The sequence below is a fragment of the Salinicola avicenniae genome (assembly GCF_023736115.1).
GTDB classification, from domain to species: domain Bacteria; phylum Pseudomonadota; class Gammaproteobacteria; order Pseudomonadales; family Halomonadaceae; genus Salinicola; species Salinicola avicenniae.
On record NZ_JAKQZC010000007.1, the window covers coordinates 55,962 to 111,733 of the forward strand.

A 55,772-nucleotide genomic window follows, 5' to 3' on the forward strand; every position below is an offset into this window, starting at 1 on the left:
CTTGGCAGGGTCGGCTGGTCGCGGTCACCGGCAACAGCGGCAAGACGACGGTCAAGGAGATGCTGGCGTCGATGCTTTCGCAGCGCGCATCGACGTTGGCCACGCGGGGCAATCTCAACAACGATATCGGCGCGCCGCTGACCCTGTTGGCATTGACCGCCTCGCACCGCTACGCCGCGGTCGAGCTGGGGGCCAATCATCTCGGTGAAATCGCCTGGACGACCGCGCTGGCGCGTCCCGATGTCGCGATCATCACCAATGTCACCGGTGCTCATGTCGGCGAGTTCGGTGGTCTGGGGCAGATCGCGCAGGCCAAGGGCGAAATACTGGCCGGTCTGGCCGAGTCGGGCTATGCGATTCTCGATCGCGACGAGCGCTATTACGCCGTCTGGCGAGCGCTGGCCGGCCGTGCTCGAGTGCTCGATTTTGCCCTCGAGGCACCGGCCAGCGTTCGGGCGGACGATCTGGTCTGCGATCGCGCCGGGCGTTATGCTTTCACGCTGTCGCTGCCGGGGTCGCCCACGGTGCGGGTCGCTCTGCCGCTGATGGGGCGTCATAACGTTCGCAATGCCTTGGCTGCCGCCGCGGCGGCGCACGCGATGGGGCTGGAGCCGGCCGAGATCGTTACCGGTCTCGAGGCTTGCGTACCGGTCCGCGGTCGCATGCAGCCGGTGGCGGGGCTTCGGGGTAGCTGTCTTATCGACGACACCTACAATGCCAACCCCGGTGCCATGCGGGCGGCGATCGAGAGCCTGACATCGTTGCCCGGGCCGCACTGGTGTCTGCTCGGCCCGATGGGCGAGCTCGGGCGCGACAGCGCGGCATTGCACGCCGAGGTCGGCCGTGTCGCGCGCGCCCTGGATGTCGACTGTCTGGCGACCTGCGGGGCTGAGGCCCGTCCCGCCGCCGAGGCCTTCGGTGAACAAGGCCATCATTTCGAGGACCGGGCGGCGCTTGAGCGCTTTGTCCGGGACCAGCTTCCCCCCCGGGCCAGCGTGCTGGTCAAGGGATCCCGCAGCGCACGCATGGAGCAACTGGTCGATGCGCTGCGAGACGATGCCCCAAGGTGAATGTGACTCATGCTGCTTTTTCTGACTGAACTGCTCTCCCATTTTCAGAGTGCCTTCAATGTTTTCGGCTATCAGACGCTGCGCGTGATTCTGGGCATGCTGACCGCGCTGTTCCTGAGCCTGTGGATGGGGCCGCAGGTAATCCGGCGGCTGGTCGAGCGCCAGATCGGCCAGGCGGTTCGCGACGACGGCCCGCAGTCTCACCTGTCCAAGGCGGGAACGCCGACCATGGGCGGCGCGATGATCCTGATTTCCATTGCTGTGAGCACCCTGCTGTGGGGAGACCTGACCAATCACTACATCTGGCTGGTGCTGGTGGTGACGCTCGGCTTCGGTGCGATCGGCTGGGTGGATGATTTCCGCAAGGTGGTGGAGAAGAATCCGCGAGGCCTGCCGGCGCGCTGGAAGTATTTCTGGCAGTCGGTACTGGGGTTGGGCGCCGCGCTGATTCTCTATTTCACCGCGGCCAGCCCGGTCGAAGTGAGCCTGATCGTGCCGCTGTTCAAGGACGTGGTGATCCCGCTGGGACTTTTCTACGTCGTCCTGACCTATCTCGTGATCGTGGGCAGCTCCAATGCGGTCAACCTGACCGATGGGCTGGATGGTCTCGCGATTATGCCGACGGTGCTGGTCTCGATGGGGCTGGCGGTCTTCGCCTACGCGAGCGGCAACGCGGTGTTCGCCGATTACCTGCATATTCCCGAAGTGCCCGGTGCCGGCGAGCTTGCGGTCTTCTGCGGTACCATTGCTGGGGCGGGGCTCGGTTTCCTCTGGTTCAATACCTATCCGGCGCAGGTCTTCATGGGCGATGTGGGCGCGCTGGCGCTAGGCGCGGCGCTGGGCATCGTGGCCGTGATCGTGCGTCAGGAGATCGTGCTGTTCATCATGGGCGGCGTGTTCGTGATGGAGACGGTCTCGGTGATTCTGCAGGTGGCTTCCTACAAGCTGACCGGGAGGCGCATCTTCCGCATGGCTCCTCTTCATCACCACTTCGAGCTCAAGGGTTGGCCCGAGCCACGTGTCATCGTCCGCTTCTGGATCGTGACGGTGATGCTGGTGCTGCTGGGGCTGGCAACGCTCAAGCTGCGTTGATGCCATGATTGCCTCCGCCCCTCTCGAAGCCTCCCTCGTACCGGCTGGCGAACGACTGGTCGTCGGGCTGGGAATCTCCGGCCGCGCCGTCGCGCGCTATCTGCGCGCTTGCGGCGAACCGTTCGTGGTTGTCGATACGCGCAGCCAGCCGCCGGGACTTGCCGACTTTCGCCGCGAATTTCCGCAGGTCGAACTGCATCTCGGTAGCCTGAGCGAGCTCGAGTTGACGCGCTTCGTTGAGATCGTCGCCAGCCCCGGCATTGATCTCGAGGCGGCCGGGCTCGGCGCCGTGCGTGAACGCGTCATCGGCGAGATGGCGCTGTTCGCGCGCGTCTGCCGAGCGCCCGTCGTCGCCATCACCGGATCGAACGCCAAGTCCACGGTGACCACGCTGGTCGGCGAGATGGCGCGCGAGGCGGGCGTCGACGTGGCGGTCGGGGGCAATCTCGGCGATGCGGCACTCGATCTGTTGCTCGACTATCCAGAAGCAGCGTTGTTCGTGCTCGAGCTCTCGAGCTTTCAGCTCGAGCTCACGCCGCGCCTGGGGGCCGCCTGCGCAGCATTCCTCAATCTTTCGGCCGACCATCTTGATCGCCATGGCGACATGCAGGGCTATCGACTGGCTAAGTCCCGCGTTTTCGAAGGAGCGGCGAAGGCGGTGGTCAACGCGGAGGACCGCGCGACCTGGCCTGAAGATCCTGCGCTGCCGTGCACTGCATTCACGACGGAGGCGCCTGGCGCCGATGAGTGGGGAATCGCGACGCGCGATGGCGACGCGTGGTTCTGTCACGGCTCGCAAGCACTGATGCCGCTTGCCGCGCTTCGTCTGAGCGGCCGGCACAATCAGGCCAACGCCCTTGCCGCGCTGGCGATCGGCGAGAGCGTGGGCCTGCCGCTGCGGGCGATGCAGGCCGTACTGAGCCGTTTCGGCGGATTGCCGCACCGGGGAGAGGTGGTGGCCGAGCGCCAGGGGGTTCGTTGGATCAACGATTCCAAAGGCACGAATGTGGGCGCGACGCTGGCGGCGATTGCCGGGCTGGGTGAGACTCTGGATGGCCGCTTGATCTGGCTCGGCGGCGGGGTCGGCAAAGGCGCGGATTTTACACCGCTGATCGCACCGCTGGTGCGCCACGCGCGGGAAGCCATCGTCTTTGGCGAGGATGCACCGCAGCTCGAGTCGTTATTGCAAGCGCATCTGCCGACGCAGCGGGTGGCGACGCTGGAGGAGGCCATGCGGCGTGCCGCGGCGGTCGCCGAACCGGGCGACTGCGTGCTGCTGTCGCCGGCCTGTGCCAGCCTCGATCAGTTTCCGAATTACATGGCTCGCGGCGATGCCTTCCGCGCGATCCTCGAGCAAGGGCAGGAAGCCACATGCTAAAGGCGATCGAAGCGCGTTTCTCCACGCGACATCAATCCTTCGACGGCTGGCTGCTGCTGGCCTCGCTCTCGCTGCTGCTGATCGGCTGGGTCATGGTGACCTCGGCCTCGACCGAGATCGCCGCCAGCCTGACCGGCAACTCCTACTATTTCAGTATTCGCCACGGCATCTTCGTGATGGCGGCCATCGTCGTTGGTCTGGTCGCCGTACGGCTGCCGCTGGACTGGTGGCGACAGAAGGGCCCCTATCTGCTGCTCGGCGCGCTGTTTCTGCTCTTCGTGGTGTTGATCGTCGGACGCGAGATCAACGGTAGCCGGCGCTGGATTCCGCTGGGCGTGATCAATATCCAGGCTTCCGAGGTCGCCAAGCTCTGCCTGATCGTTTATCTGGCAGGATACCTGGAGCGCTATCTGCCCGAGGTGCGGCGTACCTGGGGCGCTTTCCTGCGACCGCTGGCTGTGATGGCGCTGATCGGTTTCCTGCTGATTCTCGAGCCGGACTATGGGGCGGTCGTGGTCTTGACCGGCTGTGTCATGGGCATGCTGCTGCTTTCGGGGGCGCCTCTCTGGCGCTTTCTGCTGATTCTCGTCGTCGTCGGTTCCGGCGCCGTCATGCTCGCGGTGGCTGAGCCCTATCGGCTGCAGCGAATCACCAGCTTCGCCAACCCCTGGGCCGATCAGTACAACACCGGCTACCAGTTGACCCAGGCGCTGATTGCCTTCGGGCGCGGACACTGGTTTGGCCTCGGACTCGGCAACAGCGTGCAGAAACTGTTCTATCTTCCCGAGGCGCATACCGATTTCGTATTCGCGGTGCTGGCCGAGGAGCTGGGGCTGTTCGGTGCCGTGGGCGTGATCCTGCTGCTGGCGCTTCTGGTGTTTCGCGCGTTCCGTATCGGGCGCAAGGCAGAGCTTCTGGGGAACCCGTTTGCGGCGTATCTCTGCTACGGCATTGCGCTGGTCATTGGGGCGCAGGCGTTCATCAATATCTCGGTCAGTGCCGGCATGCTGCCGACCAAGGGGTTAACGCTGCCATTGCTGAGCTATGGCGGCTCCAGCCTGATTGTCAGTGGCGTCATGATGGCGATCCTGTTTCGCGTCGACGCGGAAGTGCGTCGACGCCAGCGGCAGCTGGCCCAGCGCAAGCAAGAGGCGGCGAAGTCCGACAAGCGTCAAACAGATACAGCGGAGTCCGGTACATGAGTCGCATCCAGCGCGTTCTGATCATGGCGGGGGGAACTGGCGGGCATGTGGTGCCGGCGCTCTCGCTGGCGAAGGGGCTGGGCGAACGCGGTGTTCAGGTCGAGTGGCTTGGCAGCCCTCGCGGTATCGAAAATCGGCTGGTTCCGGCGGCGGGTATTCCGCTGCACCGCATCGACGTGGCGGGGCTTCGAGGCAACGGTCTTGCCGGATGGCTGGCGGTTCCCTGGCGCCTGAGTCGTGCCGTGTGGCAGGCGCGCCAGGTCCTGCGTCACTTCGACCCTCAACTGGTGGTCGGTCTTGGTGGTTTCGCCAGTGGGCCAGGCGGGCTGGCGGCGAAGCTGACCGGTCGGCCGCTGGTGGTGCATGAACAGAACGCCATCGCCGGATTGACCAACCGCTCGCTGGCACGCCTGGCAACGAGGGTTTACGCGGCGTTCCCGGGTGCCTTTCCCGGTGAGCAGGCGGAGGTCGTCGGCAACCCGGTGCGGGCCGATATCGCGGTATTGGGGGAACGCCCTCGAGCGGTGGAGACGATGGCGCAGCGGCCCCTGCGGCTGCTGGTGCTGGGCGGCTCGCTCGGCGCCCAGTCGCTCAACGAGAAGCTGCCGGTGGCCATGGCATCGCTGGATCCGTCGCAGCGCCCCGAGGTGCGACATCAAGCAGGCCGAGACAAGGATGAGGCGACGCGCGCCGCCTACGAGGCGGCCGGCGTCAGCGCGCAGGTGAGCGCGTTCATCGATGACATGGCCGAAGCCTATGACTGGGCGGACCTGATCGTCTGTCGCGCCGGGGCGTTGACCATCGCCGAGCTGGCGGCGGCGGCCAAACCGTCACTGCTGGTGCCTTTCCCGCATGCAGTGGACGACCACCAGACTCATAACGCACGTCATCTGGTCGAGGCCGGTGGCGCGGAGCTGATACAGCAGGCCGAACTGTCGCCGGCACGACTGCTGGCGGCGCTGGAATCACTTCTTCAACCCGAGGTGCTGGCGCAGATGGCGCTGCACGCACGTCGGGTCGCCCATCTGGATGCCGTCGACCGGCTGGTCGACGGCTGCTTGGAGATTGGTCTTGAGCGATAGCATTCAGTCACGTCCCACGCGTTCGCATCTCGGAATGCGGCGCATCCGCGGCATCCATTTCGTCGGCATCGGCGGCTCCGGCATGTGCGGCATCGCCGAAGTGCTGGCCAATGAGGGGTACCTGGTCAGCGGTAGCGATCTGCGGGAATCGCCGGTAACGCACCATCTACGAGAGTGCGGTATTCGTGTCGCCGTCGGCCATGCCGCGGTCAACGCCGAGGGGGCCGATGTCATTGTCGTGTCGACGGCAGTGGACCCGACCAATCCCGAAATTCAGTGGGCGCGCGAACATCGCGTACCGGTCGTGCGGCGGGCAGAGATGCTGGCCGAGCTGATGCGTTTTCGTCACGGCATCGCGGTTGCCGGGACACATGGCAAGACCACGACCACCAGCCTGTTGTCGACGCTGTTTGCCGAGGCGGGGCTGGATCCGACCTTTGTCATCGGCGGCAAGTTGACCAGTGCGGGCACCAACGCACGGCTCGGGGCCGGAGACTTTCTGGTGGCCGAAGCCGATGAGTCCGATGCGTCCTTTCTGCATCTGCAGCCGATGACATCGATCGTGACCAATATCGATGCCGATCACATGGCGACCTACGACGGTGACTTTTCTCGTCTGAAGACGACGTTCATCGAGTTCTTGCACAACCTGCCGTTCTATGGCCGGGCTGTTCTCTGCCTCGACGACGATAACGTGCGCGAGTTGCTGCCGCAGGTTCAGCGGCAGTTCGTGACCTATGGATTCGATGCGGATGCGGATTATCGGGTCCGCGATTTCCACCAGCAGGGCGGCACGATACATTTCGTTGCCGAGCGGCCAGCCGGTTTCGAGGCGCTGGAGATCACGCTGGGCATGCCCGGTGAACACAATGCACTTAACGCGCTGGCGGCGATCGCGGTGGCGACAGATGCGGGCGTCGGTGACGCCGATATCGTGCGCGGCCTGGCGTCATTCGGTGGCGTGGGTCGTCGTTTTCAGGTGCACGGGGATTTCCCGCTGCGTGACGGCGGTGAAGTGATGCTGGTGGACGATTACGGCCACCATCCGCGCGAAGTGGAGATGATCATTCGCGCGGTGCGCGCGGGATGGCCGGAGCGGCGTCTGGTCATGCTGTATCAGCCGCATCGCTACACCCGGACTCGGGATCTTTACGACGAGTTCGTGCGCGTGCTGTCCGGGGTCGATACGCTGCTGCTGCTTGATGTCTATAGCGCGGGCGAAGCGCCGATTCCTGGTGCCGAGGGGCGGATGCTCGCCGGCTCGATCCGCCAGCGGGGGCAGGTCGATCCGTTGTTCGTCGAGGAGAAGGCCGCGCTGCCAGGGATTCTGGCGCGAGTGCTGCGTCCGGGCGATATCCTGATCACGCAGGGAGCCGGCGATATCGGTGGCATCGCGCAGCGGCTGGCCAGCAGTGCGCTGGATCTCGACGAGGTGTCGCTTTGAGGGGAGAGCGGGCATGACCACCAGCGCTCGAGGCACACTGCTTGGCGTGTTGATGATCGTCGTGCTCGTCGGTGCGGGGGGGCGTGCGCTCTGGCTCTGGCTCGACAAGCCGATCGCGCGGGTCTCGATCAGTGGCGATCTGCGTCATGTCAGCGCCGGCTACCTGCAGCAGGAGCTGGCACCGCTGGTCCGTGGCCACACCTGGCTATCCATTTCGCTTGCGGACCTGCGCGAGGAAGCGCGAAACATTGGCTGGCTGCGCGAGGTTAGCGTCTCTCGTCAGTGGCCGAACGCCCTGCGTTTCGAGCTTTACGAGCAGGACCCGGTAGCGCGCTGGAATGATAGTTCGCTGCTCAACAGTCGGGGACAGCCTTTCCCCCCGGGGCCGGTGACCGATCTGGGACGGCGTCTGCCGGATCTCGGCGGGCCGCAGGATACCGGCAGAGAGGTGCTTTCCTACTATGACTCGCTGCGCCGGACGCTCGCCGATCTGGGGCTGACGATCACGCAGCTACGTCTGGAACCTCGAGGCGCCTGGCGCTTTCAGGTCGACGACGGTGTCTGGGTGATTCTGGGGCGGGCCGATCTCGATGCCCGACTCGCGCGTTTTATTGCCGCCTGGAAGCGACAGTTGGGTGAGCAGGCGTCGCGAATACGCTACATCGATTTGCGTTATCCCAACGGCGTTTCCGTTGCCTGGCACGGTGAAACCGCAACGACATCCTCGCAATAGTCAGAGGATCAGGGCGACAGTAACATGCGTTCTAGCCTACGGGTGGCGCGGGTTGGATGGATTGCATTGACGCTGATGTCGGCGTTTGATTGCGCGGCTAAATCGACACATGCCGGCTTTCATCGGTCGCCTGGCTTGCCACTTTCGTCGCCCGAGTCGCCCGGCGGCGACATGCCTAACTCCTTTCCGGTTTCCCTTTTAAAGAAAAAGGCCTTAATGTGGCGTTTGTTTCCCGCTTGGGGTGGTGAAACCACGTCGCTTGTTCCTATAATAAGCGTCATTCTTTATTAGCCCATTTTCGACGGGTTTTATCGGTGCAGTTTCAGGAGCGATCCCGACCTATGGCAGGACAATCCAACGCTTCCAATATGGTGGTCGGGCTGGATATCGGAACATCCAAGGTGGTCGCCATCGTGGGGCAACCCACTGACGATGGCGGGCTGGAGATTGCCGGCATCGGCTCCCATCCCTCTCGTGGCATGAAGAAAGGGGTGGTCATCAATATCGAATCGACCGTGCAGTCCATTCAGCGCGCCGTCGAGGAAGCCGAGCTGATGGCGGGTTGCGATATCCATTCGGTCTATGTCGGTATCGCCGGCAGCCACATCAGCTCGATGAATTCCGACGGCGTGGTGGCGATCAAGGAGCGCGAAGTCGCGCAGACCGATATCGAACGGGTCATCGATTCGGCGCGAGCCCGAGCCATTTCCGAAGGGCAGCGTGTCTTGCACGTCATTCCTCAGGAGTTCGCGATCGATACCCAGGAGGGTATCCGCGAGCCGCTGGGCATGTCCGGGGTGCGTCTCGAGGCACGGGTCCATCTGGTGACCGCCGCGCTCAATGCGGTACAGAACATCGAGAAGTGTGTACGTCGTTGTGGACTGGAAGTCGACGACATCATTCTCGAACAGCTCGCTTCGAGTCATGCCGTTCTGACCGAGGACGAGCGCGAACTCGGCGTTTGCATGGTCGATATCGGTGGCGGTACCACCGATATCGCAGTCTTCACCGAAGGCGCGATTCGACATACGGCGGTCATCCCCATCGCCGGCGACCAGGTGACCAACGACATCGCCATGGCGCTGCGCACACCGACGCAGTACGCCGAAGATATCAAGGTCAAGTACGCCTGTGCGTTGACGCAGATGGCCAGCAGTGACGAGATGATCAAGGTGCCCAGCGTCGGCGATCGCCCGGCGAGGGATCTGTCTCGACAGGCGCTGGCGGAAGTGGTCGAGCCGCGCTACGAGGAACTGTTTACGCTGGTCCGGGAAGAGCTTCGCCGGAGCGGCTACGAGGATCTGGTCGCAGCGGGTGTGGTCTTGACGGGGGGGACCGCCCGCATGGAAGGCGTAGTCGAGCTGGCGGAAGAGATATTCCACATGCCGGTTCGCATTGCCTGTCCGTACAACGTCCGGGGCTTGGCCGACGTGGTACGTAACCCGATTTATTCGACGGGGGTAGGTTTGCTACTCTACGGAATGCAAGACGCCAAGCACTCTCGCGCAGTATCAGCCCAGCCTCAACGGGAAGATTCACTTCCCCGGCGCGGTACCAAGGATGAGGTCTCGTCGCTGGAGCGACTCAAAGGCTGGTTTAAAGGAAATTTCTGACAGGCCGCAAGCGGTCTTGGAGACGGGGCAATGTTCGAACTAGTAGATAATGCACCTTCCAGTAGTGCAGTCATCAAGGTCATCGGTGTCGGCGGCGGCGGCGGTAACGCCGTCAACCACATGGTCGAGAGCAATATCGAAGGCGTCGAGTTCATCTGCGCCAACACCGATGCCCAGGCCCTCAAGCGAGTGGCCGCCAAGACTGTCCTGCAGCTTGGTGGCGAGATTACCAAGGGGCTAGGCGCCGGCGCCAACCCCGAGGTGGGGCGCCAGGCTGCGATGGAAGATCGCGAGCGCATTGCCGAGATGCTTCAGGGCGCCGATATGGTTTTCATTACTGCCGGCATGGGCGGCGGTACTGGCACCGGTGGCGCCCCCGTCGTCGCCCAGGTCGCCAAAGAGCTGGGTATTCTGACCGTGGCGGTCGTCACGCGTCCGTTCCCGTTCGAGGGACCGAAGCGCATGCGTGCCGCCGAGGAAGGGATGAAGGCGCTGTCCGAATACGTCGACTCGCTGATCACCATCCCCAACGAGAAGTTGCTCTCCGTCCTGGGCAAGAATGCCAGTCTGCTGACCGCCTTCAGTGCAGCCAATGACGTGCTGCTGGGGGCCGTTCAGGGAATCGCCGAGCTGATCACCAGCCCGGGTATCATCAACGTCGACTTTGCTGACGTGCGCACCGTGATGTCCGAGATGGGCATGGCCATGATGGGCACCGGCGCGGCCACGGGTGAGAATCGTGCGCGTGAAGCGGCCGAAAAGGCGATCCGCAGCCCGCTGCTGGAAGATATCGACCTGCACGGTGCCCGCGGTATCCTGGTCAATATCACTGCTGGTCCCGATCTCTCCATCGGCGAATTCAACGACGTCGGCGCAACCGTTCAGGAGTTCGCTTCTCAGGACGCGACCATCGTGGTGGGGACGTCCATCGATATGGAAATGTCCGACGAGCTGCGCGTGACCGTTGTTGCCGCCGGGCTGGACGCGCAGCAGGAAAAAGCCATTCCGCGCGAGACGCCGGCTTCACGCCCCGAGCCGACCGATTATCGCAAGCTGCAGCAGCCGGCCGTCATGCGTCAGCAGGCTGCGCGCGCCGAGCAGGAGGCCGCGGCGAAGAAGCCCCAGCCGGAGAAGCGCAAGGCGTCCGAGATGGACGACTACCTCGATATCCCGGCATTCTTGCGACGTCAGGCGGATTGATGCGTCGGTGTTGATCGGCGTCATCATTCTGTCACGTTGAACTGTTTGTCGGAGAGAGGTGTTGATGTTATAGTGAACACCGTTTCCAAACTATTTGACTGCCAGGTCGATGCCATGATCAAACAACGAACGTTGCAGAACACGATCCGCGCCACGGGCGTGGGGCTCCATTCCGGAGAAAAAGTGTATCTGACGCTGCGACCGGCGGCACCCAATACGGGTATCGTGTTCGTGCGTACCGATCTGGACCCCGTCGTTTACATTCCGGCCGACGCCCAGTGCGTGACTGATACCACCCTGTGCACGGCGCTGTCACAGGATGGGGTGAAAGTGGCGACGGTGGAACACCTGATGTCCGCGTTTGCGGGTTTGGGTATCGACAATGCCTACGTTGAATTGAGTGCTGCGGAAGTACCGATCATGGACGGTAGCGCCGGCCCGTTCGTTTTCCTGATTCAGTCTGCCGGTATTGCCGAGCAGGCGGCGCCGAAGCAGTTCATTCGCATCAAGCGGGAAGTAACGGTGACGGATGATGGCAAGCGGGCGACCTTCTTGCCGCATAGTGGCTTCAAGGTCAGTTTTGCCATCGACTTCGACCACCCCGTTTTCGAGCAGCAGAAGCAGACGGCCAGCGTGGATTTTTCCACGACCTCTTTTGTCAAGGAGGTGTCGCGCGCGCGGACGTTCGGCTTCATGCGTGACCTTGAGTTCCTGCGTTCACAGAATCTGGCATTGGGCGGAAGCTTGGACAACGCTATCGTAGTCGACGACTACCGCATCGTGAACCAGGATGGCCTGCGTTACGAAGATGAGTTCGTCAAGCACAAGATGCTGGATGCCATCGGCGATCTTTACCAGCTGGGGCATAGCTTGATCGGCGAGTTCCGCGGCTACAAGTCTGGTCACGGCCTCAACAACCAGCTCTGCCGCGAACTGCTGGCACAGCCGGATGCCTACGAGATCGTGACGTTCGAAGAGGCCAGTCAGCCGGCCCCTATCTCCTACGCGGCACCTGCGATGGCGTAATGTTCCCCTGCGGGTGTGATGTTGCTGACGCCGCCGACGATTTTCGTCGGCGGCGTTTTGCGTTAAGGCGGTTCGATCAGGGCGTTAGGCGCGTTCTCGCGAATTCGGAAGGACGGTATCGAGCGTCGCGGAACGAGTGTGCGCTTATGTGTCGGTGTCGGTGTCGGTGTCGGTGTCGCCGTGGGCGGCGAGCCGCGTCAGTGAGCGCTTGAGCGGGGAGTCTTCCAGCCCTTCAGCACAGTGTCTCAGGGCGTCGGCACCGGCGGGTGACAGTTGGCGATGTTGGCGGGTGGCGATCTTGACCGGTCGAACCGGACGCACCTTGAGTGACAGCTTCATCACGGCCTCGAATCCCGGCAGCTGATGCAGCAACTGCAGCAGGCGCGGTTGCTCGTAGCGCAACCAGGTCAGCCAGGCTGCGCGATCGGTAATCAGTGTCAGTACGCCTTGATGATAGCCGCCGACATGGATATGTGCCGCCACGTCCGGTGGCACATTGGCGCGCAGGTGGTGTTGAGCGCGTTCGATCATCGCGGCCATGCGCATGACGTCTCCCAGCCCGCCGGGCTGGTCGAGGAGTCGGGAAACGGGCTGGGCTCGAAAACGCTTAGCCTTTATACTCATCGGCTTGCACGCGGTGGGGAGTGACCCGCCTAACCTATCACGACGCGGAGTTCGTCGACAGCATGACTTCGGTCCCAGCGCAGTCCGGTCAGCGCGGCGCCATCTGGCGCCCCCGGCAGCGAGCCCATTGGTGGCTGGCCAGTGTGCTGGTCGGCTGCCTGTTGCCCGCCGGCCTGGTGCATGCGGAGGCGATGCGGCTCGCCGAGCGCCTGACGCAGGTCTACCTGATGGCGCCGGAGGCGATTCGTGCCGAGTCCCGCCGGGCCGCCAAGTCGCCCATTCATCCGCGTCCCGTAATACGCTTCCGCTCGTCGTTGCAGTTCATCCTGCCCGGCCCACCGCCATGGCGCGTGCCGAGCGCGGCGCACGATGTGCTCTCCCGGCGTGGCCCGCCACGACCTGCCTGATTCAGGATTCGTCGTTTCATTGTTACCGGCAGGGGTGCCGCCTGGCATCGTTGCCTCTGAATCTCGCAGGAAAACATCATGTTGAACGTATTGGTACGCAAACTGGTCGGTTCCAAGAACGACCGTGAAGTCAAACGGATGCACAAGCAGGTCGCCGCGATCAACGCGCTCGAGGCGTCGATTTCCTCGCTGGACGACCAGGCGCTTGCCGCCAAGACCGCCGAATTCCGTCAGCGTCTCGACGCCGGCGAGAAACACGACGCGCTACTGGCCGAAGCCTTTGCCGTGGTGCGCGAGGCGAGCCAGCGCGTGCTCGGTATGCGCCATTTCGATGTGCAGATGGTCGGCGGCATGGCCCTGCACGAGGGGCGCATCGCCGAGATGAAGACCGGTGAGGGCAAGACGCTGGTCGGCACGCTGGCGGTCTACTTCAATGCCCTGCGCGGCAAAGGCGTGCACGTGGTCACGGTCAACGACTATCTCGCCAGTCGTGATGCGAACTGGATGCGTCCGCTCTACGAATTTCTGGGCCTGTCGGTCGGCGTGATCGCCTCCGGCCAGCCCAACGAGGAGAAGCGTCAGGCCTACGCCTGCGATATCACCTACGGTACCAACAACGAATACGGCTTCGACTATCTGCGCGACAACATGGCGTTCTCGATGCAGGACAAGGTCCAGCGTCCGCTTCATTTCGCGATTATCGATGAGGTCGACTCGATTCTGATCGACGAGGCGCGGACACCGTTGATCATCTCCGGTCCCGTCGAGGAGGATGTCGAGCTCTACCGCACCATTCACGGTCTTTCGGGCCAGCTCGTACAGTGCACCGACGAGGAGGATCCGAGCAGCGGCGACTTCCTCGTCGACGAGAAGCAAAAGCAGGTCGAGCTCACCGAGGAGGGGCACCAGAAGGTCGAGCAATTGATGCGCGACGCCGGTCTTCTGAAGACGGATGACTCGCTCTACGCGGCGCAGAATCTGGGGCTGCTGCAGCATATTCACTCTGCCCTGCGAGCCCGCTGTCTCTATCAGCGCGATGTCGACTATATCGTCTCGAACAACCAGGTCGTGATCGTCGATGAGCACACCGGCCGCACGATGCCGGGACGGCGCTGGTCGGAAGGTCTGCACCAGGCCGTCGAGGCGAAGGAGAACGTACCGATCCAGCGCGAAAGCCAGACGCTGGCCTCGACCACGTTCCAGAACTACTTCCGCCTTTACGACAAGCTGGCCGGCATGACCGGGACGGCCGACACCGAAGCGTTCGAGTTCAACCATATCTACGGTCTCGACGTCCTGATCATCCCGACCAACCGGCCGTTGGCGCGTCAGGACCTGAACGATCTGGTCTATATGAGCGCCGAAGAGAAGTTCGAGGCGATCATCGAGGACGTCAAGACGCAGCGCGAGGCCGAACGCCCGGTGCTGGTGGGGACGGCATCGATCGAAACGTCCGAATACCTTGCCAAGCTGATGCGGGACCAGAAGATCCCTCACAATGTTCTCAACGCCAAGCAGCACGACAGCGAGGCGGAGATCATCGCGCAGGCCGGTCGGCCGGGGGCGGTCACGATCGCCACCAACATGGCCGGACGTGGCACCGACATCGTGCTCGGCGGTAACTGGGAAGCCGAGGTGGCCAAGCTCGAATCGCCGAGCGACGCACAGATCGCCGAGCTCAAGGCCGAATGGCAGCAGCGCCACGACGCGGTGCTGGAAGCTGGCGGTCTGCACGTGATCGGCTCCGAGCGTCACGAGTCGCGGCGTATCGACAACCAGCTGCGTGGCCGTTCGGGACGCCAGGGCGATCCAGGGTCGACCCGTTTCTTCCTGTCACTGGAAGACAATCTGATGCGCCTGTTCGGGTCCGATCGCGTGCAGCGTCTCATGGGGGCGCTGGGCCTCGAGCGCGGCGAGGCGATCGAGCACAAGATGGTTTCCAATGCCGTCGAGCGGGCACAGAAGAAGGTCGAAGGTCGCAACTTCGACATCCGCAAGCAGCTGCTCGAGTACGATGATGTCGCCAACGATCAGCGCCGGGTCATCTACGATCAGCGCGACGAAATCCTCGCGGCCGATGATATCTCCGATAACGTGGCCAGCATCCGCGACGAGGTGCTAGTGCAGACTATCGCCGAGTACGTGCCGCCGCAGAGCCTGCCGGAGCAGTGGGAGCTGGCCGGTCTCCAGGATCAGCTCAAGCAGGCGTTCAACCTCGATTTGCCGCTGGAGCAGTGGGCCGAGGAAGATCCGCATTTCAACGAGGAACTGCTGCGCCAGCGCTTGCTCGATCAGCATCGCGGCCAATATGCAGCCAAGGTCGAGGCGATCGGCGAAGAGATGATGCGCCGCTTCGAGAAGCAGGTGATGCTGCAGGTGCTCGACACGCGCTGGAAGGAGCATCTGCAGTCGATGGATCACCTGCGTCGCGGTATTCACCTGCGCGGCTACGCCCAGAAGAATCCCAAGCAGGAGTACAAGCGCGAGGCCTTCGAGCTGTTCCAGTCGCTGCTCTACAACATCAAGCATGACGTCACGCGCATCCTCAGCCATGTTCAGGTCCGCCGTCAGGAAGAGGTCGAAGATCTCGAACGTCAGCGGCGTGAGGCGCTGGAGCGCGAGAAGGCGGCCAGCCAGTCGGTGCACGAAGAAGCCATCGCCGCCGCTCAGGAGACCGCCGAAGGCGCGGAGCCCGCGTCGGCCGAAGGTGACGAGAACGCGCAGCCGGTGCGTCGCGAGGGGCCCAAGGTGGGGCGTAACGATCCTTGCCCGTGCGGGTCCGGCAAGAAATACAAGCAGTGTCACGGCAAGCTGAACTGAGACAGTCACGGCACGCCGCTGGCGTGCCCGCGAGGAGAGGACGACATGGCAGTAGGCGAGGCGATATTCCCCGAGATGCCGGTGATCGAGGGTGTTCGGCTGGGCTCGGCGATGGCCGGTATCAAGAAACCGGATCGTCGCGATCTCGTGGTTATCGAGATTCCCGACGGGGCGGCGGTGGCGGCAACCTTCACGCGCAACGCCTTCTGTGCCGCACCGGTTCACGTGGCACGCGATCATCTGGGGCAGGCGGCGCCCCGCTATCTGCTCGTCAATACCGGCAATGCCAATGCCGGTACCGGCGCGCGCGGGCAACAGGATGCCGAGCGCTGCTGTCAGGCCCTGGCCGAACTGGCTGGCGTGAGTGGACAGCAGGTGCTGCCGTTTTCCACCGGGGTCATCGGTGAACCGCTGCCGGTCGAGCGTATCGCCGCGGGTCTGCCACAAGCTTTCGCGGCACTCGACGAACGGCACTGGGCCAGTGCGGCGGAAGGCATTCTGACCACCGATACTCGCCCCAAGGGGGCCACGACGCAGGTCGAACTCAGCGGTGGTACGGTCACGATCAACGGGATCAGCAAGGGCTCGGGCATGATCCAGCCCAACATGGCGACGATGCTCGGCTTCGTGGCCTGTGACGCGACGGTCGAGCCGGCCAAGCTGCAGGCGTGGCTGCGCGATGCCGTGAAGGTATCGTTCAATTCGATCACCGTGGATTCCGATACCTCGACCAACGACGCCTGCACGTTGATCGCCACCGGGCGTGGTGCCTCCGTGACAACGGCGGACGACGAGGCCCGCTTCCGCGAGGCGCTGACGCGGGTGCTGACCGAGCTGGCCCAGGCGATTATTCGGGATGCCGAAGGGGCGACCAAGTTCGTTACGCTCGCGGTCGAAGAGGCCGGTAGTGTGGAAGAGGCGCGTGCCGTGGCCTTTACGGTGGCGCACTCGCCACTGGTGAAGACGGCGATCTACGCTTCCGACGCCAACTGGGGGCGAATCCTGGCAGCGGTCGGGCGCGCGCCCGTGGCGAACCTGGACGTCGAGCGGATCGTGATCGACCTGGGCGATGTGCGTCTGGTCGAACATGGCGGTCGCGCCGAGAGTTATACCGAGGACGCGGGCAGTCGAGTGATGGCTCAGGAAGAGATCATCATCCGCATTCGGCTAGGCCGTGGCGAGGAAGCCGCCACGGTATGGACATCGGATCTGTCCCACGACTACGTATCGATCAATGCGGATTACCGCAGCTGATCCTTTCCATCCAACCCAGTTCAGTGGTTCGAGAGACTTAGCAAGATGATCAAGAGACGGGTCCATGTAGCGGCCGCCGCCATCGTCCGTGGCGATGGCCGGGTACTGATCGCCAGACGGCCGGCAACCGTCGATCAAGGCGGTCTTTGGGAGTTCCCGGGGGGCAAGTTGGCGCCCTACGAGACCGGCTTCGAGGCGCTCAAGCGGGAGTTGAGCGAGGAGCTCGGTATCGAGATTCAGCGCGCACAGCCGCTGATCCGTGTGCATCACGAGTATGCCGACAAGCATATTCTGCTCGATGTCTGGCAGGTGCGTGAATACGAGGGTGAGCCCTACGGCCGCGAAGGCCAGCCGGTGCGCTGGGTCGATGTCGATGAACTGCCGAACTACCCTTTTCCGGCGGCCAACCTACCGATTCTGCGCGCCGTCGCGCTGCCGCAGGAGTACCTCATCACCGCCGAGGAGGTGAGCGACGAGGTCTTTCTGCAGCGGCTGGAGCGGGCACTGAAGGAAGATGGCATTCGCCTGGTTCAGCTGCGCGCCAAGGGTCTCGACGACGAGGCTTACCAGGTGCGGGCAGAGAAGACGCTGGCGTTGTGCCGAGAGCATGGTGCCAAGCTGTTGCTGAACGCCGACCCGGCGTGGCTCGAGCGTGTCGACGCCGACGGCATCCATCTGACCAGCGCACGGCTGATGGCGCTCAAGGGGCGCCCGATTCCGGCGCATAAATGGCTGGGCGCCTCGACCCATGACGACGAACAACTGACTCAAGCCGGTCGCCTCGACTGTGATTTCGTCACGCTATCGCCACTGGCGCCGACGCCTTCGCATCCGGGTGTGATCACGCTGGGCTGGCACGACTTCCAGCAGATGGTGGAAACCGCGGCGATGCCGGTCTTTGCGCTGGGTGGCATGACACGCCACCACGCCAATCAGGCGCGCGGCGTGGGCGCGCAGGGGATCGCCTCGATTCGCGACTTCTGGCGCGACGACGCCTAAGCTTGGTTGTCGGTGAGCCGGCCGGGTGACTGGCCATCCTGATGACGACAACGCCGCACCCAAGGGTGCGGCGTTGTCGTTTAGGCTGCCTTGTTTGGACTGCCTCGCTCGGATTCTCTCGTCTGGTTGATCGAAACGCGGGTGTGACGGCTACTCGCCGCGCTCCAGCTTGTCGATCAGGGTATCGAGCTCGGTTTCGTCCATGTGCGGTTCGCCGGGGATGCGGTGCGAACCGTCGGCCCAGGCGCCGAGATCAATCAGGCGGCAGCGTTTAGAGCAGAAAGGCCGGTAGGGGTTGTCGGTGGACCAGGCCACGGCGGTCTGGCACTGCGGGCAACGCACGGTCAGCACGTCGCGATCATCGGAGTGATCGTTGCGTTGGTTCATGGCTGATGAATTCTCGAGAATGACGACGCCAGCTGGCGATAATATGCGTCCAACCGGTCGACTTGAGTCTGCAGGGATTGTCGATCACCGCTATTGTCGATGACGTCATCGGCCGCTGCAAGGCGGGTGTCGCGCGAGCTCTGCGCGGCCATGATCGCCTCGATCTGTCGGTGTTCCACGCCGTCGCGTGTGGCGGTACGCGCCAGTTGGGTCGCCTCCGGCACATCCACGACCAATATCCGGTCGACTATCTGTCGCTGATCGGTCTCGATCAGCAGCGGCGAGACCAGCAGGCAGTAGGGCGAACCGCTCTCGCGCAGGCGCTGTAGATGGTCGTGTAGGCGCTGGCGAATACGCGGATGCGTGGTCTGCTCGAGCCAGCGCCGCTCTACCGGGTCCTCGAAGACGCGGTTGCGCAGGGCTCGACGGTCGAGCTGGCCGTCAGCCTGCAGAATCGCCGGTCCGTGACGCGAGACGATCTCGGCAAGCGCCGGTTCTCCCGGCATCACGATCTCGCGGGCCACATCGTCGGCGTCGACCCAGCCAACGCCATGCTCGCCGAAGCAGCGTGCCACCGCGCTCTTGCCCGCGCCGATACCGCCGGTCAGCCCGATGACCGGGACGTGTCGCGAGGGTGTCGGTATGGGCATCAGATGCCTCCCAGCAGCAGCGCACGATAGCCGTGTAGCAGTGGCTCGCCGACCAGTAGCGCAATCCAGCCGGCCAGTGCGATGAACGGGCCGAAGGGGAGCGGTTGGTCGCGCTGTTGGCGACGAGTCGCTATCAACGTCATGCCTACCAGCGCTCCGACGCCGGCCGACAGCAGCAGCAGCAGGGGCAGCGCCTGCCAGCCGAGCCAGGCCCCCAGGGCGGCCATCAGCTTGAAGTCTCCGTAGCCCATTCCTTCTTTTCCGGTGGCGAACTTGAACAGCCAGTAGACCAGCCAGAGCGACAGATAGCCGGAGACGGCACCTAAAACGGCGCCTTCCAGCTGCCACGGCGCGAACAGCCACTGATAGAGCAACCCGGCCCACAGGAGCGGCAGCGTGATCGCATCGGGCAGCAGCTGCGTGCGCCAGTCGATGACCGCCAGGGCCAGCAGCGCCAGGCAGGCACCGAGCAGCCACAGGCTGGCCCAGCTCACCCCGTGTCCGGCGACGATGGCCAAGGCCAGCGTCGCGGCGATCAGTTCGATCATCGGATACTGGATGCTGATGCGCGTGCCGCAGGCCGCGCAGCGCCCGCGGCGCTTGAGCCAGCCAATCACCGGCAGGTTGTCGTGCCAGGCGATGAAGTGGCCGCAGCCCGGGCAGTGGGAGCGGGGCGTCGCCAGATTGTAGGTCGGCATGCTGTCCGGTTCTAGCGCCAGGGCTTCTTGGGCCTCGGTGCGCCAGCGGCGCATCAGCATCACCGGCAAGCGCACGATGACCACGTTGAGAAAGCTGCCGAGCACGGCGCCGAGCACGAAGGCCAGCGGCCAGGTCAGCAGAGGAGACAATGGGAACAACGGAAACTCCAGCAAGACGGATCAATAGAGGGGCTTAGGGTAACGCATCGCGATGGTCAAGCGTGCCCCACGACCCTGAACCGGATGCCAGACAGGCCGTGGTTACCGAAAAAACGACGCGACGACTTGTCCTTGTGGCCGGATGGGGAGTCCTCGGCTGGGCTTTGGTTGCGGGTTCTTCTCCCTTGCCGTTCCCCGGCGTTTCTGGGCAGGCAACCGGTCGAGCGAGCGCCGTTCAGTTGCTAGATGGCGGAGCCCATCTGGAAAATGGGTAGATACATGGAGGTCACCAGTCCGCCCACCAGCACGCCGAGCACCACGATAATCAAGGGTTCCAGCAGGGAGGTCAGGGCATCGACCTGGTTGTCGACCTCCTCCTCGTAGAACTCCGCAACCTTGTCGAGCATGGTCTCCAGTTCGCCGGCCTCTTCGCCGATACTGACCATCTGTACTGCCATGATCGGAAACACGCGCGTGCGGCGCATGGCGAAGTTAAGCTGCTGACCGTTGCCGACGTCTTCGCGAATGTTGGTCAGTGCACGTTGATGGACCCGGTTGCCGGTGGCGCCGGTGGCGGTCTCGAGCGCCTCGACCAGCGGGATGCCGGCGCTGAAGGTCGTTGCCAAGGTGCGCGAGAAACGGGCGATCGATCCCTTGTCGACGATATTGCCCAGCACCGGCAGGCGCAGCAGCAGCGCGTGCAGCCGGTAAGCGAAGGTGTCCGAGCGGCTGGCGAGATGCTTGAGCAGGAACCCGGCGGCTATCATCGCCAGAATGGCCTGCCACCAGTAAGCCTGCGCCAGTTCGGAGAGGTGGATCGTCATCCGCGTGAAGGCGGGCAGGTCAGCGCCGAAGCTGGCAAACAGACTCTCGAACTGCGGTACCACTTTAATCAACAAGAGGGCGGTGACGCCGATACCCACGGCGATGACGGCGGTGGGGTAGTAGAGTGCCTTGCGAATCCGTCCCTTCAGTGTCTCGATCTTCTCGCGGTAGCTGGCGATGCGCTCGAGCATGCGGTCGAGTGCACCGGCCTGTTCGCCGGCGGCCACCATGGCGATGAACATTCGATCAAAGCGCGCTGGATGCCGCGATAGCGCCTCCGAAAAGCTGGCACCGGCACTGATATCGTTGGCCAGGTTTTCGACCAGATTGCGCATGGCCGGATTCTTCAGGGTTTCCGCGACCACGCGACAGGCCTGCAGCAAGGGGATGCCGGCGCGAATCATGGTCGCCATCTGGCGTGCGAACAGGGTGACGTCGCGGGAACGAATGCGGCCAAGGCCGAACAGTCCCGTTTTGCGCGTGACCCGCTTGACGATAATCTTTTGACGCGCCAGTTCCTTGCGCACCTCTGTCGCGTCGGCAGCCACCAGCTCGCCGCTGACGGTCTCGCCGCGCAGGTTCTTGCCCCGCCAGTGCCAGCGGTGCATGACGACCCGTTTGGGTGTCTTGTGCAAAGTAGCCATGTGCTGGTGTCCCCATTGCCATCGTCACGTCGGCGTGAACAACGTCGCGTTGGCGTCAAAATCGAAACGACCGATCCGCTCATGCGGCCTGCAGTATCAGGCGCTCGGCGGTATCGGGAGCGAGCTTGCGGCCCTTGTCAGCCGGTCGTTACGCGACTGATCTCTTCCAGCGTGGTCATGCCCTCGAGCACCCTGTCGATACCGCTCTGGCGCAGGCTCGGACAGCCCGCTTCTCGGGCGAGGCCTGCGAGCTCTGCCGCGTGGGCCTCGCTCATGATCATCTGGCGCATGTCATGATCGACGGGTACCACTTCATACAGGCCGATACGCCCCTTGTAGCCCAGCGTGCAGTGGTCGCAGCCGACGGCGCGGTAGGGCGTGGCGTCGGCAAGCCGTGCGGCGTCGACACCTTCGCGGCGCCATACCTCCGCCGGTATCTCTGCCGGCTGCCGGCAGCGAGGGCAGAGGCGGCGAGCCAGACGCTGGGCGATGATCAGCGACACGGAGCTGGCAATGTTGAAACTTTCCACGCCCATGTTTCGCAGGCGCGTCAGAGTTTCCGCGGCGGAGTTGGTGTGTAGCGTGGAGAGAACCAGGTGACCGGTCTGCGCCGCTTTGACAGCGATCTCTGCGGTTTCCAGATCGCGAATCTCGCCGACCATGACGACATCCGGGTCCTGACGCAGAAAGGCTCGCAGCGCGCTGGCGAAATCCAGGCCGATACGCGGCTGCACATTGACCTGGTTGACGCCCGGCACCTTGAGTTCGACCGGGTCCTCAGCCGTGGAGATATTGCGTGCTTCGGTATTAAGGACGTTGAGACCGGTATAGAGCGTGACGGTCTTGCCGCTACCGGTCGGCCCGGTCACGAGGATCATCCCCTGGGGCGCCGCCAGGGCGGTTTCGAAGAGCGTCCGTTGTTCGGCGCTGAAACCGAGGGCGTCGATGCCCCAGTCGGCGGAGCGGGCATCGAGCAGGCGCATGACGACTTTTTCGCCGAACACCGTCGGCAGCGTGTTGACGCGGAAGTCGATGGCGTGGCTGGCATCGACGCGCAGCTTCATCGAGCCGTCCTGTGGCAGACGCCGTTCGGAGATGTCCAAGCGTGCCATCACCTTGAGTCGCGCGGCCAGCCGGGTGCGCAGCGAGAGCGGGGGGCGCGCGATCTCCAGCAGCATGCCGTCGACGCGAAAGCGGATACGGTAGCTCGATTCGTAGGGTTCGAAGTGAATGTCCGAGGCCCCGCGCTGGATCGCGTCGTGCAGGATGCGGTTGACGAAGCGCACGACCGGCTCGTCGCCGTCGCTATCGCCGAGTGCGGCCGCCTCTCGCTCGAGGTCGACCTCGCTGTTGTCGAGCGTCAGCGATTCGCTGGCTTCGTCGAGCGCCTCTAGCATGCCCGAGTGTTCCTGGTGTCGATGCTGTCGCGTGAGCGCGCGTTCGAGTTGATCGAAGGCGACCAGAACGCCTTCGATCGCCAGTCCGGTGGTGAACTGCAGTTCGTCAAGCTTGGCCAGCATGGAAGGAAAGGCGACGGCCACGGTCAGGCGACGCTCGTTGCGCGCCAATGGCAGCACGCCATAGCGTTGGGCGACTTTGTCCGCGACCGGCTCGACGAACGGCAGGCGCTGCCAGTCGACGTGGGTCAGATCCAGAAACGGCATGCCATATTCATGGGCGGCCAGGACGCCGGCCTCATGCGGATCGATGCGCCCGTTGCGCACCAGAAATTCCATCAGGGTCTGCTGGGCCTCGGCGGCCTCGTCGAAGGCGCGCTCGCAGCTGGCGGTATCGATCAGGCCGCGGTCGATAAACCGCTTGGCGAGACCGCGGTGGGTCCTGGAGGAGGAAGCTTCCTGCATGGAGAGGCGCCTTGATCGGGAAGGCCGTGAATCCGGCTTAACGGCCGTCCTATCGGCTAGCTTGGCGTTTTCTTTAAGGATTTTGACCGAGGCGCCGATAAGTGGTGTTGATACGTGATTGAGTGTAATTTTATGTATCAACCGGATGGCCGTTTGGATGGGCGTTGTCCTGTCGTGATGAGGCTTCCATCGGCAAATCCGGGCTCCAGACCACCGAATCAGGACAGGGAACCTCATATGCAGCAAGCCAAACAGGGGCAGCAGGGACATCGGCAGAGCGGCTTTACGCTGATCGAGCTGTTAATTGTTGTCGCAATCATCGGTGTTCTAGCGGCGATCGCGATTCCGCAATACCAGAACTACATTGCTCGATCTCAGGCTACCGCAGCTTACGCCACGTTACGTGGAATTGTGACCCAAGCAGAAATTGGGGTACAGCAAGGGGAGATACTTCAATTTTCCAGCGATGCCTCAGATGGAGAAGAGGCGGTAGATGGCAACTTGGGGGTTGCTAGTCAACAAGCGTACGGAGAAATCAGCGTAGAGCAGCCGGCGTCCACAACGCCTTCGTTGGTTTACAGTTTTGGAGGAGGGAGCGCGCTGAACGGAGATGGAGCGCCAACGTATTCCACTGCTTTGCAAGACGGCGGTGCGCCTTCTATTCGGCTAACTAGGGATGAAAACGAGGGTTGGCAGTGTACCACCGAGAACATGGATTCGGATTTCGCACCGGATGGCTGCTCGGCATAAGCGTCTTTTAAAGGCCGGCTTTCGCCGGCCTTCTTTAAGCGTAAGCTTAAAAAAATCCGCGCTTCAATAAAGCGCCTTCTCCTCTCCGACCACTTCCCGTAGCACTTCGAGAAACAGCTTGTCGGCATCCGAGTGTTCCGTCGGGTCTTCCGGGATATGCACGCTGGTGGTGGCGGAGATCTCATTGGCGATGGCGGCCCACGCCTTGGGATCATTGCTGCCGTCAGAGTGCCGTTTGGCGATCTCGAGCGAGGACTCCAGAATACCCGGCTCCTGCAGCAGTTTCTTGATGAAGGCGCGCAGTTCGTGAATGATGCGCACCTTCTGCATTTCCGATGCCGAACTCATGCTCTCTCTCCCGCGGGGATTCGTGGTCGACGGACGCAGTCTCGCGCGCCCGTGAAGGTTGTCGTTGGCGACACGATAGCACACCGCGCCAAGGCGTTGATGAGCTTGTCCCTCGTATCGAAGGGCGTTCTGCCCGTGTGTTCCGTTGCGGCTTTGGCTATGATCGCTTCCCGCGTGAGCCGTCAGGCAAATGGTTACCTTGCGTGGCGGGTCGGCAAATCAGGGAAGGCCGTGCGGCAGGGGAGAGAACGTTGCGAGACGCCAAACCGATTTTCAAGATTCTGGCTCTGCTGTTACTGGTGTTGGCGCTGTTCATGCTGCCGCCGATTGTTCTGCTGGGGATGGAGAATGACCCCGATCTGTGGGCCTTTCTGCAATCGATGGGGTTGGTCGCGCTGGTCTCGGTGACGCTGCTGATCTGGACGTGGCGTGCGCCGGTGGAGTTGAAGACTCGCCACATGTTTATCCTGACGACGCTGAGCTGGGTGCTGATCAGTGCCTTCGCCAGCCTGCCGCTGGTGCTGGGGGCGCCGCAGCTCTCGTTCAGCGATGCGGTCTTCGAGTCGGTCTCGGCGATCACCACGACCGGTTCGACGGTGCTTTCCGGCATCGAGCACCTTTCGGATGGCCTGAAGCTTTGGCGCGGCCTGATGCAGTGGTTCGGCGGCATCGGCATTATTGTCATGGCAATCGCCATTCTGCCGTTTCTGAAAGTCGGCGGTATGCGGCTGTTTCAGACCGAATCTTCGGACTGGTCGGACAAGGTGCTGCCCCGTGCCGGTGGCATCGCCAAGGCGTCGACGATCATCTATCTCGGCTTTACTCTGGTTGCCTTCCTGAGCTATCGCTGGGCCGGCATGGGCATGCTGGATGCCATCGTGCATGCCATGAGCTCGGTCTCCACCGGTGGTTTTGCCAACTACGATGCTTCCTTCGGCATCTATCACGACCGCCCACTGATTCTTTGGCTGGGCTGCCTGTTCATGCTCGCCGGGGCGCTGCCGTTCGTGCTCTACATTCGGCTGCTGCGCGACAGTCGCGGCGCGCTGTGGCGGGATCAGCAGGTGCGCGGCCTGCTGGTACTGCTGGCACTGGTCATCGCCGCGCTGACGCTCTATCGCACGCTGGCATTCACCGAGTCGCCTTTTGAAGCCTTGACGGAGGTCGCGTTCAACGTGATTTCGGTGGTGACCACCACCGGCTATGCCAGCGACGACTATACGCAGTGGGGGCCGCTAGCGGTCACCACCTTCTTCTTCATTACCTTCGTCGGCGGTTGTAGCGGATCGACCAGTGGCGGCATCAAGATATTCCGTTTCCAGATTGGCGTGTTGATGCTGGTCAATCAGTTGCGCTATCTGGTTCATCCCAGTGGTGTCTTTGCCCAGCGCTACAATGGTCGTCCGCTCAATGACGAGGTCGTGCGAGCGGTCATTGCCTTCTCGTTCTTCTTTTTCCTGACGGTGGCGGTGCTGTCGCTGGCGCTGGCCGCGCTCGGCCTGGACATGGTGACGGCGATCACAGGCGCCTCCACGGCGCTGACCAACGTCGGCCCCGGTCTTGGCGAGGTCATCGGCCCGTCGGGTAATTTCGCCAGCTTGCCGGATGCCGCCAAGTGGCTGCTCTGCGTGGGCATGCTGATGGGGCGCCTGGAGATCCTGACGGTGCTGGTGCTGCTGATGCCGTTCTTCTGGCGCAAATAGGATCGGTCGGATGGTTTCTGCTATGACCGCGGCCTGGCACGCCGACGCCGGAGCGTGCCTGTATCCGAGATAGGCTGGCGTTACCGCCGGCGGTTCGGCCCGGCAAAACGCGACTTCAGGTACGGCAGCAGGCGCTTCTTCCACACGCGCTGCAGGGTACGGATCCACTCCGGCTTGCGACCGAGTCGCTTCTCCTCTTCGGTCAAGGCTTCGCCGGTGAGGCGCGCCTTGAACTTCAGCACGCTGGAAATATCGCTACGTCGCATGGGCTTCAGCAGAAAGCGCACCAGTCTGCCACCGGGCAGGTAGAGCGCCGAGGCGAAGTCGATCAATACCAGTCGGCCGCGATGAACGATCACGTTGGAGCCGCGAACATCGTTATGCACAATCGACGTGGCATGCAGCGATGTCAGTGCGGTCATCAGCTGAGCAAAGTAAAGCGGGTTGGCCGGATCCAGCGACTCGCTGAGCATTTCGCCCGGCACGTACTCGAGCAGCATCGCCAGCTTGCCGAGATGGCCCACCACATTGGGTGAATGCGGCCAATCGCGCAGTCGTTCCAGCATGCGCGTTTCATGGCGGATCAGCAGGCGGGCGGGCAGTGCCATCCAGGTGCCGGCGTAGCGACGGTAGTCCTTCAGCACGACCGGGGCGCCATCATGGGCCGTCAGCACGACATCGGCCTTGAGCAATCCTTCACCGCGTTGCAGCAGGATGGGGGTGTCCGGTGGTGGCGTGAGCGGAGAGTCGCCGGGCAGTGTTCGGGGAAAAGAGTCAATATCGGGTAGAGAGCCCATGAGACTGGCCTGAAACGTTAAACAAGCTAATTAGACGGCTAAACTTAATGTCATTGTAAGAAAACAATGTTCGCGATGCCAGGGCGGAGTGTCTAAGGAATGTCGCAGGGGTGTCGCAGGGAGGCTATTGCTGAGATGGGGGGAGGGCACGTTATCCAGTCGGGCGAGAAGGGAGGTAAGAGGGTAGCTTGGCCCTGATGGACGGGCAGATCATGCCGGCTGATGACGAAGGGTATCGCCGACCGTGGCCGGCGATACAGGTGAGACGAGAGGGTTCAGCTATCCGGCGAGGAGGCGCGGCCGGCGCGATTGAGAATCGGATTGGCATACTGCCGTAGCCACTGCTGGCGCAGCGGGGCAGGCACCGATGCCAGGCGTGCCTGAAACCGTTCGCGATCTTCCGGCGTGACGTCGGAGAGATCGACGAGATCCGGGGCGAGCCCGGTCTCCGCCAGTGCGAGCTGATGACTGGCAAACAGCGGGTAGGTTTCCAGTACCTGGCGATCGATCTCCGCGGCCACGTCGTCGGGCGTCGACAGGTCCGCCGTCAGTGGCGTGCCGAAGACGAGCTTGACCCGTCCCTTGTCGCCAGTGATTCCGGCCACGATCGAGCGGATATCCTCGAATTCGACTTTCTGGTAGCGGCCATCGGTCTCCTTGGCGTGAAGCTCGCGTGCCTTGTGAATATCGCACGGATCATATTCGTAGCCGATCGAGACGGGCACGATCTTGAGTTCACGCACGGCATTACCGATGTCGTTGTCGCCCTCTTCCAGGCGGCGCGCCATGCACAGCATCTTGACGATCGCGCTGTCGGTGCGGTCGATGCCGTCCTTGGCGCGGCCTTCACGCTGCGCCAGCCAGACCGAGTGGTTGTCATCGGTGATCGAGTGGCGAATATAGCCGGAGAGCGACTGATAGGCTGCCAGCATGGCGCGTTTGCCCTTGACCGAGCGCGGCACGATGAAGCTTTTGTTGAGCCGCATCAGGTCGGTCACAAAGGGTTTCTGCAGCAGGTTGTCGCCGATCGCGATGCGCACGGTGTCGTGGCCCTTGACGTGCAGGGCGTAGTTGACGAACGCCGGGTCAAGAGCGATGTCGCGATGGTTGCCGATGAACAGGTAGCCTTCGTCCTTCGACAGCTTGTCGAGTCCCTCGACGTGGAAGCCGCGGGTGGTGTTGGCGATCATGCGCGCCATGTAGTTGGCGATGCGTAGCTGGAAATCGCGAATCGTCGTCACGTTGCGCATCTCTCGCTGCAGGCGAAAGCTGGCAAGCGCCCGCGCCAGGCGTGGTGCGAAGCGGCTCATGCGCGGCAGTCGGTAGTGCGTGATCGCGCTGAGCAACTCACTGTCGTGAGCGAGCCGCGCCAGAACGGTCGCGACTTCGTCGTCGTGATAGGGGCGAATGTCGGCGAAGCGGTCGAGGTCGATGGCGGCCTCGGCGCTATTGGGTTTGTCGATGATGGCGTTCTGCGTCATGGGTTCGGGGCTGATGGGTCGGCCTCGCCGCCCAGCCAGTCGATCAATTGTTCGATAAAGGTGGCCAGGGCCTGTGACATGAGCGCGAAATCCGTTTCCAGACGCACGACCGGGTCGTCGCCGTCTTCACTCTGGCTGGCTTCGTCCAGCAGGGCGTCGTCGAATTGCAGGGATTTGAGTGCCAGGTCGTCGTGCAGCACGGTGCGCAGCTGTCCTTCGCTGCCCAGCGCCAGCCGGCTGGCCTGGCGCCCGTTCTCCAGTAGCGACTGAATCTCCTCGCTGTCGAGATCGACCTGGCGCGCGCGCAGCACGCCGTCGTCCTCGGCGGCACGCAGCTCGACCTGGTCGCCCAGGAGCAGGCCGTCCGGACGGCTGCTGACGTCGCTCAGCCACTGGGTCATGCCACGAGCCGGCGGCGTCTTGGTTGCCAGTGGCGTGACCTTGAGCGAACCGAGCGTCTGGCGCAGCAGATCGAGAACTTCCTCGGCGCGTTTGCGGCTGGAAGCGTTGATGCCGATCAGCTGGCGCCGGGTGTCCCACCACAGCTCGACGCGCTGCGTCCGCGTGAAGGCCTGCGGCAGCAGCTCGTCCATCACCTGCTCCTTGAGGAGCTGGCGCTCGCGGCGCGTCAGAGGCTGGCCCTCGGCCTGTTCGCGCGCCTCGCGACGCTCGTTGACCTCTTCGTTGACGACGGCCGCCGGCAGCAGGCGCTCCTGGCGCAGCATCGACAGAAGACGATGTCCCTGGATTTCGTGCGCGCGTTGTTCGCTCTGGCGGCCGGCAGGGGCACTCCAGCCGACGCGCCGTGCCTCGCGAGGGGAGACGGGGCGAAACGCGAACTCTGCCAGTGCGCTCTCCAGGTTCTCCAACGAGAGAACCTCGACGTCATGGCAGCGATAAAGATGACAATGCTTGAACCACATACGCCCGTTCCGTTTGAAAGGACGCACATTATGGCGAAACGGCCTTGCCGTTACCACCGAGGTCGACTTTCGGAAGCTGTCGCGTTGTTTCAAACGGGCGTATGGTTTAGCAGTGGTCGCCGCGCGACGGGCAGCGCCGGCGGGCGTGGGATACGACAACAGGAGTCAGAGCATGGATTCTCGCATCACGGTCACTCAGGTTCGCGTACGGGGCTTTCACCTCGACGGTTATGGGCATGTCAATCACGCGCGGTATCTGGAGTTTCTGGAAGAGGGGCGCTGGGCCTTCGTCGATAATCATCCTGACTTCGCAGCGTCTCTGGCGGCCGGCGTCGCGCTGGTGGCAGTCAACCTCAATATCGACTACCGCCGAGCGGCAGTGATGAGCGACGATCTTCAGGTCGAAACCTGGCTGTCGCATCTCGGGGGGCGCAGCGGTCGCGTCGGTCATCGTATCGTGCACGGCGCCACCGGCGAGGTCGTGGTCGCGGCAACGTTGACTTTCGTGCTGCTCGATCAGGCCAACGGTCGCCCCATTCCGATGGAGGGTTTGTGGCACGAGCGCCTGTCACCGCTGCTGGTGACCCCGCCGCCCTCTGCCTAGAAAACCCTTTCGAGGCGCGTCAATGCCTGCCTTTGGAAGTCCTGAAATGGTATGATCCGAGGATTGCGCGGCTGCAACAGGCAGTCGCGGTGTCGGGGCTTCATTAACGCTGCCACGGTCGCCGGACGATCGTGGCAGCGGCGCAAAGGATTTGACGACCCATGGGTGATATCGCCAGAGAAATTCTGCCAGTCAACATCGAGGATGAGCTCAAGCAGTCCTACCTGGACTACGCGATGAGCGTCATTATCGGGCGTGCACTGCCCGACGTCCGCGATGGCCTGAAGCCGGTGCATCGCCGCGTGCTTTACGCGATGCACGAGCTCGGCAACGACTGGAACAAGCCGTACAAGAAATCGGCGCGTGTGGTCGGCGACGTGATCGGTAAGTATCACCCCCACGGTGACAGCGCGGTCTATGACACCATCGTCCGCATGGCGCAGCATTTCTCCATGCGCCATGTCCTGGTCGATGGTCAGGGCAACTTCGGCTCGATCGACGGCGACAACGCCGCCGCCATGCGTTACACCGAGGTGCGCATGGCGCGCCTCTCGCACGAACTGCTGGCGGATCTCGAGAAGGAGACCGTCGACTGGGTCGACAACTACGACGGTACCGAACGCATTCCCGAAGTGCTGCCGACCAAGGTCCCGAACCTGCTGATCAACGGCGCTTCCGGTATCGCGGTCGGCATGGCGACCAACATTCCGCCGCACAACATGGTGGAAGTGATCAACGGTTGCCTGGCGCTGATCGAGGACTACACGCTCTCGGTCGACGACTTGATGGAGTACATCCCGGGCCCCGACTTTCCGACCGCCGGCATCATCAACGGCCGTGCCGGTATTCTCGAGGCCTACCGCACCGGTCGCGGCCGTATTTACGTGCGCGCCAAGCACACGGTCGAGTTCGACAAGAAGAGCGGGCGCGAACAGATCGTCGTCACCGAATTGCCGTACCAGGTCAACAAGGCGCGTCTGATCGAAAAGATCGCCGAGCTGGTGAAGGACAAGCGCGTCGAGGGCATTTCCGAACTCCGCGACGAGTCCGACAAGGATGGTCTGCGCGTGGTGATCGAGATCAAGCGCGGGGAGTCCGGGGATGTGGTGGTCAACAACCTCTTCGCCCATACCCAGCTCGAGACCGTGTTCGGCATCAATATCGTCGCGCTCGACGATGGCCAGCCGAAGACCCTGAATCTCAAGGAGTTGCTGGAAGCCTTCGTGCGCCACCGCCGCGAAGTGGTGACGCGTCGTACGCTCTACGAGCTGCGCAAGGCGCGCGAACGCGGCCATATTCTCGAAGGGTTGACGGTCGCGATCTCCAACATCGACGAGGTGATCGAGCTGATCAAGGCGTCGTCGAACGCCGCTGAGGCGAAAGACAAGTTGCTGACCCGCGAATGGCAGCCTGGCCAGGTGACGGGCATGCTTGATCGCGCCGGTGCGACGTCTTGCAAGCCGGAGGATCTGGAAGAGGGCTTTGGCCTCAACGACGATCGTTCGCAATATCGGCTTTCGCCGGCCCAGGCCCAGGCGATCCTCGAGCTGCGCCTGCATCGCCTGACCGGACTCGAAACCGAGAAGCTGCTCGACGAGTATCTCGGCATTCTCGAAAAGATTGCCGAACTCAACCATATCCTGGCGTCACCGGATCGTCTGCTCGAGGTCATTCGCGAAGAACTCGAGGCGATTCGCGACCAGTACGGTGACGAACGCCGCACCGAGATCCATACCAGTCGCCTCGACCTGAAGATGGAAGATCTGATCGCCGAGGAGGACATGGTCGTTACGCTCTCCCGCGGCGGCTATGCCAAGACGCAGCCGATCACCGACTATCAGGCGCAGAAGCGTGGCGGGCGCGGCAAGTCGGCGACCACCATGAAAGACGAGGATGTCATCGAGCATCTGGTGGTGGCCTCGACGCACGATACGATGCTGCTGTTCTCGAACCGCGGCAAGGTGTACTGGCTCAAGACCTACGAAATGCCCAACGCCAGCCGGGGGTCTCGCGGCAAGCCGATGGTCAACCTTCTGCCCCTGGACGAGGGTGAATCGATCAACGCGATTCTTCCGGTGCGTGAGTACAATCCGGAAAGCTACATCTTCTTCGCGACCGCCAACGGTACGGTGAAGCGCACCTCGCTGGATCAGTTCTCGCGACCCCGCAGTGTTGGCCTGATCGCGCTCGATCTGGACGAAGGTGACCGTCTGGTCGGTGCGGCCATTACCTCTGGCAGCGATCACGTCATGCTGCTCTCCTCCAATGGCAAGGCGATCCGCTTCGAAGAGAGCAATGTCAGGTCGATGGGGCGTACCGCACGCGGCGTGCGTGGCATGCGCCTGCTGGAGGGTGCCGAGGTGATCAGCCTGATCATCCCGCAGAGCCAGACCATCGATGCCGACGCGGACAACGACGCGGATGCCGAGAGCGTCGAGAGCGACGGCGATGAGCAGATCTACATCCTAACGGCGTCCGAAAACGGTTACGGCAAGCGTACCCGGCTCGAGGAGTTCCCGATTCGCGGTCGTGGCGGCCAGGGTGTCATTGCCATGCAGACCACCGCGCGTAACGGAGCACTGGTAGCGGCCATGCAGGTGCGCAGCAACGATGAGATGATGCTGATCACCGATCGCGGCACGCTGGTGCGTACCCGCGTCTCCGAGGTCTCCATCAGTTCGCGCAACACGCAGGGCGTGACGCTGATTCGGACCGCCGATGAGGAGCGGCTGGTCAAGACTGTCAGGGTAGATGAGCCACAGGACGAGCCGCTGGAAGATGAAGCTGGCGCATTGGCCGAGTCGGTGGAAGGCGACGAGCCGGCGGCTGGGGGCGATGGTGTCTCCGACGCCGAGGCTGCCGACGATTCGACGTCGAGCGACGACTGAGCGTCGGCGTACCGGGGTGCCGGTCTATGAGAGAGGCCGGCCTACGCTGAAGATGAAAGACGCGCTGACGCAGCGGGACCGGTTTGGTCGGTGCCTCTGCGATCGGCGCGGTTTTGACAAGTTCTAACGAGAGAAGTCCACAGGAATCCTGGTCATGACACGTCTGCACAATTTCTGTGCTGGTCCGGCGGCAATGCCGGCCGCTGTTCTGGAACGCGCTCGCGAGGAGCTCCTCGACTATCAGGGGCAGGGGCTTTCGGTGATGGAGATGAGTCACCGCAGCCCGACCTTCGAGGCGATTGCGGCCCGCGCCGAGCAGGACCTGCGTGATCTGCTGGCGATTCCGGACAACTACCGGGTGCTGTTCATGCAGGGCGGTGCCACCATGCAGTTCGCCTGTGTGCCGCTGAACCTGCTCGGCGGCGGTGGCACGCCCAACTATCTGGATACCGGGATCTGGTCGACCAAGGCGATCAAGGAAGCCAGCCATCTGGGCGGGGCGCATGTTGCCGGCTCGAGCCGGGAAGCCGGTTACGCCCAGGTGCCGCGCCCGGATGAGCTCGCGCTCTCCGGCGACGCGGCCTATCTGCACTACTGCCATAACGAGACCATTGGTGGCCTCGCCTATGACTACGTGCCCGAGGCCCGTTCGGCGCAGGGCGACATTCCGCTGGTCTGCGACATGTCCTCGTCGATCCTGTCGACGCCGATCGATGTCAGCCAGTATGGCGTGATCTATGCCGGTGCCCAGAAGAATATCGGGCCGGCTGGGATCACCGTGGTCATCGTGCGCGAAGACCTGCTCGAACGTGCGATGCCGCACACGCCGTCTCTGCTCGGCTGGAAGGTCTACGCGGACAATGCCTCGATGATCAACACACCGCCGACCTACGCCTGGTACCTCGCGGGGCTGGTGTTCCAGTGGCTCAAGCAGGATATCGGCGGTCTGGCCGAGATGGAGGCGATCAATCGGCGCAAGAGCGAGTCGCTCTACGCCGCGATCGATGCGAGCGATTTTTATGCCAACCCGATCATGCCGGCCAACCGCTCGATCATGAACGTGCCGTTCACGCTGGCCGATGAGTCACTCAATGCCACCTTCCTCGAAGAGGCCGAGTCGGCGGGGTTGCTCAACTTGAAAGGGCATCGCAGCGTGGGGGGCATGCGGGCAAGCCTCTATAACGCGGTCAGCGAGGCCGACGTTCGCGCGCTGATCACTTTCATGCAGGATTTCGAGCGTCGACGCGGTTGAGCGCGGCGGCACCGACGACAGACAGCAAGGCTCCGGATCGGCATCGGCGATGCGAGAGTCGCAGGAAACACTCATGAGCGATATTTCCAACACATTGCCGCAGGACCTGACTGTGCTGCGGCAGCGCATCGACACGATCGACAGCGAGCTGCTGCGGTTGATCAGCGAGCGAGCCGACTGTGCCCAGCAGGTGGCCAACGTCAAGCTGGCCGGCGATCCCGCGGCGGTATTCTACCGCCCGGAGCGCGAGGCACAGGTGCTGCGGCGGGTGATGGCCGACAATCCCGGTCCCCTGCACAGCGAAGAAATGGCGCGTCTGTTCCGCGAGATCATGTCTGCCTGCCTGGCACTGGAGCAACCGGTCAAGGTGGCCTACCTGGGGCCGGAAGGTACCTTCACCCAGCAGGCGGCGCTCAAGCACTTCGGCCATAGTGCAGTCAGTCTGCCGATGGCCGCGATCGACGAGGTGTTTCGCGAGGTCGAAGCCGGTGCGGTCAATTACGGCGTCGTGCCGGTCGAGAACTCGACCGAGGGCGTGGTCAACAATACGCTCGATTCATTCATGGATTCGGGGCTGCATATCAGCGGCGAGGTGGTGCTGCGAATTCACCATCATCTGCTGATCTCGAGCATTACTCGTCAGGACAAGATTTCGCGCATCTACTCGCACCCGCAATCCTTCGCGCAGTGCCGCAAGTGGCTGGATGCCCACTACCCGCATGCCGAGCGTGTGGCGGTCTCCTCCAATGCCGAGGCGGCGCGTCTGGTCAAGAGTGAGTGGCACAGCGCGGCGATCGCCGGGGATATGGCGGCGAAGCTCTACGAGCTGGATCACGTGGCGGAGAAAATCGAGGATCGCCCGGACAACTCCACGCGGTTTCTGATCATCGGCAACGAATCCGTGCCGCCGTCCGGCAACGACAAGACCTCGATGGTCGTCGCAATGCGTAACGAGCCGGGCGTGCTGCACGATCTTCTCGAGCCGTTTCATCGCCATCGCATCGATCTGACCCGTCTCGAGACGCGTCCTTCGCGCACCGGTGCCTGGAACTATGTCTTCTTCATTGACTTCAAGGGCCATATCGAGCAGCCGGATGTCGGAGAGGTGATCGAGGAAGTACGTCGCCGTGCGTCCGATATGAAGGTGTTGGGCTCCTACCCGGTGGGCGTGCTGTAGATGCGTCTGGACGAGTCGCAAGCGCGGGAGCCGACGCTGCTGATTGTCGGTCTGGGCATGATTGGCGGCTCGCTGGCTGCGGCCTTGAAGGCCGACGGGTATCGAGGCCGGATTCTGGCCTGTGACCGAAACCCGGCGGAGATCACCGCAGGGCTCGAGCTTGGCGTGATCGACGACGGTGGCACCGCGCTGGCACCGCTGGTCGAGGCCAGCGACATCGTGCTGCTGGCGGTGCCGGTGCTGGCGATGGAAAGCGTGTTTCGTGCGCTGGCACCGCTTTTGGGGAATCGTATCCTGACCGACGTCGGCAGTACCAAGCAGGCGGTCTGCGAGGCGGCGTGTCGTGCCTTTGGCGAGATGCCACCGCGGCTGGTGCCGGGACACCCGATCGCCGGTTCCGAGAAAAGCGGGGTGGCGGCCGCCAATCCTGCGCTCTATCGTCAGCACAAGGTCATCCTTACGCCCGGGCCGACGACCGACCGCGGGGCGCTGGCAACCATTCGAACGCTATGGCAGCGCTGCGGCGCCGAGGTCCTGGAAATGCCGGTAGCGCGTCACGATCAGGTGCTGGCGCGCACCAGTCATCTGCCGCATCTGCTGGCGTTTTCGCTGGTCGATACCTTGGCGCGGCAGGACGAGCGGTTGGAAATCTTTCGCTATGCCGCCGGCGGTTTTCGCGACTTTACCCGGATAGCCGGTAGCGATCCGGTCATGTGGCGGGATATCTTCACTGCCAACCGAGGGGCCCTGCTGGCTGCGCTGGACGAGTTCGAGGCGGGGCTCGGGCGTCTGCGGGCGGCGGTGGAGCAGGGCGATGGGGATGCCATGCTGGGCACCTTCGATCGCGCCAGCCATGCGCGACACTATTTCGAAACGCTGTTGAATCAGACGAGTTATCAAACCATGGAAGCACGACAGGTTCAGTACCGGGCGGCGCCCGGTGGCGCGGTCAGCGGGCGCATTCGCGTACCGGGTGACAAGTCCATCTCGCACCGCTCGATCATGCTGGGCGCGCTCGCCGACGGCGTCACGGAAGTGGATGGATTTCTCGAGGGTGAGGACAGCTTGGCCACGCTGCAGGCGTTCCGCGACATGGGCGTGGCGATCGAGGGGCCGCACCAGGGGCGAGTCACCATCCATGGTGTCGGTCTGCACGGCCTTCAGAAGCCCGCGGGCCCGCTCTATGTCGGCAATTCCGGCACCGCGATGCGGCTGTTCGCCGGTCTGCTGGCCGGCCAGGCATTCGACAGTGAGTTGACCGGCGATGCCTCCCTGACCAAGCGTCCGATGGCGCGCGTGGCCGATCCGCTACGGCTGATGGGTGCCAAGATCGATACGGCCGAGGGTGGGCGTCCACCGCTCAGGATTCACGGCGGTCAGCCGCTCAAGGGTATCGATTACGACATGCCGATGGCGAGCGCTCAGGTAAAGTCTTGCCTCCTGTTGGCAGGCCTCTATGCCGAAGGTGAAACACGCGTGCGGGAGCCGGCTCCCACCCGCGACCACACCGAGCGCATGCTCAACGGCTTCGGCTACAGCGTCGAGCGCGAAGGCGACGTAGCGCGTCTGCAGGGCGGTGGTCGGCTGGTCAGCGCGCCGATCGATGTGCCCTCCGATATCTCGTCGGCGACTTTCTTCCTGGTAGCCGCGGCGATCACGCCAGGCTCCGATCTGGTGCTCGAGCACGTGGGCGTCAACCCGACGCGCATTGGCGTGATCAATATCCTCAAGCAGATGGGGGCCGATCTACGCCTGGAGAATCCGCGCGAGGTCGGCGGCGAGCCGGTGGCAGACCTGCATATCCGCTATGCGCCGCTCAAGGGAATCGACATCCCGGTCGAGCAGGTGCCGCTGGCGATTGACGAGTTCCCGGCGCTGTTCGTGGCGGCCGCCAATGCCGCGGGCACGACCCGGCTACGCGGAGCCGAAGAGCTGCGCGTGAAGGAGTCCGACCGGATTCAGGCGATGGCCGATGGGCTCGAGGTGCTGGGTGTCGAAGCCACCGTCTACGAGGACGGTATCGATATCGTCGGCGCCGACGGCGAGGCGGCCAATTATGGCGGCGGCCAGGTCGATAGCCTCGGCGATCATCGCATCGCCATGGCGTTTACCATCGCCGCATTGCGTGCGGCTGACCCGATCGTGATCGACGACTGCGCCAACGTCGCCACCTCTTTCCCCGGCTTCGTGGCGCTGGCCAACGGCGTCGGGCTGTCGCTCGAGGAGATCGCGGGATGAGTGAACTGGCACCGATCGTCACGATCGATGGCCCGGGTGGTGCCGGCAAGGGCACCATCAGCCGCATGATTGCCGAGCGTCTCGGCTGGCACCTGCTCGACTCCGGGGCGCTCTACCGGCTTACCGCGCTGGCCGCGCTGCGCAAGGGCGTGGCAGTCGACGACGCCGAGGCACTGGCGGCCCAGGCGCGGGCGCTGGATGTGGTGTTCGCGGTCGAGGCCGGCACTGCGCGTATCCTGCTCGAGGGTGACGACGTCACCACGGCGATCCGCAGCGAGGGCGTCGGCGGTGCCGCATCCCAGGTCGCGGCCCTGCCGCCGGTTCGCGAAGCGCTGTTGCAGCGTCAGCGCGACTTCTGTCAGGCGCCGGGGCTGGTCGCCGACGGCCGCGACATGGGCACGGTGGTGTTTCCGGCAGCACCGCTCAAGATCTATCTCACCGCGTCGGCCGAGGAGCGGGCGCGCCGTCGGCAGCTTCAATTGCAGCAGGCGGGGGAAGATGCTAGACTCTCGACCCTTTTGGAAGAAATCCAAGCGCGCGACGCGCGTGATATGCAGCGTGAAGTGGCCCCGCTCAAACCGGCAGACGATGCTATAGAGCTGGACACGACGCAGCTGGATATACCGGAAGTCGTGGAGCGTATCGAGACGCTGCTCGCCGAGCGCAACCTGTCCGATCAGTGACCGCGGTCACTGATCCTGGGTTCGCGGCATTAGCCGACGACACACTTCCGCTCCCGGGGCCCCTGGCAAGATGTCATGACGTGCAGTGACCCGATTGATTAGTCGCTGCAGGTCGAACCAGCGCCAACATCCCCAGGGATATGTCGATAAGGCCCGCACTCGCTGGTGGTGCGGAGGAAGGCGGCCCGACCGCCATCAACGTTGATCACGTAGGAATCACATGAGCGAAAGCTTTGCTGAGTTATTCGAACAGTCTCTCCAGGACATCAACATGGAACCCGGTGCCATCGTCATGGCAACCGTGGTGGACATCGAGGGTGACTGGATTACCGTCAACGCCGGTCTGAAGTCCGAGGGGCAGATCCCCGCGGCTCAGTTCCGCGATGACAATGGCGAAATGACCATCGCTGTCGGCGATGAAGTCAAGGTCGCGCTGGAAGCCGTGGAAGACGGTTTCGGCGAAACCCGCCTGTCCCGCGAGAAGGCCAAGCGCGCCGAAGCTTGGAAAGAGCTGGAAGCGGCCTTCGAGAAGGACGAGATCGTCAAGGGCGTGATCAACGGCAAGGTCAAGGGCGGCTTCACTGTCGACGTGGCTTCTATCCGTGCGTTCCTGCCGGGCTCCCTGGTCGACGTGCGTCCGGTTCGCGATACCGCGCACCTGGAGCACAAAGAGCTGGACTTCAAGGTCATCAAGCTCGATCCGAAGCGCAACAACGTTGTGGTTTCCCGCCGTGCCGTTCTCGAAGCTGAGAACAGTGCCGAGCGTGAAGCGCTGCTCGCCACGCTGCAGGAAGGCCAGCAGATCAACGGTATCGTCAAGAACCTCACCGACTACGGCGCCTTCGTCGACCTCGGTGGCGTCGACGGCCTGCTCCACATCACCGACATGGCGTGGAAGCGCATCAAGCATCCGAGCGAAATCGTGGCCGTTGGCGACGAGATCAACGTCAAGGTGCTGAAGTTCGACCGCGAGCGCAACCGTGTATCGCTGGGTCTGAAGCAGCTGGGCGAAGATCCCTGGGTCAACATCGTGGATCGCTATCCGGAAGGTACCAAGGTCAACGCCAAGGTTACCAACCTCACCGACTACGGCTGCTTTGCCGAGCTGGAAGAGGGTGTCGAAGGTCTGGTTCACGTCTCCGAAATGGACTGGACCAACAAGAACATCCATCCGTCCAAAGTCGTTCAGGTCGGTGACGAAGTCGAAGTCATGGTTCTCGACATCGACGAAGAGCGCCGTCGTATCTCCCTGGGTATCAAGCAGTGCACCACCAACCCGTGGGAAGACTTCAACGGCCGCTACAACAAGGGCGATCGCGTTGCCGGTACCATCAAGTCGATCACCGACTTCGGTATCTTCATCGGTCTGGAAGGCGGCATCGACGGTCTGGTTCACCTCTCCGACATCTCCTGGAGCGAAACGGGCGAAGAAGCGGTTCGTCAGTTCAAGAAGGGCGACGAAGCGGAAGCGGTCATCCTCTCCATCGATCCGGAGCGTGAGCGCATTTCTCTGGGCATCAAGCAGCTCGAAACCGATCCGGTTTCCGAGTTCCTGGCTGTCAATGACAAGGGCGCCGTGGTTACCGGTCGTATCGTCGAAGTCGATGCCAAGGAAGCGCATGTCGAGCTAGCGACCGATGTCATCGGCGTGCTCAAGGCCTCCGAGATCAGCGCCGACCGCGTCGAAGATGCACGCAACGTGCTGAACGAAGGCGACAGCGTCGAAGCGAAGATCGTCAACGTCGATCGCAAGAGTCGCGCCATCAACCTGTCCATCAAGGCGAAGGACCAGGTCGATACGCGTCGCAGCATGACCAAGCTGCGTGACCAGGATGTCGAGCCCAACGGTCCGACCACCATCGGTGACCTGATCAAGCAGCAGATGAGCCAGGACTGATCCTTCGGGATTGACCGGCCATTGCGAAAAACAGCGCCTTCGGGCGCTGTTTTTTTATGTCTGTCCGATGACCGCTGGCTGACGAGTGCCGTTCAGCGCATGTTCGAGGCGGAGGGGATGTCGTTGGGTCGGAATCGCACCGGGAAGCCATCTGCGAGAGCGGTCGCGGAGGCGAGCTGGGACCTTCAGGAAGCCGGCTCAGCGCCGTAGCCAGTTGCGCAGCCGCTGGCCGGCGGGCACGCCTTGCTGGGACGCCGTCAGCGAGTGGCCCGAGAGTCGCGTTACCGCTTCTCGCAGCGGCAGCGTAATCGCTTCCAGATGGTAGAGACAAAGTTGCTGATCCAATGCGCCGGGACACTGCGCCATCAGTAATCCGCAATGATAGGTCGCGGTATTCAGTGCGGTATGAACGTCCGCAAAGGGGGAGGCGCTCTCGCGACAACGCTTGAGCTCCCGCAGCAGCATCTTGAGCATCTCGGCGTCCAGCCAGCAGGGCGTGTTGTCCTCACGGCTGCCCTGTCCGACCGAGTTCTGCACGGCCTGAAAGGAGACCTGCAGGAAGACGCAGGTGTAGTAGAGCTGAGAGCGTTCCGCGGGCATCGTTGCGCCCTCCTATAAATGAGATTGATTTACATTCTCTATTTAGGCGCCGGCAATGTCAAAATGCGGCTCAGTCGGTTGAGCGCTCGATATCGTCGCCTCCGCCAGCGGGGCCGGTGCGCTCGAGGGCGCTGAGTACACCGCGAAGAATGGAAATTTCCTTGCGATTGGGTTCGGCCCGGGCAAACAGTGCTCTCAGGTGCGCTTCCGTCTTGGCATGCGGTTGGGTCAAAAAACCAGCAATGTCCAGCGCGCGGTGCAGATGGGCATGGAAGTGCTCGAGCTGTTCGGCGCTTGGATAGGGCCCTCTGGCGGCTTTCGGTGCGGGGGCGAGGGATTGGCGACTGGCTTGGCGGAACGCCTCGTAGGCGACGATCTGGACGGCCTGTGACAGATTCAGCACGCCATACGCCGGATTGGCGGGGATATTGACTTGGTGGGTGCAGTGGCCGATTTCCTCATTGGTCAGGCCGTAGCGCTCGCGGCCGAAGACAATAGCCACGGGGCCGTCAGGCAGGCGCTGCCAGGCATCGACCATCATCCGCTCGGGATCGTGATAGCAGGGTAGCGGTAGGCTTCTGAGGCGGGCGCTCGCCCCGATGACCTGAACGCAGTCTTCGATCGCCTCCGGCAGGGTGGGGACGACGCGGCAGTCGTCGATGACATCGGTGGCGCCGGCTGCCAGTCGCGTGGCGTCCTCGTCCGGGAACTGTCGCGGATTGACCAGCACGAGGTCGTTCAGCCCCATCGTCTTCATGGCGCGGGCGGTGGCACCGATATTGCCGGGGTGGTAGGTCTGGACGAGGACGATGCGAATGCGGTCCAGCATGCGTCAGAAACTCCTGCTAGCGGTTGGGGTGATACATCAAGCCTGAGGTGAGGCTTAGGCGAGGCATAAAAAAAGGCCCCGCCGAAGCGGGGCCTTTCCATCATACCGGATCTGTCGGAACCGAGAGAGCCGGTGAGGGCGGGAAGCTTACATCATGCCGCCCATGCCACCCATGCCACCCATGTCCGGAGCACCGCCGCCGGCAGGCGCGTCTTCCGGATCGTCGGCGATCATGCATTCGGTGGTGATCATCAGGCCTGCAACGGAACCGGCAGACTGCAGTGCCGTGCGCGTGACCTTGGCGGGGTCAAGAACACCCATGTCGAACAGGTCGCCGAACTCGCCGGTCTGGGCGTTGTAGCCGAAGTTGCCTTCACCGTCCTTGACGCGATTGACGATGACGGAGGCTTCCTGGCCGGCGTTGGTGACGATCTGGCGCAGCGGCGCTTCCATGGCGCGAACGGCGATGGCGATGCCGTGCGTCTGATCTTCATTGTCACCCTTGAGGCCGGCGACCTTGGTCAGTACGCGAACCAGTGCGGTACCGCCACCAGGCACCACGCCCTCTTCGACAGCGGCGCGAGTGGAGTGCAGGGCGTCTTCGACGCGTGCCTTCTTCTCTTTCATCTCGACTTCGGTGGCAGCACCGACGCGGATGACGGCAACGCCGCCTGCCAGCTTGGCGACACGTTCCTGGAGCTTCTCACGGTCGTAGTCCGAGGAGGTCTCTTCGATCTGGGCGCGAATCTGATTGACGCGCGCTTCGATGTCGGAATCCTGGCCAGCACCATCGATGATGGTGGTGTTTTCCTTGGACATGGTGATGCGCTTGGCAGTGCCCAGGTGGTCCAGAGTTGCCTGCTCGAGGTCGAGGCCCACTTCCTCGGAAATCACGGTGCCGCCGGTCAGGATCGCGATGTCCTGCAGCATGGCCTTGCGGCGGTCGCCGAAGCCCGGTGCCTTGGCGGCTGCGACCTTGACGATGCCGCGCATGTTGTTGACGACCAATGTCGCCAGCGCTTCGCCTTCGATATCTTCGGCGATGATCACCAGCGGCTTGCCGGCCTTCGCAACCGCTTCCAGTGTCGGCAGCAGTTCGCGGATGTTGGAGATCTTCTTGTCGACCAGCAGGATGAACGGGTCTTCCAGCTCGACCGCCATGGTGTCCTGATTGGTGACGAAGTACGGCGACAGGTAGCCGCGGTCGAACTGCATGCCTTCGACGACTTCGAGCTCGTCTTCGAAGCCACGACCTTCGTCGACGGTGATGACGCCTTCCTTGCCGACTTTCTCCATCGCTTCAGCGATGATCTGGCCGATGTTGCTATCGCCGTTGGCGGAGATGGTGCCGACCTGAGCGATGGCGTTGGAGTCCGTGCAGGGGACTGCCAGCGCTTCGATTTCCTTGACGGCGGCTGCCACGGCCTTGTCGATGCCGCGCTTCAGGTCCATCGGGTTCATGCCGGCGATGACGCCTTTCAGACCTTCGTTGACGATGGACTGAGCCAGCACGGTTGCGGTAGTAGTACCGTCACCAGCGACGTCGGAAGTCTTGGACGCCACTTCCTTGACCATCTGAGCGCCCATGTTCTCGAACTTGTCTTTCAGCTCGATTTCCTTGGCGACGGAAACACCATCTTTGGTGACGGTCGGTGCGCCAAAGGATTTTTCCAGCACGACATTGCGACCTTTCGGGCCGAGCGTCGCCTTGACGGCGTTGGCAAGGGTATCGACCCCTTTGGCCATGCGGGTGCGAGCGTCGCTGGAGAACTTGACTTGTTTAGCTGCCATTGTCCGATCTTCCTAATATGAAACGTGAAATGGTGATGAAGTCGTTAAGCGTTGCGACAATTAGCCTTCGACGACGGCCAGAATGTCGCCTTCACTCATGATCAGCACTTCTTCGCCGTCGACTTTCTGTTTCTCGACGCCGAAGCCTTCTTTAAAGATGACGGTGTCGCCGACTTTCACGTCCAGAGCCCGCACCTCGCCGTTATCGAGGATGCGGCCATTGCCTACGGCCAGGACTTCACCCCGAGTCGGCTTTTCCTGGGCGCTGCCCGGAAGCACGATGCCGCCAGCAGTTTTCTGCTCTTCTTCTTTGCGACGTACGATGACGCGATCGTGCAAGGGACGGATTTTCATTGCTCACGTTCTCCTGATGGTTGCATGTTGCAAATGCACGTTCCCACTAGAGCGAGGCTCAAGGGGTGAAGGCTTTCGCCTTCCGGTTAATGGGCCTCATGGCCTAAATCTGTCGCTGCTGCCTTGATGGGGTCGGGCTCATGGCTTTCAAGGGGCTGGCGAAAAAAATTTGCCCGACAAGGGAGCATATTCCCGATCAGGGGCGGTCCTTGCCGAGATAGTCGCCTTCGAGGGGGTCGCCGTCCACGCGACGACGCTCGCCGGTATCGAAATCGTCCCTTGGCGGCGTCTGCCAGTCATCCGCTCCATGGTGGGATTGGCGAGAGGTCGGACGCTTGCCGAACCAGCGCGAAGCCAGGCTGCCGCTACCGGGCAACAGGGCAAGAACGCCGAAAAGGTCCGAGAGAAAGCCGGGTGCCAGGAGCAGAAGGCCGGCAAGGACGAACGAGGCGCCGGCCAGCAGCTCGTTCGAAGGCATCTGGCCGAGGTTCATCCGCTCGCGAGCGCGCTGTAGTGTCAACAGGCTTTCACGGCGGATCAGGTGCAGGCCGAAAGCGGCCGAGCCGACAATCCAGGCGAGACTCAGCAGCCAGCCAAGCTTCGCGCCGAACGTGAACAGCGTGATGAAGTCCACGATCGCGAATAGGGTGAGCAGAAAAAGCAGGGGCATGATGTCTCCAGGTTGAGTTCTGCCTGATTAGGCAACATGGAGACGATTGGCAAAATTGCAAGCAGAATTGGCCCCGGGGGTGAGCGACGCTGGCCGGGGCCTCAGCACTACAGTGTGGCGTTGTCTGACAGGTTGGCGACCGTCGTCTCGCCGATGCCGCTGACCCGGGTCAGCTCTTCCAGGCTCGCGTAGTCACCGTTGGCATCGCGATCCTCAACGATCGCTTCGGCTTTCACTTCGCCGATGCCCGGCAACGTTGCCAGCTCTTCCGCGGTTGCCGTATTGATATTGACCGGCTGCTGGGCGAAAACTGGTAGCGCGGACAGGAGTACCAGCGATAACAGAAGGATCCTAAAGCCGTTTTTCATGTCTGCATTCCCTCTCGTAGTTGGACTTGTTGGTTGGGGCGCCAAGGATTGCACGACCTCCAAGAGTCCTATCGGCGAGTCATGTCTCGCTTGAATAGGAAATCTTCGTCAGGTGTTGTAAGTGATGGCGGAATCGTTGTGCGAGATATCGACAGATGGCCCTATGGCCCGACAGCGGCGCAAGTCCGGTATACTGCGGCGCGACTCATTCCTGTCGGAGATTCATTTCATGGCGGCCACCGATTCCCCGCTGATCATCGCGCTCGATTACCCGGCGTTGGCGCCAGCGCTGCAGCTGGCCGATGCCCTGGACCCCGCACGTTGTCGCGTCAAAATCGGCAAGGAGCTGTTCACCCGCGTCGGACCCGCGGCCATTGAGGCTATGCATGCTCGCGGATTCGAGGTCTTTCTCGACCTCAAGTTTCACGACATTCCCAACACCGTGGCCGGGGCGGTCGAAGCGGCTGCGGATCAGGGGGTATGGATGGTCAATGTGCATGCGGCGGGCGGTCGTCGCATGATGGAGGCCAGTGCCGCGCGTCTCGCGCAGCACAATCTGCGCACGCACCTGATCGCGGTCACCGTATTGACCAGCATGACCGACGACGAGCTCGAAGAAGTGGGCGTGGCGAGCGGCGCACTGGCGCAGGTCGAGCGGCTGGCCACGCTGACGCGGGATGCCGGGCTGGATGGTGTCGTCTGCTCGGCTCGGGAGAGCGCGCGTTTGCGCGAGCTTTGCGGTAATGACTTCCTCAAGGTGACACCGGGTATCCGGCCGGCGACTGCCGAGGCGGGGGACCAGCGACGCGTCATGACACCGGAGGCTGCCATGGCCGCCGGCAGCACGCACCTTGTCATCGGGCGCGCGGTAACCCAGGCCGAGAAGCCGATGGAGGCGCTGGCAGCGATCGAGCGTTCGCTTACCCTGTCGTCTTAGTCACTCGCCCTCGAGGCCGGTGACTGGCTTGCTGGTGCCCCAGCTGCGGCAGCGGGGGCACTGCCAGTTGAGCTGTTCGGCGCCAAAGCCGCAGCGCTGACAGCGGTGACGCGGACGAATGCTCAAGAGCTGTGTGGTGTGCTGCTTGAGCAGCTCGAGGCGGTCGCGTTCGCCGGGATCGCTGTCCCACAGATAGAGATCCATCAGGTAGTCGATCCCGCGCAGGCTGGGATGGTCGCGCAGTTGGTCGCTGACGAAGGCGCAGGCAAGGTCGCTGCCCTGGCGTGCCCGCAGTGTATTGGCGGCCATGATGACCACGCTGGTCTGCGGTGTCTGCTGTAGCTGACGTTCGAGAAACTGCCACCAGCCGTCATCGTCGCCGAGCATTCGGTAAGCTTCCTGGAGCGGCTCCAGCACGATCGCGGTGAAGCTTTCATCCTGCTCGGGGACGCGCTGCCAATAGCGGGCGGCGTCACGGTACTGACCGATGTCCCACTCCAGCTGGCCGAGTAACCAGTTGGCGCGGACGCAGCGTTCGTCGATCTGCAGCGCTTGCCGAAGGGCCTTGCGGGCCAGTGAGGGGCTACTGTTGGCGCGATGTTCGAGCGCGAGCTCGCACTGCCAGTGCGCCGCGGCCCGGCGGATATCGCTATCCTCGCGCACCAGCTGCGGCTGGGCCGCTTCCAGCGCTTGGCTCCATTCCTTCTCACGCTCGAAAAGGTCGACCAGCAGGCGTCGCGCAGACAGCTTCTGGGTGTCGTCGACGTTGCTTTTTTGCAGCGACAGTAATAGCCGTTCGGCCCGGTCGAGCAGGCCGAGGTGTAGGAAGTCGCGGGAGAGCTCCAGTTGAACCTGGCCGCTCTGCGAGGCTGTCAGGCTGGGGCGGGCGAGCAGGTTCTGATGAATGCGTACGGCGCGGTCGGCTTCGCCGCGGGATCGGTAGAGGTTACCTAGCGCAATGTGGGTCTCGATGGTGTCGCTATTGACCTCGAGTGCTTGCGTGAAGGTCTCGATGGCGCGGTCGGGCTGTTCGTTGAGCAGGTAGTTGAGGCCGACGAAATAGTCGCGGGGCAGGGCGCCGCGAGGGGCATCACGGCGCCCTCGCTGTCGTCCACTTTCCCAGCGTCCCAGCCACCAGCCGATGGCGATGGCTGCCACCAGCAAGGCCAGCAGCAGAACATCGCTCATTCAGGTGCTTTCCTTGAACTCCTGCGTCCGCAGACGATCGAGTTCCTTGCGTTGTTGCTGGTTATGACGCTGCGCCCGGGTCAGCAGGGTGCGCAGCCGCAGATACATGCCGGTCATGGCGAGCATGCCGAGAATTACGCCGCAGGCCAGAGCGACCAGCAACCAGAGGGATAGCGACGCCGGTGGCAACTGCACCCAGATCAGATCCAGTGGAAGCGGCTGCTGATTGTTGACCGCGAACAGAATGCCCAGCAGCAGAACGACGATTAGAAGGATGGCGAGGATGACGCCTTTGAGCCAGCGCATAGCGATTCCTGAAGACATACCGCAGCGGCGACGGTCATCACGGCCGGCTGCGGAGAGACCCGCCGAGTCGGACGGCGAGCACGGTGACTGTTGAGATCAATAACCCAGCGCCCGGCTGGCATTGACCTGCTCGCGCAACTCCTTGCCCGGCTTGAAATGCGGTACGAACTTGCCGTCCAGGTCGACCGGGTCGCCGGTCTTGGGGTTGCGTCCTGTACGCGGCTCGCGAAAATGCAGCGAAAAACTGCCGAAGCCACGAATTTCAACGCGTCCGCCATCGGCCAATGCGTTGGTGATATCGTCGAGAATGACGCGCACTGCAGACTCGACTTCTTTTGCCGACAGCTCGGGCCGTCGGGCGGCAATCTGCTCGATCAGTTCAGACTTGGTCATCGACACTCTCCGTGCGGCATCTGCCTGGCGGCGAACGGCGGCAGCCGGGTCCGACATTCACCTGGGCCCGAACTCTACCCGGCCCTGAATCCTTCCGGGCCTGAAACACGTAGATCCGGCATCTGTTGTTGTCGTTTCAGCATACTTCGCAACTTTCGAGAAAACAACGCATTAGCCGTAGACGGTGCGATCATCGATAGTGGGGCGAGCCAGGCCGGTTTATAATGGCGCGACACTCCCGACCGAGGAAGTCCCGTGTCCGACATCGAAGATATCTCGCGCAAACGACTTTACTGGCATTCGCGCCGCGGGATGTGGGAACTGGATCTACTCCTGGTGCCGTTTCTGGAGGCTCGCTACGACGCTCTGGACGTGGCCGACCAGGAGCGCTATCGCGTCCTGCTGGCTAACGAGGATCAGGATCTCTTTACCTGGTTGATGCGCCGAGACTGGCCGGCGGACAACGACCTGCGCCGTATTGTCATGATGATCGTAGAGCATGCCGAAACCACTGATCGCGATCGCCATAAGGCGCTCTAGGCTCGCTACCGGTGCCGAGGCGATACTCGGCGTGTCGCTGGTGGCTTATGCCGCCATCTGGAGTTCCACCGGGTGGAGCGTGATTATCGCCCTGGCGGTGCTTCTGCGTCTGATCGGTTGTCTGCGGGCGACCTCGCGAGTTGACTATCTACGCTGCCGCCTGGAAGGCGAGCTGGCGGTCTGGGAGCGCTCCCACGATGGGAGGCACTGGACTCCGACGGCGTGTCGTGCCCGCCGGCTCGGCCCCTGGGTCACGGCCGTTGCCCTTTCGGGGCAGGTTCTCTGGCTGTGGCCGGACAGTAGCGAGAACGACAGCTTGCGCCATTTGCGCGAGGCGCTGCTCGATCAGGCCGCAGCGTGATCGAGCCGTTTTCATTCCGCCCAGCAGGTACGACATCAACAGGTACAACATCAACAGATACCACAGAAGAGGGTTCACCGTTGCCTATCGTGACGATTCAACAGTTTCCCCGTGATGCCGAGCAGAAGCGTCAGCTGGCCGAGAAAGTGACACAGTCGTTTGTCGAGATCTATGGGGCATCGCCGGAGTCGGTACAGATTTTCTTTCAGGAGACCGATCGGCAGGACTGGGCGAAAGGCGGAAAGCTGGGCGGGAACGTGCCGAGCGCTGACTGACTCGTGTGCCTCGAGTGGTCAAAGAGGGCGCCGACGAGTTTTTGGCCCACATCCTGATGATAGCGCCCGCCCGATTGGCGGGCGCTGTCGTGGGAGAGGAAAGTGTCTGGCGCGAGCGGGTTAGCGGCGGCCCGTGAAGAAGCCCAGGGCAAAACCGGCGAGCGCGGCTACGCCGATGCTGCTCCAGGCGTTACGACGCACGTAGTTGTCGGTTTCCCGCCAGGCTTCCTCTGCGTGTTCTGCCAGTTCATGGCTCATATCGTCGGCGCGGTGGCGTGCGCGCTCGAGATCGCGGCTGCCGCGGCGCTTGATGTCGCGGTAAGTCTGGCGGGCTTCATCTCGATAGTGTCGGCTCATGGATCTTCCTTAATCATGAAGGGGAGGAAAAAGAGGAGTTAACGGCGGCTCAGCAGCATCGCCAAGAAGGCGCCACCCAGTATGGCAATGCCCACGCTCTTCCAAGGCTGCTGCTGGACAAAGGCATCGCAGCTGTCGCGGGTATCCTGAATTTGCGCATCCAGGCGCCGACGAGAGCGTGCCGCCCACGTATCGTCTACTGACAGGTAGCGGGAGGCATAGGGTGCAGGCTCGTCGATGCTGTCTTCCAGCGGTTCGCTCGCAGCGCGTTCATCTCCCGCGGGCGCGTCGTCCAGCCGACTGCCGACCTCGGCGGCAGCCGCCATCTCCTCGTCGATGGATGTCTTGTCGTCGCGATGAAACAGGCTCACGTCACTGCACCTCTCGACTTGATGAAGACACCTCCTCATTGTAGCCGTGATTTGGCGGCTCGCTACTCGGGCTTGTCAGCGGGCGCTGCATCGTCGAGCTCGCGGCGCAGGCGGCGGCCGATGTCGCCGGGTGAGCCGGTGCGCCGAGCGAGCAGGTCGTAGGCGACCGGCACCACGTAGAGTGTCAGTAGCGTGGCCGTCGCCACGCCGCAGAAAATGACCGTGCCGATCACGGCGCGCGACTCGGCGCCCGGGCCGAAGGCGAGAATCAGCGGCATGGCGCCGGCCATGGTGGTTACCGTCGTCATCAGGATGGGGCGCAGTCGCGTGGTGGCGGCGTCGATCAAGGCCTCGCGGAATGGTGCGCCGGCGTCGCGCAGTTGGTTGGCAAACTCCACGATCAGAATGCCATTCTTGGTTGCCAGCCCCACCAGCATGACCAGGCCTACCTGGCTATAGATGTTGAGTGACTGCCCGCTGACCCAGAGTCCGAGCAGCGCGCCGCTGACGGCTAGCGGCACGGTCAGCATGATGATCAGCGGGTGCACGAAGCTTTCGAACTGGGCGGCTAGGACCAAGAAGACTACGACACCGCCCAGAATCAGCAGGAACGTGGTGGCGCCGCTGGATGCCTGATAGTCCCGCGATGGTCCCTTGTAGTCGATTACAGCCTCATCCGGGAGCGTCTCCTCGGCCAGTGTGCGCAGTGCGGCAAGGGCGTCGCCCAGAGCCATGCCATCGACAAGATTGGCTTCCAGCGTGATTGCGCACATGCGGTTGAACCGGTTCAGCTCACTGGCACCGGCGAATTCCGACACCGAAACCAGGCTGGCGAGCGGAATCAGTGCGCCGCTGATGGCTGAGCGTACCTGCACGTTGTCGAGTGCTGCCGGTGAGCGTTGGCGCGCCCGTTGCCCCTCCAGGATGACGTCGTACTCCTCGCCATCGTCGACGTAGGTGGTCACGTTGCGGCCACCGAACAGGGTCTCCAGCGTATAGCCGATAGTGCTGACCGTTACACCGAGTGTGGCGGCGCGATCGTAGTCGATCTCGATACGCAGTTGCGGCTGGGTCTCCTTGTAGTCGCTGTCCAAGGCTTCCAGCCCCAGGCTGTCCTCGCGCAGCCGCGTCAGCAACCGGTCGCGCCAGTCGACCAGTTGTTCATAGGTGGGGCCGCCGATCACGAACTGCACCGGCTTTTCTACGCGGCCGCCGAAACCCTGGCGCATCACCGGTATCGCCGTGACGCCGGGTAGGTCGGCGAGTCGCGTGCGTATGTCGCTCATGATCTCCCAGGCCGAGCGGCGGGCGCCCCAGTCCGCTAGCGACACAATCGCGAGGCCGTCGTTGAAGTTTTCCACGCCGCCGAAACCGCGAGGGCCCCTGACGGAAAGCTGGGTAACGTCACCGGAATCGACCAGCGCCATCAGGCGTGCCTCGATCTCATCATAGTAGTCCTGCATATAGCGGAAGGTGGCGCCCGGCGGCCCCTCGATCAGTACGAAGAAGGCACCTCGATCTTCACGCGGCGTGTATTCATTGGGCAACTGCTGCGCCAGCCAGCCGGTCAGCATCAACAGCAGACCGAACAGGATGACTATGCCGAGGCGCCACCGCAGCGCGAATCGAAGGCTGCGCCGATAGCCGTGCTGGCAGCGTTCGACCAGCCGGTGAATGGCTTGGCTTACGCGGTTCTCGTGTAGAGACGGGATCAAAAGCTTGGCGCAGAGCATGGGCGCGAGCGAGAGGGCAATCAGGCAGGAGAGGCCGACCGCCGCGGCGAGTGTCAACGCGAACTCCGAGAAGAGTCGCCCCACATCGCCCTGAAGCAGGCTAAGCGGCACGAAGACCGCGACCAGCACAAGCGTCGTGGCGATAACGGCGAAGCCGATCTCGCGGCTGCCACGAAATGCGGCGACCAGTGGCGTTTCACCGTAGGTCAGCATGCGCCGGTGGACATTTTCGATCACCACGATCGCATCGTCGACGACCAGGCCGATGGCCAGCACCAGTGCCAGCAGGGTCAGGAGATTGAGCGAGAATCCGAAGGGCACCAGAAACAACGCGGTGCCGATCAGTGAAATCGGGACCGTCACTGCCGGGACCAGCGTGGTGCGTAGATTGCCGAGGAAGAGAAAGATCACGATGACGACCAGGAGCATCGCAATCACCAGCGTCGAGATGACCTCACGCAGCGCGCCGGCCACGAAGACCGACGAGTCATAGTTGAGCGCCAGCTGCATGCCCTCGGGCAGGCTGGCTTGCAGGGACACCATCTCTGCCTTGGCGCTCTCGGCGACCGCCAGCATGCTGGCGGTGGACTGTTTGACCACGCCGAGACCGACCATCGGTATCTCGTTGCCGCGATAGAGCGAGCGTTCCTCCACAGAACCGACTTCGACATCTGCCACGTCCGCCAGGCGAACCAGGTAACCGTCTTCGCCACGGGCGATCGCCAAACTGCGAAAATCGTCGGCGGTCACGAAGCTGCGAGGGATGCGTAGCGTGAACTGGCGATCGCGAGACTCCAGAAAGCCGGCCGGCAGTTCGACGTTCTCGTCACGCAGGGCCTGCGCGACATCGTCCGCAGTCAGGCGTCTCGCCGCGAGCGCGTTGCGATCGAGCCAGACGCGCATGGCATACTCCTTGCCGCCACTGAGGCGAACACGGGCGACGCCATCGCGGGTCGAGAAACGGTCGACCAGATAGCGGTTGGCGTAGTCGGTGAGCTCGGGGATGGTGTAGCCCTCGCCGGAGAGCGAGAACCAGACAATGACGTCGTCACTACTGTCGCTCTTCTCGATCTGGGGCGGGTCGGCCTGGTCGGGCAAGTTGTCTGCCACTGCAGCGATGCGATCGCGGATATCGTTGGCGGCGCCATCGATGTCTCGATCGAGTGAGAATTCCACGTCGATCTCCGATTCGCCGTCGGCGCTGCTCGATTCGATCGAGACGATCCCTTCGATACCGGCGATGCGGTCCTCCAGCAGCTGGGTGACGCGCGTCTCGACGACGCTGGCCGAGGCGCCTGGATAGCGGGTCTCGATGCCGATGACCGGTGGGTCGATGGCAGGATATTCCTGCAGTGGCAGGCGCTCCAGCGCGAGCAGGCCAAAAGCCACGACCAGTAGGGACCCAACGGTCGCCAGGACCGGGCGGCGGATCGAAAGATCGGATAGTCGCATCAGTTCGACTGCCGCGATTGCGTCGCTCGGCGCTGGCGCTCGAGAATGCCTTCGATATCGCCGCTGGCCGGATCCTCGGCGATCAGTTCGACCACATCGCCCTCGCGCACCTTGAGGGTGCCATGGCTAACGACGCGCTCGCCGGCACTCAGCCCTGTCAGAATTTCGACCTCGCCGTGGCGGCGTTCGCCGATCGTCACTTCGCGGCGGGTGACGCGCGGCGGTTCACCATTGTCGATCAACCATACCGCCTGGCGCTCGCCGTTGGGCACCAGGGCATTTTCAGGGATCTTCAAGGTGTCGCGGGGTGCCCGCGCCAGGTCGATCTCCATCAGCATGCCGGGTAGCAGGCGTCGCTCGGGATTTGGCAGATTGGCTCGTACCACGAGACTGCGTGAGATCGGGTCGATACGTGTGCCAAGCGTGGCGATTTCCGCTTTGAAACGTTGGTCGGGATAGCTCGGCGTGGTGGCGTCCAATGTCAGTCCCGGCTGCAACGACGCGATTAGGGTGGCGGGGACGGTGAAATCGAGCTTCATGGTCTGCAGGCGGTCGAGGGTCACCAGCTGGGTGTTCGGGGTGACCAGCGCGCCGACGCTGATCGCGCGCAGGCCGACCGTGCCGTCGAACGGTGCCACCAGGCGATGATCGGCGAGGTGTGCGCGAATCGCGTCGATCTCGGCTTCGCTCTGCTGTACGAGCGCCTCGTTGTCTTCGAGCGTGGCACGCACGCCCAGGTTGCGTGCCTGCAGTTGCCGAGTGCGGTCAAGCGCGCTGCGGCGCTGACCCAGCAGTGCCTGTGCCGCCCGTAGCTCTGCCTGTGCCTGATCATCATCGAGCTGTACCAGCCACTGGCCGGCGACGACGGTATCGCCATCGTCGAAATTCAGTGCCTCGATGGTACCGGTCAGTATCGAAGAGAGGATGACGCTCTCCTCGGCACGCAGCGTTCCTAGTGCCTCGACCGTGTCCTGCCAGCGAACGGAGGTGGCGGTGGCCGCGATAATGGCTACCGGAGTCTGGGCCTGCGCACTGCCGATGACCAGAATCAGCAGCCAACCGCAAAGATGCCGGAGATCGAGACGCCGCGACCGTGTCCCGTGGGCTTGCGAACGTGTCGGCGAAGGACTGAGCATGATGGGCGGGCTCTCTTGTCGGTGTAATCGTGCTCGCGGGGATGGTTGGCGCTCTGGAGAATCGTCGAGCACGGCGAGTGAGCCGATCCTGTCACTGTCACGCCGAGCAGCGCCAAGGTTACGCTAATCGTTGGTACCTGAACGGCTGATGAATGGAAAGCCTTGGGCTTTCAACGCTTGTATCCTGCAAGGCCTTTCGCTTGCCATGGCCTTTTGCGCAGCTTTGCACGAATCCTGATTTCCACGCCTCCTCATGGTCGTCGCGACCGCCGCTGAGCGTGCGGCCCGAGGCCTATCGACTCTGATAGAATGCCCGGCCACACGACAGCGGGAGCGGTGCGAGAGATGAAAGCCTACGATGTCATCGTCATCGGCGCGGGGGCCGCGGGCCTGATGTGCGCGTTGACCGCAGGCTCCGGTGGGCGCCGCGTGCGGGTTATCGATCATGCCAATAAGGCTGGCAAGAAGATCCTGATGTCCGGCGGCGGGCGCTGCAATTTCACCAATCTGGCGACGACACCGGGGCATTTTTTCTCGGCCAACCCGCATTTCGCGATTTCTGCGTTGAAACGTTACACCCCGCAGCACTTCGTCGACCTGGTGGAGCGCCACGGCATCGAGTATGTGGAAAAGGCGCCCGGTCAGCTCTTCTGCGCCGACTCCGCCAAGGAAATCGTGGGCATGCTGCTGACGGAGTGCGAGTGGGCCGGTGTCGAGGTCTCGCTATCGACGCCGGTGACACGGATCGAGCGACGGGGTGAGGGGATGCGCTTGCGCGCCGGCGGTGAGACACTCGATGCCGGTGCGGTGGTGGTGGCGACCGGCGGGCTCTCGATCCCCACGCTGGGGGCCAGCGGCTTCGGCTATGATATCGCTCGTCAGTTCGGGCTGGCGGTTACGGAGACGCGTGCTGCGCTGGTGCCGTTCACGGTGACCGCGCCATGGAAAGCATCACTCAAGGCGCTTTCGGGAATCTCCTGCCCCGTCGAGGCGCGCTGCGGCGAGGGGCGGTACCGCGAGCCGCTGCTGTTCACGCATCGTGGATTGTCCGGTCCTGCCATGCTGCAGGCCTCGAGCCACTGGCAGCCCGGAGAGACGGTGACGATTGATTGGCTGCCGGGCACGCCCGTTGCCGAGACGCTCGCGGCGCTCAGACGCGAGACGCCGCGCCGGCAAGTGGGAAGCTGGCTTGGCGGGCGTCTGCCGCGGCGTCTGGCCCAGGCTTTGATGCAGTGGCATGGTTGGCCTGAGGAGACGCTGGCGTCGCTATCCAATGCGCGGCTGGAAGCGATCGAGCAGGTCTTGAAAAGCTGGCAGTTCAAACCAGCCGGAACCGAAGGCTGGCGGACGGCGGAGGTGACGCTCGGCGGCGTGGATACCGCGGCCATCTCTTCAAAGACTTTCGCGGTCGACGACCTGCCACAGCTGCGTTTTATCGGCGAGGTGCTGGATGTCACCGGGCAGCTGGGCGGTTTCAATTTTCAGTGGGCTTGGGCATCGGGCGTGGCCTGCGGCCAGTCACTCTAGCCGCGCGGGAAGTCTCAGCGATTGCGGCCCCGCGTTGCGCGATAGAGTGCCTTGCCACGGTTGTACATCATCAGGCCGGTCAGCGTGCGTCTCAACAGACGTCCGGTCGAGCGCGGGCGGCGGGCGCCACGCATCGCAAAGAGCCCGCCGACAGCCATCAGCGGCACTCGCCACTGGGTCAGCTTGTGCCAGGCGTTGTCGATTGGCGCCGTGGCGTCGTGCCACTCGCGCATGGCGGCCGTCATCTCGAGCCGCTGCTGCAGGATCTCGGTTTCGAGATCCTCGATCTGTTGTTGCCGGCTGCGTTCACTCATGCGACGGCTCCAGCGCCTGACGGTCACGGTCGAGGTGGCGCAACGTCGCTGCCATCAGCTTGCGCTGCTTCGCTACGCGCCGGGCCGAGAGCATCAGTACCGCAGCAATCACGAAGAGTACACCCGAGCAGATCGCGATCGCCTGCAGACGGTTGTCTTCCCAGTACATCACCACGATCAGCAAGAGCAGCATGCCGATCGCGAACGACAGCATGATCAGCCCTGCGCCGGCCAGCAGCAGCAGCGAGAGCAGACGTTCACGCTCGGCTTCCCACTCGACCACGGCGAGACGCAGACGCGTCTCGCCGCTGGTGATCAGGTTGGCAATCAGGCGCCGGGCGGCACTGATCACGCTTTCCG

The 55,772-nt window shown here is 63.1% G+C and carries 53 protein-coding genes (2 of these 53 cut by a window edge); 28 read left to right on the forward strand and 25 right to left on the reverse strand.

Annotation, left to right across the window (positions count from 1 at the left end; genetic code table 11):
- The 10 genes from MC381_RS17110 to lpxC all read left to right on the forward strand — a co-directional run.
- Positions 1 to 1,070 carry the 3' portion of a UDP-N-acetylmuramoyl-tripeptide--D-alanyl-D-alanine ligase gene (locus tag MC381_RS17110; RefSeq protein ID WP_251978977.1) on the forward strand. 286 nt of this gene lie to the left of the window's left edge, so the window shows 1,070 of its 1,356 coding nt (coding positions 287-1,356); its start codon lies off the left edge, out of view; it ends in the stop codon at positions 1,068 to 1,070.
- 9 nt (positions 1,071 to 1,079) lie between these two features.
- Complete coding sequence (mraY, locus tag MC381_RS17115) at positions 1,080 to 2,162, forward strand: phospho-N-acetylmuramoyl-pentapeptide-transferase (protein ID WP_251978978.1); 1,083 nt, start codon at positions 1,080 to 1,082, stop codon at positions 2,160 to 2,162.
- A gap of 4 nt (positions 2,163 to 2,166) precedes the next feature.
- On the forward strand, positions 2,167 to 3,540 hold the full coding sequence (gene murD / locus MC381_RS17120; RefSeq protein ID WP_251978979.1) for a UDP-N-acetylmuramoyl-L-alanine--D-glutamate ligase: 1,374 nt from the start codon (positions 2,167 to 2,169) through the stop codon (positions 3,538 to 3,540).
- Positions 3,534 to 4,742 (forward strand): putative lipid II flippase FtsW, encoded by a 1,209-nt coding sequence (ftsW, locus tag MC381_RS17125; protein ID WP_251978980.1) that lies wholly within the window; start codon positions 3,534 to 3,536, stop codon positions 4,740 to 4,742. Before murD ends, ftsW begins: the two co-directional genes overlap by 7 nt.
- Positions 4,739 to 5,824, forward strand: coding sequence for an undecaprenyldiphospho-muramoylpentapeptide beta-N-acetylglucosaminyltransferase (murG, locus tag MC381_RS17130; protein ID WP_251978981.1), 1,086 nt, complete (start codon positions 4,739 to 4,741; stop codon positions 5,822 to 5,824). The genes ftsW and murG overlap by 4 nt, the downstream gene beginning before the upstream one ends.
- A 34-nt stretch (positions 5,825 to 5,858) precedes the next feature.
- Positions 5,859 to 7,268, forward strand: coding sequence for a UDP-N-acetylmuramate--L-alanine ligase (murC, locus tag MC381_RS17135; RefSeq protein ID WP_251979068.1), 1,410 nt, complete (start codon positions 5,859 to 5,861; stop codon positions 7,266 to 7,268).
- Between the two features lie 13 nt (positions 7,269 to 7,281).
- Complete coding sequence (locus tag MC381_RS17140; protein ID WP_251978982.1) at positions 7,282 to 8,001, forward strand: cell division protein FtsQ/DivIB; 720 nt, start codon at positions 7,282 to 7,284, stop codon at positions 7,999 to 8,001.
- Between the two features lie 341 nt (positions 8,002 to 8,342).
- A complete protein-coding gene (gene ftsA / locus MC381_RS17145) occupies positions 8,343 to 9,614 on the forward strand; it encodes a cell division protein FtsA (RefSeq protein WP_251978983.1) in 1,272 nt (423 codons plus the stop codon).
- A 30-nt stretch (positions 9,615 to 9,644) separates the two neighbouring features.
- Entirely contained in the window at positions 9,645 to 10,814 is a 1,170-nt protein-coding gene (gene ftsZ, locus MC381_RS17150) for a cell division protein FtsZ (RefSeq protein WP_251978984.1), read from the forward strand.
- A 114-nt stretch (positions 10,815 to 10,928) separates the two neighbouring features.
- The gene (gene lpxC, locus MC381_RS17155) at positions 10,929 to 11,840 is read left to right on the forward strand and encodes a UDP-3-O-acyl-N-acetylglucosamine deacetylase (protein WP_251979069.1); all 912 of its coding nucleotides are present in this window, start codon (positions 10,929 to 10,931) and stop codon (positions 11,838 to 11,840) included.
- Between the two features lie 144 nt (positions 11,841 to 11,984).
- On the opposite strand, the gene MC381_RS17160 is transcribed toward lpxC, so the two are convergent.
- Positions 11,985 to 12,386 (reverse strand): DUF721 domain-containing protein, encoded by a 402-nt coding sequence (locus MC381_RS17160; RefSeq protein ID WP_319022849.1) that lies wholly within the window; start codon positions 12,384 to 12,386, stop codon positions 11,985 to 11,987.
- 140 nt (positions 12,387 to 12,526) lie between these two features.
- On the opposite strand from MC381_RS17160, the gene MC381_RS17165 reads away from it, so the two are divergent.
- From MC381_RS17165 to MC381_RS17180, 4 genes are all read left to right on the forward strand, one after another.
- Complete coding sequence (locus MC381_RS17165; protein ID WP_251978986.1) at positions 12,527 to 12,871, forward strand: hypothetical protein; 345 nt, start codon at positions 12,527 to 12,529, stop codon at positions 12,869 to 12,871.
- Between the two features lie 78 nt (positions 12,872 to 12,949).
- On the forward strand, positions 12,950 to 15,691 hold the full coding sequence (gene secA, locus MC381_RS17170; RefSeq protein ID WP_251978987.1) for a preprotein translocase subunit SecA: 2,742 nt from the start codon (positions 12,950 to 12,952) through the stop codon (positions 15,689 to 15,691).
- Positions 15,692 to 15,736: 45 nt separating this feature from the next.
- Positions 15,737 to 16,945, forward strand: a complete 1,209-nt coding sequence (argJ, locus tag MC381_RS17175) for a bifunctional glutamate N-acetyltransferase/amino-acid acetyltransferase ArgJ (RefSeq protein ID WP_251978988.1) — start codon at positions 15,737 to 15,739, stop codon at positions 16,943 to 16,945.
- A gap of 45 nt (positions 16,946 to 16,990) precedes the next feature.
- Entirely contained in the window at positions 16,991 to 17,944 is a 954-nt protein-coding gene (locus MC381_RS17180; RefSeq protein WP_251978989.1) for a Nudix family hydrolase, read from the forward strand.
- Between the two features lie 150 nt (positions 17,945 to 18,094).
- Here the strand turns inward: MC381_RS17180 and yacG are convergent, their stop codons facing one another.
- The 5 genes from yacG to pilB form a co-directional block, all read right to left on the reverse strand.
- The gene (gene yacG, locus MC381_RS17185; RefSeq protein ID WP_251978990.1) at positions 18,095 to 18,331 is read right to left on the reverse strand and encodes a DNA gyrase inhibitor YacG; all 237 of its coding nucleotides are present in this window, start codon (positions 18,329 to 18,331) and stop codon (positions 18,095 to 18,097) included.
- Complete coding sequence (gene coaE, locus MC381_RS17190; protein WP_251978991.1) at positions 18,328 to 18,981, reverse strand: dephospho-CoA kinase; 654 nt, start codon at positions 18,979 to 18,981, stop codon at positions 18,328 to 18,330. The genes yacG and coaE overlap by 4 nt, the downstream gene beginning before the upstream one ends.
- Positions 18,981 to 19,829 carry a prepilin peptidase gene (locus MC381_RS17195; RefSeq protein WP_251978992.1) on the reverse strand — a complete coding sequence of 283 codons (849 nt, stop codon included), beginning with the start codon at positions 19,827 to 19,829 and terminating at the stop codon, positions 18,981 to 18,983. The genes coaE and MC381_RS17195 overlap by 1 nt, the downstream gene beginning before the upstream one ends.
- Positions 19,830 to 20,080: 251 nt before the next feature.
- Positions 20,081 to 21,307 carry a type II secretion system F family protein gene (locus MC381_RS17200; protein WP_251978993.1) on the reverse strand — a complete coding sequence of 409 codons (1,227 nt, stop codon included), beginning with the start codon at positions 21,305 to 21,307 and terminating at the stop codon, positions 20,081 to 20,083.
- A 137-nt stretch (positions 21,308 to 21,444) separates the two neighbouring features.
- On the reverse strand, positions 21,445 to 23,169 hold the full coding sequence (gene pilB, locus MC381_RS17205; protein ID WP_251978994.1) for a type IV-A pilus assembly ATPase PilB: 1,725 nt from the start codon (positions 23,167 to 23,169) through the stop codon (positions 21,445 to 21,447).
- Positions 23,170 to 23,406: 237 nt separating this feature from the next.
- Here pilB and MC381_RS17215 point away from each other — a divergent pair, with 237 nt between their 5' ends.
- Entirely contained in the window at positions 23,407 to 23,919 is a 513-nt protein-coding gene (locus MC381_RS17215; protein WP_286009796.1) for a pilin, read from the forward strand.
- A 63-nt stretch (positions 23,920 to 23,982) separates the two neighbouring features.
- On the opposite strand, the gene MC381_RS17220 is transcribed toward MC381_RS17215, so the two are convergent.
- Entirely contained in the window at positions 23,983 to 24,267 is a 285-nt protein-coding gene (locus tag MC381_RS17220; protein ID WP_251978995.1) for a hypothetical protein, read from the reverse strand.
- Positions 24,268 to 24,518: 251 nt separating this feature from the next.
- Here MC381_RS17220 and MC381_RS17225 point away from each other — a divergent pair, with 251 nt between their 5' ends.
- A complete protein-coding gene (locus MC381_RS17225; RefSeq protein ID WP_286009797.1) occupies positions 24,519 to 25,970 on the forward strand; it encodes a TrkH family potassium uptake protein in 1,452 nt (483 codons plus the stop codon).
- Positions 25,971 to 26,050: 80 nt separating this feature from the next.
- Here the strand turns inward: MC381_RS17225 and MC381_RS17230 are convergent, their stop codons facing one another.
- The 3 genes from MC381_RS17230 to MC381_RS17240 form a co-directional block, all read right to left on the reverse strand.
- Complete coding sequence (locus MC381_RS17230) at positions 26,051 to 26,767, reverse strand: RIO1 family regulatory kinase/ATPase domain-containing protein (RefSeq protein WP_251978996.1); 717 nt, start codon at positions 26,765 to 26,767, stop codon at positions 26,051 to 26,053.
- Positions 26,768 to 27,042: 275 nt separating this feature from the next.
- Positions 27,043 to 28,248: a 1-acyl-sn-glycerol-3-phosphate acyltransferase gene (locus MC381_RS17235; RefSeq protein WP_251978997.1), complete on the reverse strand. Its 1,206-nt coding sequence runs from the start codon at positions 28,246 to 28,248 to the stop codon at positions 27,043 to 27,045.
- Positions 28,245 to 29,171, reverse strand: coding sequence for a recombination-associated protein RdgC (locus tag MC381_RS17240; RefSeq protein ID WP_251978998.1), 927 nt, complete (start codon positions 29,169 to 29,171; stop codon positions 28,245 to 28,247). The genes MC381_RS17235 and MC381_RS17240 overlap by 4 nt, the downstream gene beginning before the upstream one ends.
- 172 nt (positions 29,172 to 29,343) lie before the next feature.
- Between MC381_RS17240 and MC381_RS17245 the strand changes: the two genes are divergently transcribed.
- From MC381_RS17245 to rpsA, 7 genes are all read left to right on the forward strand, one after another.
- Positions 29,344 to 29,775, forward strand: a complete 432-nt coding sequence (locus MC381_RS17245; RefSeq protein WP_251978999.1) for an acyl-CoA thioesterase — start codon at positions 29,344 to 29,346, stop codon at positions 29,773 to 29,775.
- Positions 29,776 to 29,936: 161 nt separating this feature from the next.
- The gene (gene gyrA, locus MC381_RS17250; RefSeq protein ID WP_251979000.1) at positions 29,937 to 32,663 is read left to right on the forward strand and encodes a DNA gyrase subunit A; all 2,727 of its coding nucleotides are present in this window, start codon (positions 29,937 to 29,939) and stop codon (positions 32,661 to 32,663) included.
- A gap of 154 nt (positions 32,664 to 32,817) precedes the next feature.
- Complete coding sequence (gene serC / locus MC381_RS17255) at positions 32,818 to 33,915, forward strand: 3-phosphoserine/phosphohydroxythreonine transaminase (RefSeq protein WP_251979001.1); 1,098 nt, start codon at positions 32,818 to 32,820, stop codon at positions 33,913 to 33,915.
- Between the two features lie 73 nt (positions 33,916 to 33,988).
- Positions 33,989 to 35,092, forward strand: a complete 1,104-nt coding sequence (pheA, locus tag MC381_RS17260; RefSeq protein WP_251979002.1) for a prephenate dehydratase — start codon at positions 33,989 to 33,991, stop codon at positions 35,090 to 35,092.
- Entirely contained in the window at positions 35,093 to 37,330 is a 2,238-nt protein-coding gene (locus MC381_RS17265; protein WP_251979003.1) for a bifunctional prephenate dehydrogenase/3-phosphoshikimate 1-carboxyvinyltransferase, read from the forward strand.
- Positions 37,327 to 38,013, forward strand: coding sequence for a (d)CMP kinase (gene cmk / locus MC381_RS17270; RefSeq protein WP_251979004.1), 687 nt, complete (start codon positions 37,327 to 37,329; stop codon positions 38,011 to 38,013). The genes MC381_RS17265 and cmk overlap by 4 nt, the downstream gene beginning before the upstream one ends.
- A 220-nt stretch (positions 38,014 to 38,233) precedes the next feature.
- Positions 38,234 to 39,910: a 30S ribosomal protein S1 gene (rpsA, locus tag MC381_RS17275; protein WP_251979005.1), complete on the forward strand. Its 1,677-nt coding sequence runs from the start codon at positions 38,234 to 38,236 to the stop codon at positions 39,908 to 39,910.
- Positions 39,911 to 40,108: 198 nt separating this feature from the next.
- Here the strand turns inward: rpsA and MC381_RS17280 are convergent, their stop codons facing one another.
- The 6 genes from MC381_RS17280 to MC381_RS17305 all read right to left on the reverse strand — a co-directional run bounded on the left by MC381_RS17280 (position 40,109) and on the right by MC381_RS17305 (position 44,522).
- Complete coding sequence (locus MC381_RS17280; RefSeq protein WP_251979006.1) at positions 40,109 to 40,510, reverse strand: hypothetical protein; 402 nt, start codon at positions 40,508 to 40,510, stop codon at positions 40,109 to 40,111.
- A gap of 70 nt (positions 40,511 to 40,580) precedes the next feature.
- Entirely contained in the window at positions 40,581 to 41,339 is a 759-nt protein-coding gene (locus tag MC381_RS17285; protein ID WP_251979007.1) for an RNA methyltransferase, read from the reverse strand.
- A gap of 147 nt (positions 41,340 to 41,486) precedes the next feature.
- Positions 41,487 to 43,130, reverse strand: a complete 1,644-nt coding sequence (groL, locus tag MC381_RS17290) for a chaperonin GroEL (RefSeq protein ID WP_251979008.1) — start codon at positions 43,128 to 43,130, stop codon at positions 41,487 to 41,489.
- Between the two features lie 60 nt (positions 43,131 to 43,190).
- Complete coding sequence (locus tag MC381_RS17295) at positions 43,191 to 43,484, reverse strand: co-chaperone GroES (RefSeq protein WP_251979009.1); 294 nt, start codon at positions 43,482 to 43,484, stop codon at positions 43,191 to 43,193.
- Between the two features lie 196 nt (positions 43,485 to 43,680).
- On the reverse strand, positions 43,681 to 44,154 hold the full coding sequence (locus MC381_RS17300; RefSeq protein ID WP_251979010.1) for an FxsA family protein: 474 nt from the start codon (positions 44,152 to 44,154) through the stop codon (positions 43,681 to 43,683).
- 107 nt (positions 44,155 to 44,261) lie between these two features.
- Positions 44,262 to 44,522, reverse strand: coding sequence for a ComEA family DNA-binding protein (locus tag MC381_RS17305; protein ID WP_251979011.1), 261 nt, complete (start codon positions 44,520 to 44,522; stop codon positions 44,262 to 44,264).
- A 229-nt stretch (positions 44,523 to 44,751) separates the two neighbouring features.
- On the opposite strand from MC381_RS17305, the gene pyrF reads away from it, so the two are divergent.
- Complete coding sequence (gene pyrF, locus MC381_RS17310) at positions 44,752 to 45,459, forward strand: orotidine-5'-phosphate decarboxylase (protein ID WP_251979012.1); 708 nt, start codon at positions 44,752 to 44,754, stop codon at positions 45,457 to 45,459.
- Here the strand turns inward: pyrF and lapB are convergent, their stop codons facing one another.
- The 3 genes from lapB to MC381_RS17325 form a co-directional block, all read right to left on the reverse strand.
- Entirely contained in the window at positions 45,460 to 46,647 is a 1,188-nt protein-coding gene (gene lapB, locus MC381_RS17315) for a lipopolysaccharide assembly protein LapB (protein ID WP_251979013.1), read from the reverse strand. It abuts the gene before it with no gap.
- On the reverse strand, positions 46,648 to 46,953 hold the full coding sequence (locus tag MC381_RS17320) for a LapA family protein (RefSeq protein ID WP_251979014.1): 306 nt from the start codon (positions 46,951 to 46,953) through the stop codon (positions 46,648 to 46,650).
- 96 nt (positions 46,954 to 47,049) lie between these two features.
- Entirely contained in the window at positions 47,050 to 47,403 is a 354-nt protein-coding gene (locus MC381_RS17325) for an integration host factor subunit beta (protein ID WP_264297458.1), read from the reverse strand.
- A 255-nt stretch (positions 47,404 to 47,658) separates the two neighbouring features.
- Here MC381_RS17325 and MC381_RS17330 point away from each other — a divergent pair, with 255 nt between their 5' ends.
- The 3 genes from MC381_RS17330 (at position 47,659) to MC381_RS17340 (ending at position 48,522) form a co-directional block, all read left to right on the forward strand.
- A complete protein-coding gene (locus MC381_RS17330; protein ID WP_251979072.1) occupies positions 47,659 to 47,886 on the forward strand; it encodes an FAD assembly factor SdhE in 228 nt (75 codons plus the stop codon).
- Entirely contained in the window at positions 47,846 to 48,247 is a 402-nt protein-coding gene (locus MC381_RS17335; RefSeq protein WP_251979016.1) for a hypothetical protein, read from the forward strand. Before MC381_RS17330 ends, MC381_RS17335 begins: the two co-directional genes overlap by 41 nt.
- 89 nt (positions 48,248 to 48,336) lie before the next feature.
- Positions 48,337 to 48,522, forward strand: coding sequence for a tautomerase family protein (locus MC381_RS17340; RefSeq protein WP_319022851.1), 186 nt, complete (start codon positions 48,337 to 48,339; stop codon positions 48,520 to 48,522).
- Between the two features lie 120 nt (positions 48,523 to 48,642).
- Here MC381_RS17340 and MC381_RS17345 read toward each other — a convergent pair whose 3' ends face one another.
- The 4 genes from MC381_RS17345 to MC381_RS17360 all read right to left on the reverse strand — a co-directional run bounded on the left by MC381_RS17345 (position 48,643) and on the right by MC381_RS17360 (position 53,571).
- A complete protein-coding gene (locus tag MC381_RS17345; RefSeq protein WP_251979018.1) occupies positions 48,643 to 48,879 on the reverse strand; it encodes an ElaB/YgaM/YqjD family protein in 237 nt (78 codons plus the stop codon).
- Between the two features lie 38 nt (positions 48,880 to 48,917).
- Positions 48,918 to 49,250: a DUF883 C-terminal domain-containing protein gene (locus MC381_RS17350; RefSeq protein WP_251979019.1), complete on the reverse strand. Its 333-nt coding sequence runs from the start codon at positions 49,248 to 49,250 to the stop codon at positions 48,918 to 48,920.
- A 62-nt stretch (positions 49,251 to 49,312) separates the two neighbouring features.
- A complete protein-coding gene (locus MC381_RS17355; protein WP_251979020.1) occupies positions 49,313 to 52,435 on the reverse strand; it encodes an efflux RND transporter permease subunit in 3,123 nt (1,040 codons plus the stop codon).
- Positions 52,435 to 53,571 (reverse strand): efflux RND transporter periplasmic adaptor subunit, encoded by a 1,137-nt coding sequence (locus MC381_RS17360; RefSeq protein ID WP_251979021.1) that lies wholly within the window; start codon positions 53,569 to 53,571, stop codon positions 52,435 to 52,437. Before MC381_RS17360 ends, MC381_RS17355 begins: the two co-directional genes overlap by 1 nt.
- 345 nt (positions 53,572 to 53,916) lie before the next feature.
- Here MC381_RS17360 and MC381_RS17365 point away from each other — a divergent pair, with 345 nt between their 5' ends.
- Complete coding sequence (locus MC381_RS17365) at positions 53,917 to 55,098, forward strand: BaiN/RdsA family NAD(P)/FAD-dependent oxidoreductase (RefSeq protein ID WP_251979022.1); 1,182 nt, start codon at positions 53,917 to 53,919, stop codon at positions 55,096 to 55,098.
- A 14-nt stretch (positions 55,099 to 55,112) separates the two neighbouring features.
- Here the strand turns inward: MC381_RS17365 and MC381_RS17370 are convergent, their stop codons facing one another.
- Positions 55,113 to 55,412 (reverse strand): YqjK-like family protein, encoded by a 300-nt coding sequence (locus MC381_RS17370; protein WP_251979023.1) that lies wholly within the window; start codon positions 55,410 to 55,412, stop codon positions 55,113 to 55,115.
- Positions 55,405 to 55,772, reverse strand: the 3' portion of a protein-coding gene (locus tag MC381_RS17375; protein ID WP_251979024.1) for a phage holin family protein. Its footprint extends 13 nt past the window's final position; only the last 368 of its 381 coding nucleotides appear in the window; its start codon lies beyond the right edge, outside the window; its stop codon occupies positions 55,405 to 55,407. Before MC381_RS17375 ends, MC381_RS17370 begins: the two co-directional genes overlap by 8 nt.

Coding starts and splice junctions, on each gene's coding strand:
- mraY (WP_251978978.1), top strand. CDS start 1,080: ATGCTGCTTTTTCTGACTGAACTGCTCTCCCATTTTCAGAGTGCCTTC.
- MC381_RS17295 (WP_251979009.1), bottom strand. CDS start 43,484: ATGAAAATCCGTCCCTTGCACGATCGCGTCATCGTACGTCGCAAAGAA.
- MC381_RS17165 (WP_251978986.1), top strand. CDS start 12,527: ATGACTTCGGTCCCAGCGCAGTCCGGTCAGCGCGGCGCCATCTGGCGC.
- MC381_RS17220 (WP_251978995.1), bottom strand. CDS start 24,267: ATGAGTTCGGCATCGGAAATGCAGAAGGTGCGCATCATTCACGAACTG.
- argJ (WP_251978988.1), top strand. CDS start 15,737: ATGGCAGTAGGCGAGGCGATATTCCCCGAGATGCCGGTGATCGAGGGT.
- MC381_RS17345 (WP_251979018.1), bottom strand. CDS start 48,879: ATGAGCCGACACTATCGAGATGAAGCCCGCCAGACTTACCGCGACATC.
- rpsA (WP_251979005.1), top strand. CDS start 38,234: ATGAGCGAAAGCTTTGCTGAGTTATTCGAACAGTCTCTCCAGGACATC.
- lpxC (WP_251979069.1), top strand. CDS start 10,929: ATGATCAAACAACGAACGTTGCAGAACACGATCCGCGCCACGGGCGTG.
- murD (WP_251978979.1), top strand. CDS start 2,167: ATGATTGCCTCCGCCCCTCTCGAAGCCTCCCTCGTACCGGCTGGCGAA.
- pilB (WP_251978994.1), bottom strand. CDS start 23,169: ATGCAGGAAGCTTCCTCCTCCAGGACCCACCGCGGTCTCGCCAAGCGG.
- yacG (WP_251978990.1), bottom strand. CDS start 18,331: ATGAACCAACGCAACGATCACTCCGATGATCGCGACGTGCTGACCGTG.
- murG (WP_251978981.1), top strand. CDS start 4,739: ATGAGTCGCATCCAGCGCGTTCTGATCATGGCGGGGGGAACTGGCGGG.
- coaE (WP_251978991.1), bottom strand. CDS start 18,981: ATGCCCATACCGACACCCTCGCGACACGTCCCGGTCATCGGGCTGACC.
- MC381_RS17280 (WP_251979006.1), bottom strand. CDS start 40,510: ATGCCCGCGGAACGCTCTCAGCTCTACTACACCTGCGTCTTCCTGCAG.
- lapB (WP_251979013.1), bottom strand. CDS start 46,647: ATGAGCGATGTTCTGCTGCTGGCCTTGCTGGTGGCAGCCATCGCCATC.
- MC381_RS17300 (WP_251979010.1), bottom strand. CDS start 44,154: ATGCCCCTGCTTTTTCTGCTCACCCTATTCGCGATCGTGGACTTCATC.
- pyrF (WP_251979012.1), top strand. CDS start 44,752: ATGGCGGCCACCGATTCCCCGCTGATCATCGCGCTCGATTACCCGGCG.
- MC381_RS17335 (WP_251979016.1), top strand. CDS start 47,846: ATGCCGAAACCACTGATCGCGATCGCCATAAGGCGCTCTAGGCTCGCT.
- MC381_RS17285 (WP_251979007.1), bottom strand. CDS start 41,339: ATGCTGGACCGCATTCGCATCGTCCTCGTCCAGACCTACCACCCCGGC.
- serC (WP_251979001.1), top strand. CDS start 32,818: ATGACACGTCTGCACAATTTCTGTGCTGGTCCGGCGGCAATGCCGGCC.
- MC381_RS17230 (WP_251978996.1), bottom strand. CDS start 26,767: ATGGGCTCTCTACCCGATATTGACTCTTTTCCCCGAACACTGCCCGGC.
- MC381_RS17200 (WP_251978993.1), bottom strand. CDS start 21,307: ATGGCTACTTTGCACAAGACACCCAAACGGGTCGTCATGCACCGCTGG.
- ftsZ (WP_251978984.1), top strand. CDS start 9,645: ATGTTCGAACTAGTAGATAATGCACCTTCCAGTAGTGCAGTCATCAAG.
- ftsA (WP_251978983.1), top strand. CDS start 8,343: ATGGCAGGACAATCCAACGCTTCCAATATGGTGGTCGGGCTGGATATC.
- ftsW (WP_251978980.1), top strand. CDS start 3,534: ATGCTAAAGGCGATCGAAGCGCGTTTCTCCACGCGACATCAATCCTTC.
- groL (WP_251979008.1), bottom strand. CDS start 43,130: ATGGCAGCTAAACAAGTCAAGTTCTCCAGCGACGCTCGCACCCGCATG.
- MC381_RS17160 (WP_319022849.1), bottom strand. CDS start 12,386: ATGCGCATGGCCGCGATGATCGAACGCGCTCAACACCACCTGCGCGCC.
- MC381_RS17330 (WP_251979072.1), top strand. CDS start 47,659: ATGTGGGAACTGGATCTACTCCTGGTGCCGTTTCTGGAGGCTCGCTAC.
- MC381_RS17180 (WP_251978989.1), top strand. CDS start 16,991: ATGATCAAGAGACGGGTCCATGTAGCGGCCGCCGCCATCGTCCGTGGC.
- MC381_RS17215 (WP_286009796.1), top strand. CDS start 23,407: ATGCAGCAAGCCAAACAGGGGCAGCAGGGACATCGGCAGAGCGGCTTT.
- MC381_RS17370 (WP_251979023.1), bottom strand. CDS start 55,412: ATGAGTGAACGCAGCCGGCAACAACAGATCGAGGATCTCGAAACCGAG.
- MC381_RS17265 (WP_251979003.1), top strand. CDS start 35,093: ATGCGTCTGGACGAGTCGCAAGCGCGGGAGCCGACGCTGCTGATTGTC.
- MC381_RS17325 (WP_264297458.1), bottom strand. CDS start 47,403: ATGTCGGACCCGGCTGCCGCCGTTCGCCGCCAGGCAGATGCCGCACGG.
- MC381_RS17245 (WP_251978999.1), top strand. CDS start 29,344: ATGGATTCTCGCATCACGGTCACTCAGGTTCGCGTACGGGGCTTTCAC.
- MC381_RS17235 (WP_251978997.1), bottom strand. CDS start 28,248: ATGACGCAGAACGCCATCATCGACAAACCCAATAGCGCCGAGGCCGCC.
- MC381_RS17365 (WP_251979022.1), top strand. CDS start 53,917: ATGAAAGCCTACGATGTCATCGTCATCGGCGCGGGGGCCGCGGGCCTG.
- secA (WP_251978987.1), top strand. CDS start 12,950: ATGTTGAACGTATTGGTACGCAAACTGGTCGGTTCCAAGAACGACCGT.
- murC (WP_251979068.1), top strand. CDS start 5,859: ATGCGGCGCATCCGCGGCATCCATTTCGTCGGCATCGGCGGCTCCGGC.
- MC381_RS17140 (WP_251978982.1), top strand. CDS start 7,282: ATGACCACCAGCGCTCGAGGCACACTGCTTGGCGTGTTGATGATCGTC.
- MC381_RS17240 (WP_251978998.1), bottom strand. CDS start 29,171: ATGTGGTTCAAGCATTGTCATCTTTATCGCTGCCATGACGTCGAGGTT.
- MC381_RS17360 (WP_251979021.1), bottom strand. CDS start 53,571: ATGCTCAGTCCTTCGCCGACACGTTCGCAAGCCCACGGGACACGGTCG.
- MC381_RS17320 (WP_251979014.1), bottom strand. CDS start 46,953: ATGCGCTGGCTCAAAGGCGTCATCCTCGCCATCCTTCTAATCGTCGTT.
- gyrA (WP_251979000.1), top strand. CDS start 29,937: ATGGGTGATATCGCCAGAGAAATTCTGCCAGTCAACATCGAGGATGAG.
- MC381_RS17355 (WP_251979020.1), bottom strand. CDS start 52,435: ATGCGACTATCCGATCTTTCGATCCGCCGCCCGGTCCTGGCGACCGTT.
- pheA (WP_251979002.1), top strand. CDS start 33,989: ATGAGCGATATTTCCAACACATTGCCGCAGGACCTGACTGTGCTGCGG.
- cmk (WP_251979004.1), top strand. CDS start 37,327: ATGAGTGAACTGGCACCGATCGTCACGATCGATGGCCCGGGTGGTGCC.
- MC381_RS17305 (WP_251979011.1), bottom strand. CDS start 44,522: ATGAAAAACGGCTTTAGGATCCTTCTGTTATCGCTGGTACTCCTGTCC.